Genomic DNA, 48,137 nt, shown 5'->3' on the forward strand with positions numbered 1-48,137 from the left:
AGGAAACGAGAAACGTTTCCAAGGATTGAGTCCCCGTAGGGGAAATTATCCCCCCTTCTTTACGATTTTGAAGGATTTATCCGCGAAAATCTAGGGGGGATTACATCGTATGAGAGCTAATTCTGTGCATCCTAAACATCAAGCCTGTTCACTACGTATTCATAAATAAAAGTAAGGAACTTACTCCTCTTCGATCTCTGCTAGCAATTCACCTACTTCAACGTCATCACCTTCTTCAAAATATATCTCAGTCAAAATACCTGATACAGTGGCAGGTACTTTATATGATTCACTGTCATCACCCGTTACCTCAGCAAGTATTTCACCTTTTTCAATAGGATCACCTTCTTCAAATGACCAATAGGCTATTGTTGCTCCTTCAATCTGTTCATCATAGTCTGGCAATACAACTTTAACCATAATCTTAATTCCTCCCGTTCACGTTAATAATATAATTGATACTATATTCAAATTAAAAACAAATTCAATAACTTTTTATATTTTATTTTTTTACTTGATCGGAATACTTCAGGAATGATTCTTCTGAACGATACGAACTCCTTACCAGCGGTCCTGAGTACACATGCGCAAAACCTATTTTTTTTGCTTCACGATAATAATATTCAAACATTTTAGGTTCAACATATTTTACTACTTCATGGCAGTTTTTTTCCGGTTGTAAGTATTGCCCTATAGTAACAATTTCAACCCCACTCTCTCTAAGTTTCCGAAGCGTGCCTGTTAGCTCTTCATCGCTTTCACCGAGACCGACCATTAACCCGGATTTTACATAGTATGAACGATCTTTTATTTCGGAGACATATCTTAATATTTCAAGCGAACGGCTGTATGAGGCGTTTTTTCTTAAAGATGGATATAACCGAGAAACCATTTCAATGTTATGACCAAAAACTTCGGGTTTCTCATTTAATACCGTCATAATAGATTCTGTATTTCCTAAAAAATCTGAAACAAGCACCTCAATGGTAACTTCATTGTTCTTATTCCGTATAGCCCTTATAATATTTCTCAGGTGCACCGCTCCGCCATCAGCAAGATCATCACGTGTAACCATGGTAAGCACCACATGTTTAAGTTTTAGTTCTTTTACGGCATGTGCCACGCGCTCAGGTTCTTCTATATCTACCTTTTGAGGGTTCCCTTTTGTCACACTACAAAAAAGACAATTTCGAGAACAAACGGTTCCGAGCACAAGAAATGTTGCGGTACCGCGTGAAAAACATTCCCACTTATTTGGACATCGGGCACTCACACATACGGTATTAATGTTACTTTTTTTAAGTAATTCATTGAGTGAAAAATAATGGTCTTTTTGTGGTAATGTTCTTTTAAGCCATGATGGAAATGATTTTCGTTCTGTATGTATAGACATAATAGAATAATTAACGCGCTTTCATATGTATGGATAAGCCTAAAGCGTTTTGAGCGGCTTCCCAATACCCTTCAGTAAGTGTTGGATGAGGATGTATTATCTTCGATAGTTCCTCAATTGTCATTTTCTTAGACACAAGAACTAATGCTTCACCAATAAGATCGGTTGCTTCTTCTCCGACAATGGTTACCCCGAGAATTATTTTTGACTCTTTATCATAAATAATTTTGTAGAAACCTTCCGTGGCTTCTATTGCTTGTGCTTTTCCAAGTAACGCAAAAGGACATCGTGCAATATCGTACGCTATTCCTTTTTCTTTTGCTTCTTTTTCATTAATTCCTACGGATGCTACTTGAGGATGAGTATATACACATCTCGGTATAGTAACTTCGTTACTTTCATTTTCGCCATCTTTATTCATGTTACATATACGGTCAATAACGGCAATACCTTGAGCATATGCCCCGTGTGCATACATTGATTTACCGTTTACATCACCAATTGCGTATATATGCGACTTATCCGTCTGATAAATATTGTTTACGGAAATAAATTTTGTATCTTTATAGGCAGAGCACACTTCATCGCACACTCCGACTCTTCCCGTTGACAAGAGCACTTTCTCAACATCAATTATATCTTCATTATGCGCGAATGATATTTTTACGCTATCTGCGCTCTTCAGAACGTCTTTAACAGCAATTTTCGTTATTATCTTTACCCCAAGTTTTTTTAATGAAGTTTCGAGTGTTTTTGCTGTTACCATGTCCTCATATGGGAGTATATGGTCACACATCTCTATAATCGTCACTTTAACGCCCATACAAGCGTAAATATAGGCAAATTCACACCCTATTGCCCCACCGCCAATAATTGCCAGAGATGCAGGTATTTTGTCGTTATTAAGAATACCTGTGCTCGAAAATATGGTTTTTTCATCTGTTTCAACACCAGGTATTTCAGAGGGTTTTGAACCTGTTGCAATAAGAATATATTTTGTAGTCAACGTTTCTTGATTACTGTCATAAGTGACGGAAACTTCATTATCACCGATAATTAAACCTAATCCATTCTTTATATCAACACCGGCACTTTTCACAACACCTTGAACATTATTAGATATTTTTGATACTAATAGATTCTTTGAACTTATTACTTCAGGATAGTTAATACCAATATTCTCTTTATTGGTTATAAATGGGTTATCTTTAGTTTTTCTCAATGTGGATGCGTGATTAATGAGGTATTTCGTGGGTATACATCCCCGATTTAGGCATGTTCCACCTAGTGCGTCTTTTTCTATGAGCACTGTTTTCAGTCCATTTTTTCCTGCATGGATAGCTGCAGCATATCCTGCCGGACCACCGCCAATAATAGCTATATCATAGTCATACATATGTCTTCACCTCACTCTTTTTAGTCTATGTATTTACGCATTTTTTGCAAGAAAATAAATATAAAAAAATGGAGCTAGACACATGCATATCTAGCTCCATTAGTACAATGCAACAATCAGAATTAATTAGATCTTTCAACGCCTTCAGATTCAGTATATGTCTCAGATAATGGCTGCGCTCGTGTATATCCTGTAGGTGTATTAAGATTCTTTGACACTTGAGCCATATTTTCACTTTCGTATTTTTCTATGAGTATCCCAACGATCAATACGCCTATCCACTCTTTTACCGTCTCAGGATATTTACTCAGTAGTATTTCTGCAATTAAAGTGTTTTCCTCTTTAGTAAACAGTTGACCTTTAAACAATTTCTCCCGCATAAGATCTGATGCTTCAACACCGACCAACCCGCGCGCTTCATGATAATCAATAGCTCCAATAACTATGGATGAGATTTTATCAGTGTTCCTCACCGGTGACATTAATATTTTATCTACGAATATTTGCTGTGTTGACTTATCAAGCTCTCTGGCAGCACTTTCTACAAACTGACTGTCTCTTGCCAATTGTTCTTTTACTGCTTTAAGATCATCTGTTCTAATTACATCAATCAGTTTATCGTTAACCACAGTAAGAGCCAATATTTTATTTAAGTAATTCTTCAAATCATTGAGTTGTTTAGCGTTGACTATAGGTTTATTACTCTTCTTTAGATAATTCATTTCAGCGTAGATATTAAGAGCGTCCTGTATAGCACCTACTTCATCAAGCCTTAGTATCGTTACGCGGTTTGCAATCAACCCTTTAAGATACTTTGCACTCTCATCATTATTTTCGGCTAATACTGCCAGAGCATCTCTGGTTATAGCATTCTTTGGCATATTCGGCATCATATCAAATATCAGTGACTGCACGAACTGCAGGGCCCTTGGTGATTTACCAATTGCTACTGCTGCTTCATCAAGTGATGCACCTTTACTCATCATATCCCTTATTATAATGGATAACAGTACACGTGCCTCCTGATCATTGAGAACATCTTTGAGAACATCTTTTTCAGACAATAATTGTACTGCTCGTTTAATCAGCATATCACGATTAATATCTTTAGGAACTTCCACAACAGGTTTTGGTATGGTTATCGGAACAACCTCTTCCACTACAGGTTCTATAACTTTCGGAGGGACAATAGTCGCAATTTTATTAAATAAATCACTAATGACCGTACCGATAGGCTGGATCATCTTGAGAAAGAAAATAATCGCACCGCCGAAATAATATGGATTAAAGATCTGCGCGCCTTCTGCGGTCAAAGTCAGCGTACTTGCATGCCCAACAGTCGGCATTGCAAATAACGCCCCTACTATAAGAATTAATATATAAATTCCACGTTTTGTCCTTGGACTAATTGCATCCCATCCAGCCCAGATCCCGCTGGCGGCTAACAACGTTAGAGTATATGTCCCTTTTAGTACGAACCAAACAGCAGACCCGACAAATACCGGTATAGAGATCGCCATAGCCGCAGCCTTAACGATTAAAGAAACAGTATAATTAACCGATTTAGCTTCAATAACAGCTCTAAATGTATCTATTCCTCCATGCCATACCTTAGCAATATTTCTTGAGAGGATATTCATTTTCTCTAATGCACGTGCGCGTCTTCTTACCCTGAGGTCTTTTACTCTAATAACTTCTTTTTCCTGTGCCAGCTCGATTATCTGCTTTTGATTCTCAAGCTTTTTCAAATAGAGTTTTATACCCCGCGAAGTTCCCAGTATTACGCGTCGAGTATATTTATGGAACACTTTTCTCTTATCAGGGGTCATCTTGCGTACCGTGTATGATATCTCACCCGGACCGATTATCACACCGGTTTCAGCATCATGTTGCGGTATGTGGTTAAAGTTAAATGTCAAACCGGTTATCCCTAAGGGATATTCGTAATTCGCTTCTTCTTGCTGGTTATAGGTGCCATTTTGAATCATAGCAACCAGTCTTTCGATTTCTCCTCTTATCACTTCCATATCTGCCGGCTTGAATCCGGCATTACCCATCATAGTTACATCTTCTTCTTCGACATATTCTTCAGCTTCTTCTTTAAATCTCCTTAACCCTAAAAAGAGCGGTAATAAAAGAAAAATACCATCATAAAGCGGCTCGTCAAAATCAACGCCCGGATTATTCTTTTTAATAATATCGCCCCTTGTACTATTTCCAAACACCTTATCCGAAATTGACTCTAATGTATCGTCTTTCTGTGTTTCATAGCTAACCATTTTATGATCAGGCAATTTTTCAAAATCAAATACATTGAATCCGCTTTCAGCCTCAAGTGAATTTATTGATGTAGTAAGATGTATAAGGCTTGGATCAATGTCAAGCCCGTCAAAATTCAATTTTATGCCGGTCGCCATAGGCAGTCCGTATTGTCCCGAATAAGATCTGCTTTCGGTCATTGCTTCAAGTATTTCATACTGATATTCATCTATCTTTTGAACAAGCTCTACAGCCATTTTCTGTAATTTTCTTGCTTCTTCACTCTTACCTTCAGCATGCAGCACGCTAGCCTCTGTATGAAGGATCTGAACCGCTTTCTTCAATCCGAGTATATAGTGGGTCGTATCTTCAAAATTAACCACTTGTTTACCATCCCAATACGAGGCAACTTCAAATTCTGCAAGGACACCTTTTATCTTCACATAATCGGCCTTGTTGTATTTTCCCCAATACTTCACTTCCTTGACATGATCGGTTCCGATTTTTGTCATCATAGAATAGATCAATTGGGCATTAAATGTTTTAGGATCCTTTTTAGCTAGATCTTCAAAGAGCCCTGACAAAAGCGCCCATGAATGCACATCAAGTGCTCTTCGGGTATCAACGGTACCGTCTTCAAAAACCCTTTTACCGTCTACCATCTTTGACGTGAGGTTATTTACACCGCGGTTAAACATTCCGTCTTTTTTATTGTAAATAACATCTGCAAACCAACTCAGGTTGATACGCAATGCAGCCTCTATCTTTTGCGCTTGATCACTAAGTTTTTTCTTCTGAACAGGATCAGCTTCTTTATCGGCCAATTCCTTAAAATATGACCCCCACAGCTTCAATGATTTACGGGCATCTATATTCTGTTCTGCAGACTGTATATTGTTTTCTTTGCCGTCACGGACAAAAGTATTCGCAAACCCACCGTTTGTCGCCTGCCTTTCAAGTATTGATGAAACAAGCTCTTCAGCCATACCTACATATGCCGTGTCCTTTTCATGCACCGTATAACGATACAAACTCATCAGGTACCATGCATTATTACCGATCTCAACATCGCTTGCAACGATACGGCCATTGGAGTCAAAACCGTTCGGGATCAATCCTTTGAATTCACCCTGTTCTTTTTGCGTTTCGATAATTTCATTAATCTGATCAAAGGTCAACTTAGCGTCTTTATAATCACCTTTTGACATCTGGTACAATGTCGCACGGGCCTGAGTATAAAGATCCGCGTAGAACGTTTTCTCTGCCGTCGTCCATAATCCATTCACCATCCGCATATTAAGTATCAAGTTATCTCGTTCAGTGTGAAGTGCCGGATGCGGTTCCTTGAAATCAAAAATGTCTTTTCCAACAAGATGCTCTTTTATTTCCACTATTTTACCGGGTATTTCTTTCAATTTCCTTAAAAATAATTCTTTTTTGCCTTCAGTAGGATCGCCAATATCTTGGTCCCTTATAACACCGAATTTAATATAACTGCTTAGCGCATTTGGATCAAGATGTGCTAATACAGCTGCGATAAGATCCTCGTTTGATTTAACAGTGTCAGCCCATGCCTTAAGTGTTATTAATCGTCTTTTATGCGGAAATGCTTCTTTTCGTGCTTCTAATAACTTCTGATATTGTTGTGTTGCCTTTCGGTAGAGCGGCACGATTCTTTCATTAAACGCTTTTATGAACCATCGTTTATTTGTTGCATCTTCAGTAATACCGTTATCGCGATCCCATTCATTCATAAGCGCTAACGCATCCTGATCATTATAGAAAATATCAAGAAAATCAGTTATGGCAAGTTTTGCCATAGCATCCGCGCCATACATTTTCATGAGCATTTTATTATAGAACGCTTCATTATCTTTATTTGTCAATATATCAAATTCACCGTTTGCAACTTTTGTTTTTAAGCTACGTAAACGGGCTTTCATCCTTTTTGCTTTTAGCAATTTTTTTACTACATCAAGATTATCGAACTTCTGAAGCATTCTTTCAAACTTTACGGCACGTGTACCCACAGAACTTTTTGCCTCTTTTTTAACACGGTTTATGAGATCACCCAGCCCCATATCATAAAAGCGTGCTATGTAACCCTCTGTTTTTACCCCAAAGGTGGTTAGCGCGGCTTTTACATTCACATTTTTAGTAACATCAACGAATTGAGAGTATATCTTTTCTCTTATAGATGCATTTTCAGGTTTAGAGAGTTCACTACCGATCTTACTATCAAATGCCGCGATCTTTGCTTCCAACTGATCAATCATATACTTATTTTGCTCTACTGAGCGACCTATCTCAATTCTCCTGTCAAGATCTGCGCTAATAGGATCCATGAGATCAAGCTCTGTCTGCTTAACCTTTGCAAGCTCGTATTTAGCTCTATACTCATCATACAATTTAACAAGTTTTGTACGTTCAGCCATAAATTCACTAAGCGTAACATTATCTTTTATGAGATCCATAAGGTTTTTGACAAATGTTTCATTTATAGCGATATCTCCACCAAACCGTTTACGCAATCTTTCCTCTTCTTTTATTACTTTTTCTTCCATCAACTCAGATTCTTTGAGTTTACCGTCAATAAATTTCGTTATAATCTCTTTTACTTGCTCCGGCTGATATCTCGAAACCTTCATCATTGTGCTGCCCAAAAGCCATTTAAAATTCTTAAGGCGTGTATCATACAGTGTTTTCCATTCATTGTATCTCTGCAGAGCACTTTTCTCTGACTCAAAATCGCCAACTCGTCGTGCATTTAATAGTTCATATTGAGCGCCAATATATTTCTTCCTCGATTCTTCAACCTGCTTATATAGTTTTATTGCATTATCAACGCTCTTCATGCTTAATTTGAGCATACGCATCGTCTTCTTTATCTTCTTATTCCTGTCTTTAAGCGTTTTTTCTTTTTCTTTGTCATATGCCTGTTTTGCTATCTTTTTCTTTTGTATTTTTTTAAGTTCCGTATCGTTGGCAGTTTTTTCTTCGGTTAACTGGGTTGCATATACTGTCAGGCCATCTTTTAGCATTGCAAGAAGTTTTCCATCATCATATGTCTTCGTCTCAAGTGTTTCATCTATATCTTTTAAACGCTTTTCGTTTTTACTAACAATATCATCGACCTCTTTTTGCAGCTCCGCGGTAAACTCCTTATGGACACCAGTATATTGCTTGTGAAGATTTCGTACAAACCACCTGAGATTTTTCTCAGCTTTCATTAATCTTTCTTCAGTATTTTCATCGAGTATTTTCTTTTGATAAATATATTCATTATTTGTCATCTTTGCTTTAGCAATGCTAAAGAGAGATTTTTGTATTCCTTCATAGTTTTTAATGATAACGCGTAATTTCTTGGCGTGTGCGGTTAATCCTTTCACTGCTTTTTCCAGTTTTCTATACGTTTTTTTCTTTGATTTGACCCCTTTTATCTTTGCCATTTGCTGTTTGTAGTAAGCGATTTTCTCCTTGATAATGTTTTCTAACCGTCTTAATTTGGTTCTTTCCGTAGTATACTTCGTAAGCAAATGCTGTATGGTATCCTGTAATTTAGTATTAATCTCTTCAAACTGAGCTTTTTCTTTTTCTTTGCGTGCGAGTAACAATGCGTCATCAACATCCACTTTTTTACTTTTCGCTTTTTTTGTTACCGCTTCAATTTCTGATTTTTCAAGTTCAGGCAGTTCACCCTGCTGTCTCAACTGCATTGTGCCTCGTGCTTCTAATAAAAGACCGTCAAGTTTTTCAGTTTCAGCATCACTCAACCTATTCCTGAAACATCGCTGAAAGTCTGATCCCTGCATAACGAGCATTTGTAAATTAAGGAGATCGTCTTTTTGTCCATAGCCAAGATTTACCTCATTTAATAGAGCGATCATGGTCAGATTCAGAGGAGACGTTTTTGACCAATCAAGCAAAAGATCTACCATTTTTTTCTTAAATGCATTTTGATCGGCATTTAGTTTAGCGCTAAGTTTTGCTATTTCACCGATAAGTTTTTCCTTGAGAACAACATCAGTTTCAAATTCATGTTCTTCGATCTTACTCTTTAATTCTTCTCTTAATGTGACCAACGCGGCATGTTCCTTCGATCGTTTTGTGAAACGCTCATTTATTTTTGTATCTTTTACATATGACGAAACTTCCTCTAAACGTTCACCTAGGAAGATTGCCAGCACACCCGCGTCTTTTTTGGTAAATTTCTTTCCTTTTATTGCTTTTATTAATCTTTGAATATTTGCCGATATATCTTTATTCATCTCGACATTTGCCTTCAGCATCCCTACGACATAATCTATTGAACCCGCTTCAGGAATAAAATAATCTTCCTGCAAAATATCCGCGTAGCCTACTTTTCTTGGGCCGGGCATTCCAAGAGCTTTTGGTCCCCCCAAGATTTGCGTAGGTGTTACGATTTCAGCGCCTTCTTTTATCGATTCAGGATCAATGCCTAGTTGTTTTACCCGTGTATCAAGCTCAGATTTCAATAATTGAAATTCAAAAAACGCGCTCAGTTGTGCAAGACGAGCCATGAAATACGCTTCACGGGTAGTTGCCACATCGTCCTGTGTTTTAAGCCCGTTAGAGAATTGTATTAAAGTATAATCCATAGTACCTTTTGTGGTTACAGCAAGATCAGTTGCATTAGCTATTTGTTGTGCAATTCCTTCAAGTTTATTATTTAAAAGCTGTATTTCAAGCTTCGCTTCACGTAAAGTTTCTTCATAATCTTCGCCAAGCTCTTCCAGTGCTTTTCTGGCTATCTCAACCTTTATTTTTCGTCCTTTAGAAACATCGACCGGGAACCGGACAAGTATACCCGATGCAAATATATCTATCTCTACCGGCTTAAATCTTTGTGTCCGTGCTATTTGTATATCTATATTCGCTTCACTCATCTTATCAATAGCGTTGCGAACCTGGGGAATACCGGCAAAAGCCGTTTCTAGCTGTTTCTTTAAATAGTCGTCGATATCACTATCAGATCTTGTTTTCAATTCGTTTGGTCCTATTACACGTAAAAGAGATTTGAGTGATCCGCCGCTGATCTGCGAAAAATCTTCTTTTAATTCAATTTTTGTCGCAGCAGTAACATTAGGTAAATATCGTCCAAGTATCCGCTCTATGCCCATCATCATCATTTGTTCTTTATTTAACTGCATTTTTGAAACATCTACTTTTGCTTTTGCGGTTTCAAGGGCCTGTTTGCTTATTAGTTTCGCTCTATACTGTCTGTCTACTACTCTCAGTGCCTTTTTCGCGCTGATATAGTTACTTTTTGCTGCATCTGTTTTAAATTGTGCCTGCAGCATATCTACATATATCCGCATTGCGGCTACTCTCGCTTCAAGTTCTGACACACGAACACTCGCTTGGGCCTGATTGACACGGCTATCCATTTTCATATTACGCAAAGCATTAATTTTCACTTGTTTTGGCTCTATAGTAAGTTTGAGCGACGAAACTTTAATGTCTGCTATTTCATTATCTGTGGTATACGTCATCTCATCGCCAACTAGGTCCGCAGCCCGTAAAACTTCAGCACCTTTTAAAGGATTTTCCTTTTTCACACGACGTGCTTCTTTCTTTTCCGCTTGCAATGCCTTTTTCATTCCGAGCACCTTTGGATCATTTGAAACATACTCTTTTATAAAATCAGCCATAGTTAGCTTGACTATTTTACGTTTATCAGCTTTTGTTACTTTTACCGCTTCCTTTTTCCAGATATCCCTGTAACGCATAAAAGAATATTTTGCTTTATTGTATTCTTCAAGTAACGCGGTCTGGTCGAGCTTCAATTTTACAAGTTCTACGCGCAAATCAATTAACCGCAACTCTGCTGCTCGCTGTTCATCCAGCTTACCGGTCTTTATCCGTTGCTGTTGGCGAGCAATTTTTTGTTCTACAAAATTGATTTCTATGCGTTTTCGCTCAAGGTCATAATAGGTAAAATCAACTCTATCCTTCGCCTTATTGGCTTCTACCGGAAATCGCGCTTTCATTTCCGCGAGCTGGCGTTCAGCGGCTATCCTTTCGGCTTCTTTGGCAGCAACAGCCTTCAGACGTTTCTCTCTAGCTCCCCTGCTTTCACCTCTGCCAAATATCGCTTTCAGTAGAGAGAGACCTGTTTTAACAGGATTTAACGATAGGTTTATGGACTTCCCTCTCTTTCCTAGACGAACATTAACTCCTGCACCTCCCGGACCAACATAAACACCATCAGGCGCTATAGATCTTCTTCTTATACCTTCCCGTAAATTCTTTAATCTTACTATCAATGCTTCTTGCGCCTTTATTTCACTTTCAATGTCATATCCTTCTATCTGAGCACTCTGTCCTCCGAGATCACCAGTTAAGAAGCTATTATCATCAAGATCCATTGCTACCATAATCGGTGTATCAATAGGCTGAAGGAGCATCGCGTTTAATTGAGCGCGGCTATCAGCTATCTCCACTTTCAGACGAATCTTTTTTCCATTGAATATGCGTATTTCTTTTTCTATATCACGTATCTTGAATGTCGAATCTCTTACTTCAGCGTTTTTCTTTACAGCCAAACCGCCGGTTAAGCGCTCGGCTTCTTCTTTCTGTAATTTAAAACGTGTCTTGTACAATGTCAGTGACCTTTGCATTTCCTCTATAGCTTGATCGATCACTTTTATCTGTTTTTCTCCCCCTTGAATATCAATTGCAAGATCAAATCCACGGCTTACTATCCGATTGACAAATGACTGCTTTTTATACCCAATCTGCTGCTTATATGCATGGGCGGCTCTTCGCATAGAATTTCTATTTGCGGGTGTAAACCTGGATATCTCCCACCCAACCCTAAAATCACCCGGAAAATCCTTAATAAGCGAAAGATTGGCTCTAACATCTCTCTTGCCGGCAACCTTTCCTTCTGTCTCAGCTATTTGCATCATCAAGTCATAGTCCTGAAGTGCAAGCATACGCTCTTTAAGCATGGCGGAAAGACTACCGATTGAGGTAAAATTGGTAACAACAGGATATTTTTTTAATATTGGTTCAGCACCTTCAGGTCTTTTACGTGAAGGCATACCCTTTCTTTTTCTGGTCACTTCAGGAGCTTCAACCCTTCCTATTTCATATCCTGCCGCATTTGCACTGGCAAATCGAGCAAGGCTATAGGCCTTATCCTCAATAATTGTATCGCCTTCATCCAGTGATTTCAAAAGCTCGTCAATACCAAGACTGCCCTTTTTGTATTCGTCTAGTGTCTTTTTTAAATTGTCAGTAAAACTTCCCACCGTATCAATTGTCGCGCCATACATACTTGCAGACAACTGTCCTTTAATTTCCGCACTTTCTTTTCTATCGGTCAATTCTTTTACAAGCCTCACCCACTGCTTTTCATTTAATTGCAGTCGTAACTTAGAAAGCTCAATTCTAAGGCCACTCTTCGAATCGTGGATCGGTATATCAACACTTACTGATGCATGCGGTTCAAATTTACCCCGCTGCGAGATAATTGCGGCACCACCGACATTAGCTTTCGGCAACATTTTCGCCCTTTGAACACGCTTGAGCGCATTCAGATACTTCTCGTTAACCGCTTTTCCCATAAGTCCCGGATTAATATCATTCTTATAATCATCAAGTACCGAGAGCGCCTTTTCAATTGATTTTAGAGGATCTTCACCCTTCAAATTAATACCCGTCTTTATCGGAACATCATCCGGAATGGGAAGCATCGAATGGATCTCTGTCTGAAGATCAGTGTTCCTCCATTCAGCCTTGATCAACCGTTTTTGCAATTCCAACACCATATGTTTCGCTTTTGGAATATCAAGTACCTCAGTTTTTCCGAAATAATTTTTATCGATAGCCGTTTCGTACCCATCACGTTTTACTTTCGCTATTAAGTCCTTGATAGATTGTATCTCTGCTTCAGTAGAAAAAAGTTCCATCCAAAGGTTGGTCATCTTCGATATCTCGGCTCGTACCGTCATCTGAAACTCGGCATCTTTCATCTCAATATTAATCTTCGCTAGCTTAGCAGCCTCAAAGTTTTCAAGCGAGCTGGTGAGAGTACCCCCAACTCCTAAACCTAATCCCTTATCACGATCAACAGCAGCTAAAAGATTAACACCCGGATGCAATAATTTTATTTCATCAAACTGCTCCTCTGATGTTGCCCGCTCTACACGTATAAGTGCTCGCTGCACATTGTTAGAGTTCCTAACAGCCATACGTGCCGCTTCAGCAAGTCCGAGTACCCGCGGCGGTTGTTTCAGTGGTGTTGTAACCGGTCTTTTCGGTGAGAGTTTTGCAAACTTGGGTATCGGAACATACTTATAGAGAACCTTCTCTATAGGTATACCCTTATTGATCTTCTTGAGAATTTCTGCATACGTTTCGAAACGAACCATTTCGCTTTCAAGAGCATACTTTTCAAGTATTTCCTGTGGGACCGCTATTGATTTAAGCATCTGAGTAACGATTGTGCGCGGAATAGGTTTTCCTTCCGGCATAGCTTCATACTTCTTCTTTACCTCAATAAATTTCAGTATTTGCTTATGTATCAATTCCCGCTGTAGCTCAACAATATTTAATATATGGGTCTTTTTGATTTTGTTCAGGAACTGAAAGATATCTTCTATTTTTAATCGTTCTCTATCGATCTCAATTGCGGGTATGATAACTTGCATATCTTTAAGACTATTTAAATCACCACGGATATCACCCAAAAGCTCATTAATGAGACCTTCATTTTTTAAACGTCTATTCATTACTTCTATCGCGTTTCGTATGAGGTTTGCGTCACGTGGATAGAAGTCACGCGTTGCATTAACTGTCTCCGATTCACTTTGCACTTTTGGCACCTTGATATCAGCAAGCTTTATGAGCTCGTCTAATTTATCAATAACCACTTGTATACGCTCTTTATCAGCCTTAACTATATCAGGATTCTTCAAAAGCTTTTTTAGCTGATTCTGTAAAAGTATAATACTTCCGTCAAACTTTCCTACCGACAGATTGTGTAGCTGTTCCATATTTATCACAAAATCTTCAGCATCATCAGACAAAAGTTTCTCTTTTTCAATCTCACTGTCTTGCTGAAGCATTCGTTTTTCTTTCAGAAATGCCAGTGCTTCCGGTGCTTTCAAACGTAATTTACCGAGGAACCTATCAACAACTTTTATGTCTTCCTTTTCATTTTTTATAGCTTCCGTAATCTGCTTTTTAAGATCTTTAAGCTTCTGCTCGAAAACAACTTTCCCTACAGTATTATCCGCTTCAAATTCCCTTGCTAAATAGGGATACTGGAAAAGGAAATGGCTCGGAGATATTTTCTTATCCTTAACTCCATCAAGAGTGTATATCACTTTTTCAATAAACGCCAATTCGCTTTTAAGATCCGTACCCTTAAATTTATACGTGTCTATGAAATCATAGTTATCGATCTCTTCATATGAAACATCTCTGTACGGGATCCCAAGTGATATTATTGTCAGCATAACTGTTCTTTTCACTTCACGCGTATCAGTTGTAAGATAATCCGTTTCGATCTCAGCCGCCTCTTTCGTTTTAGCTAGCAAGAGCTCGATCTCCGGCAGTAGATCCCGACGGGATATAATAGATACATCATACATATCCTTTAAAAAAGCATATCCTTCTTCGAGAACCGAAAGTTCCGGTTTAAGGAAATCAGGGATACTATCTGAAATTCTCTTTATGTCATCTGTTATATCTTCAGAAATTAAATCTCTTGTTTCTTCCGCGACATATGATTTCAATGCCTCAAGGGCGCTCATGACCGCATGCGCAGCCTCAAGGCGCGGCCTGACTTTATTAATTTTAAGGTTCTTAAACCTGTCTGAATTCTTAAAATCTGGGGATAATACGTCTTCAAAAGATATATCACCGATAGGAACACCCGCCTCAATAATTTCCTTTATTGCCGCATACTTTGATTCACGGTACTCATTGAGAGGTTGTTTATATTTCTTAAGAAACTCAACCAGTTCTCTTTTATTCAATCTTACTATTGGATCACCGGTATCTAAAATCCTTGCTAATTCTTGAATAACACTTTCGTCATGCAGGGGCACCCTAAGATCAAACAATCGTTCGAGCAGCGGATAGATAGCCGTCGGATCATCCTTGAATGTTTCAATCGCTATGGTTTTAGCAACAATTTTCTGCCTGTCACGTTCATTAATCTGTTTATCGCGCGCTTTTTTGAGCAGTGTAACTTTCTTATTATGTTTTTTGAGATTTTTATCTGCGCGTGTGCGTGTTTTAATAGCCGTTTCAAGCGCTGCATGTGCGTTAACAAGGTTCTCTTGATGCATTTCCTTGAGCTTTTCGGCTCTACCAACAGCTACTTTCTTGTTCCATTCAATAAATTTCTTCGCTCGGTCAATCGGCCCGTAGACAAACACTTTGTATCCTTCAAATGCCTCTGGCCTCATTGGTGTTGCAGAAGCATTTGGTTCCCTTTTCTTTAATGCACGTAATGCCGCTTCTATTTCTCTTTTTACTTCTTCTACACGTTCCATTTCATCATTAATAAGTGTTTCAGCGTCATCAAGTATCTTAAGATGTTTTTTTGTCTTAAGGTGTTCTTTTGTCTTATCGGTACGGTTAGTGCCAATGATAATGATATCTCCCTTGAGTTTAACGTGATAGTCATTAAACCTCCTGAGCTCCTCTTCATAACTATCAGTAAGACTTCTTATGAGATCCTTTTCAGAATATGCCCCGCCAAGCTTTACCATATCATCTCTCAAGACATTAAGAAGATTGACGTAATAATCTTTTGATCTTGTGATTTCAAGATTATACATATTTACCGCTTTACTCACTTCAAGATCAGCGTCAGTCATTGCCTCATCAACAAATAATTTATCAACGGTATTGAGCTGTTTAATTCCGTACCTGCATGCATCTACAAGGATGTTGTTAAGCTTGAGATATCGCTCTGCCTGATCCCGTTCTTTTTCATTTTGTATGATCCACCGATCGTTTTGCATGAGTTTTACATTGATCTCCTGTAACGTTTTTAAGCTGTTTCTCGCTTTTTCAACCTGTTGCATATTAATCCATTTACGCCCTGTCTCTATAATTGGACCACCGCCTATCACAAGAAGAATCAAAACAACTATCAATATCTTTATAGAACCGCTCCAGTATTTGCGCAGTTTTTCATACCGAGGCTTCCAATGATCCCTTACAACCTTTTCTGCTTCCTGTTGTATTTGCGACTGAGATTGATTGGAATCCGGTGGGGTAGCACCCACTACACCTGCCATACCAAGCAAGATCGTATCAAGCGCGTCATTATCTGTCTGCTGACCTATAAATTTCAGCGCGGCCAAAGCAATGAATGGCATTAGCACGAGCATTTTTACTGATTTAGAAGCCTTTTCATATCCACCTGAAAAAAGTGTCGTCAGATATGGTTCAAACAAATATGGTGCAGCTATCATGGATATAAGCACCAGCAGGAATATACTCAGCGATAGCGGCCCCATAACACCCGAACCATACATAATGAAAGCAGTAGAGTTAAGTACCAGTAGTATTACTCCATATCCTATGGAGAATGGATGATCCCATGTTATACGAACTACCGATCTTTCAGGAGGCTTTCCTTTTAGCGTTACAAGAAATGAAGCCTGTGGGTCTGTTAATGTCGCCATTGTAAAATTTTTCTTTATCCAATTACTCAGATCTCCCACATAATAATTTTTTGAGACCTTGTTATATATTAAATCAAGAGGGAAAGTAGGAATTGTTACAAAAAAGAAATTCCATATATTTGACACAATTGTGACTGTAGAAAGTAACATAAAACCTGCACCCACTACCAACTGCCATGTAAATGCTAATCCCGACATGTATAAGAAAGTATATCCGGCAATAGCATATACAAACTGCATTGGCGAATATTTTTCTGTGAATTCTATTTTTTTATTAAAAAATGGTATTGTAAATTCCCTTTCAACTTCTTGCATCCACGGATAGATCGCATATTTTTCAGCAATTGAAATTGGCAGCGCCATCAATGTTTTACGAATAGCATGAGCGGCTCCCTTTGCTGTATACGGCATAGTCCCGGTAAATGCTGCAGTCAAAGGAATCCAGATCGTTACCAATTTCCATAAATGAGACCATCTGCTTGGTTTAGCAACACCATCAGCATCATAAGCTAATTGTCTTCTCCAGACTAATGCCACAAGAATCGAATTTGGTGATGACATCATAATAACAGCAGGTATCGTCCACGCTGCTGCTAGAGAAGAATATAAAATAGGTATTTTTGAAAAATTCATAACAGAAGAGAGTAAAAACAACATTATTAGACCTAACGTAGCGGGAAATTTAGCCAAATTTGTAATAACATCTTTCTTCTCCACACTCTTTAATCGATTAGGTAATATAAGTTCGCCAAAGCGTCTTAGCAGCAACTCAGTTGAGCCAACACCAAATTTAAATGCCTGTACACAAAAAGACATAAAATCTGCTGGGCTTCCCTCACCTAATTTACAAAATGTAGCAAATAAACCGCGTAACCCTGCTCTCATTCCGGCACGTAATACAACATCAAGGTCTTCAGCTACAAGTGTTTCACCCTTGGGAGCCCACCCACCGGCAGCTTCTAACAACTCTTCCGACAGAATACAATTATGACCATTACATGGAGTAAATCCGAACAATGCTCTTAATGGAAGGAAAAAAGCCCAGTACCCTCTTTCAGCAATACTTTTTACTGAAGATAAATATGTTTCTTGTGGATTTATTGTATATGACTCAAACTGAATAAACCCAATCCCCCATGAATCTTTATAGAATTTCTTGATCTTCTTTTTATCCGAACGTGTGGGGTAAATCTTTCGCAACATTTTGAATTGTTCTTTATACATTGTTCCTTTGAGAACTAAAGTATTGTCAGTAGTATTGTAACTATATTTTTTAGGATATTTATCAATAAAATTCTGCAGATCATCAGTATACGGTAATTCAAGTTTAAATTCAGGCTGACGAAATCTTTTTGATAAGCCGCGTACAGCTTTCATGGATTCCTGTTTAACTAATTCAGTATCAGCATCAAATATTAAATAATCAGTAGCTTTTATTCCTCTTCTTTTTAAAGTTGCTCTTGCATTATCAAGATTTGCGCCTTTTACTCTTGCCCTGCCTTTCATTGGGCGGATAACATACTCAATATCGTAAGTTTCTGCAAATGCCTTGATCCATATGTTTCTTACAAGATTCTCCGGTGTTTTAAATCCTTGAAACGGCGCTGCTTTAATTTCCATTTCATCATAATATCTTTGTACTTCAGTTGAAAAATCCTTCACCTTTATTATTCTATCGAGCAATTCTTTGACCGCGTCCGTATCAGATATATCAATCTTCTTATCCAAGATTTCCTGTCGTACTTTTGCAAGAACAGTATCTACATTTCCTGGATTTGCTTTTTCCCATGCTGCACGATATTCTGTTGAGTCACCGTCATTACAAAATTGTATAAGTGCCCTATCTTTAACTTTACCGATTCCAGGCAAGCCATCATACATTTGATATGACTCAACAAAAGAGCTCCTAAAGTTTAATGCCGCTTTAAAAGTTAAAAACAGCACATCATTTACGCCTTCATCTGTAAACGGCAACTGTGTTACTTCAACAGGATTATATTCAATCATCTCCTCTTTTGATAACAAAGTTGGTAATTCCTGGGGTTTCCCTGCATCTTTGTAGGCGGCAATGATAAAACCATACAATAGGAAATACAGTGAAAAAGATATGAATCCAAGATTTGGCACAAAAAGGAGTAAATTAGTGATCAAATACAACCAAAAAGAAGAAGCTGATAATGTTCCGATAGAATAAGCCGCAAGAGTATTGATAAACCATGGTGACAGCACATACGAAATCAATCCGGCGATAACTGCGCTTGCAGAATATAATACTGCATAGAAGTAGGCTTTCTTAACAAGCAGATTAAGAAAAAAGTCTGAAGCACTACCTAACATTGATGTTGATGTTACTTCCTCTTGCACAGTTGGAGTTGCTAAAGGAGATACTTTTGCAACAAGATCAATTAATTGTATTGTTCTTTTTTCATCGAGATCACCAATTTTAACAAGTTCTTTTTCAAACATATCTTTATTTGTGTTCATGGAAGCGACCCGGATTTTCCATGCGCCTATCTTGCCATGCATACTCAGTATCATATCTTGAATATTATTATATCTATCAGTCTCTATAACATTGATCGGCAACTTATCCTGGTTTTGCGCTTTTTCAACTGCGGCAATAAATTCATCTTCTATTATCATTAAATTATCTTCAATTGCTTTGATATGATCGTTTAACGCCACGGTATTTACTATCCGTTTCTTTACCGACAATCCCGACTCGCTTTTGTCAAATTTTATCGCAAATTGTTTTATAAGACTTACTGTACCTAGATCAATGCCTCCCACTTCTGTTTTTGTTAATTCCTCTATCTGGTTTAATGCTGAGTTATATTCATTAAGCGCCTTCAGTGAAGTAACAGGTGTAACAACTCCTTTAGTCAACTTAGTTAACACGTTTTCGAATGCGCCCCTAACAAATGACGACTTTTCAGTTTTTAACAAATCCTGTATTATAGGAATAGCGGCTTGAAGCCCTAATTTGGCAGCCGTATCCGATGCAGCCGTACTTATAATAATATCGGCATTTTTCAGGTTTTCCAAGATCGCCTTTTCGGCTTCAGAATCATCTTTAAACTTCCCTAATGCCCATACCGCGGCAAACGCAACATCACTGTCAGGATCTTTCGTTGCGGCAGCAAGTACGCTAATAGTGTCAGGATTAGCGATAACACCTAGAATTTCCGCTGTTGTCATTCTAATCTTCGGATTCTCATCTTTCAGCAATGCCGTTAAATGCGTTTGTAACGTATATTTTTCAGTTCTTTGAGCAATCACAGTAATATTATTCATACCGTTTTTAAGCCGCTCCAGACGCACTTTGTCAGTCAACTCCGCAAAATCCTCTGCGAGTTTTTTCTGGTATTTTGCCCGTGTATCATCCATGTCAGCTTTTGGCTGTGCAAGCCGTGTTAGAAGAGTAACAGCTTCTCTTTTTGTAAGGAGATTATCGCTTTCCAGATATGTTCTGTATCGTTCAATATCCTCTTTAACCAAAGGCCATTCCATAGCTTCTATATGGGTAAGCCTTATCGGATAATATCCCTTTTTCACTTCAAGACGAAGGTTTGCGGCCAGATATTCATAATTAGAAAGAATATCATCGGCAATGAGTATATCAAGACTAGAAGGAGAAGAACGGAACTGCGCGCTCGCGCCATGTAACTCTGCGCGTGGAACATAACGAGCGGTTACCGTTATTTTATCAGCGGCCGTATCAATATTGAGTGACTCTAAAGCGCTCGTAAGCGCATTATTAAGATCAACATACTCTTTTGCATTAGTCCACGCATCATCAAATTGTTCCGCGTCAAGCCAGACTCTTTCATCGAGCCGACCTGCACCCTTATGCGCCTGTATAACCGGCACCTCTTTACCCAGCTTTATAAGTTCACTGGCTATAGCTTCCTGAACAAGTACACTTTCTTCAGTTTGATAGGCTTCCTGTAAAGACGCTGCCGCGCGTGCATTATCCATCTCGGCAAGTTTCTGTACCGCATTATATCTTACGTATATGTTCTTATCATTTAATGATTCAGTAAGAGCTTTTAATGCAGCGTCCGCATTCTTATATAACCCTAATGCGCGAACAGCACCTAATCGAACGGTGCCGGCACTGTCATTTATAGCGTTTACAAGTCCACTTAACGCGGATTTAACTGCTTTTTTCTTGCCGGTCAACAACCCTACAGCATTTAATCTCTGACTAACATCATCACTCTCAAGACTTGTTACAATTTGCTCTTCCTCACGTTTAACACGATCTTCTTTTTCAAGCTTTTGTTTTTCGATCTTGGCAAACTTTTGTTTTCTCATTTCATCGCGTTTAATGGCACCCGACACATTACGAGCTATTTTGTCATATTTGGCATTCAACGCACCAAGAAGCTTTCTCGCCTCAAGAATACGTTCCCCAACCTTTTTAAACTTACCGTTAAAATAGCCGCGGGATGCAGAAGACAATTCTTCTTTTGCACTGTTTTCTAGCGCTGCAAGTTTTTCTTCTGCTACCTCTAATGAAATATCATTCATTGCTAAAAATTCGTTTAGTTTTTTAAGATTTGCAAGATCTGTAATGGGACGATTATTAAGGACAATATCGTCAAAGCGGCTTACCATATCTCCGAGTTCTTCAATGATACTCGTCACTTCGTTCAAGTCATCTGTGTATACCTTTACTTCTGTATCGAGTGTTTCAATAAGTTCACGAGCAGCAGATATCTGATCTATCATTTTATTTATACGTTTTTCTATCTGGTCATTAATAGCATCTTTGAGATTTTGACCTGTCCCATATCTATCTGCAGTCTCTTCAAAAACGGTCATAATGTCCAGTATGTCTTCTTCTTTTGCATTAATAAATGATATAAGCGCTCCAACATTCGTTATGTTACGGCTAATTAATGTCGTTACCGCGCTCTTAACATCTCCGATTCCGTCAAGATTTGTATTTATCTGATTAATCTCCTCATCATAATAGATAGCAAGCTTTTCCTTAAATAGTTCATTTAAACTCACCTCTTTATCTTGAGCGAATTTTTCTCTTACTGAAGCGGGACTATCTTCTTTATAATTCTCTTCTACCTCTCCTAACTGTATCCACAGTGAACGAATAGCAGTAAGAGATGGTATTTCCGCTTCTCTTTGGATGAGAATGATCTCAAATTCTGAAGAAGCAATGCCTTTAGCTTTTGCTTTTTCGCGCGCTTTTTCAGTTTCTTTTTCTAATTGCTCTGCAACAATTGATATCTCTTTTCCTAATGCATCAATTTTTTGTTTTCTTATCTCAAAATCAGTTTTGTTGACATCAGATGCTTTATATGACTGTATCTGATTATCAATTGCAATCACTCTATCATTAAATAAACGTGTTGCTGTCTTCTTTAAATTGTCGAATATATTTTGTTTTTCAGTTTCTTTTTTATTTTCAGCGGCGATACGAGCATTCTTTTTGTCAGTAAGCTCTTTTTTGCGTGCAGCATTTTTATCTTCTTTTAATTTTTCAACGTTGCTTGCGAATTGCGATACTTTGTCTGTGATGCTCTGTACATCTGTCCGTGTCGTCGAGACAAAATCTTGCTGCTGCTTAATAAGGTTATTGATTGCCGCATAAACATCTTCATACACAGCCATTTTCGAACCATACTCACTCATAATACCCTTAACGATATCATCAGATTTTGTTACCCCATCGGAAAGAGATATAAGCAACTCTTCATGAACACGTTTCATCTCCAACACTACAGCACCCTTCGCGTCTACTGTTTTTTCTTTACCTGCAAGGTCTTTATAATGTTCTATACTATCTTCTTTTCCCGAAATTAAAGCATCCAGTGTCCGCAAAGGCTGCAAAGCAAATCTAGACTTCTCTTGAATTTCTGCCAAATAACCCTTTATTTCTGTGATCTGTTTTTGGGCTTCGTTGCGTTTATCTTTAACGTCATCAACGTTTTTACGTGCAGTTTCTATCGAATGTTTTATGATCATCTCTAGCGGAACAGAAAGACGATTATTCTTGGCAACATCGCTGTACTCTTGTTTCAGCTGATCTATTTTACCCGTCAATTCTTCATCAAGAGAAACAACTCTTTTTGCTAGTTCATTGTAATTTACATCAATTACTCGAAACTGTTTTTCTTTATCTGCAAGTTTCCCTGTTTCCATACTCTCTCTTGAACTATTGATATTTGAAATAATATCTGCGTTTATCAACACCATTTCAGATCCAAAATAAGAGCTCAATTCATCCAGAGCTACAGCGGAAGATTTAATGCGTGCATCAACGCGTTCCCTTTCTTTCCGGACAGATACCATCGCTTTTTCTTTTTCATCAATAGCTTTCCGGATAAGCTCTGCTTTATGTGTTTGCTGATCTGTTACCAGCACATCAAGATATGGTTTCTGGAGAGAGGTAAGAGTTACAGATGCAGCACTCAAAAGTTTTTTAACCTCTGCGGCTTCTTTTCTAATATCCTGCTCTTTGAGACCGTCATAATTTACCAGCAATAAATCAAGATCCTTTGCACCATCCATATATACTTTTTCAGCACCAGCCATAAGCTTGTCAAGATCATCGATCTTTCCTTCCTTGGCAAATTTAGTAAAATTTGCCTCAAGGGATGTGTACATTTCATTGAGACGAGCCTGTACCGCTATTACTTCTTTCTTATAGCTTTCCTGTGCTGTGTTGTAAGAGCCGGTATATTCTTTCTGTAACGTATCTACCTCAACTGCCAGAGCCTCAATTTTCTTTTTTAGCTCATTGGCATGCCCAATTACAGTGACAGGAACATCTGTTGACTGCGCAATTGCTATAGCATTATTAAGATTATTTTGTGCGCTTCTTATCTGAGTGTTTACTTTATTAATGTAGTCTTCTTTAGAGATAAAATTATCCCGCAGGTCATACTCTTCACGCATAGTCTTTAGAGGAGCAATTGCGTTTCCAACAGAAACAATTATCTCATCAAATGCTTTTGTTGCTTTTTTGACTGCTTCTAGCTCTAATGCAAGAAACTCGAGGTTACTCATAATGTTTTCATACATTGATTTATCGTTTTGGTGCAGATTCCTCAAACGTGCTATCAATTCATTATTTCTTTCAGTCAATATGCGCGGCTCATTTATTGCCCACGCGTCAAGCGACGTAATATCATTTTCGCTCTTTTCCAGCGCCGCTTCTATTTGTGCTCTTTTTTCGTCTGAAAGCAGTTTTGTCATGATGTCAATTTTCTGCTCTAAAGAAACACCTTCCATATCTATATCAGAGTATCTGCGCAATAAATCTCCCATTTCCAACGTATAAATATCTGCTTTTATCTTGTCTGCTTTTCCCGCAAATATGTCATTTTTTTGTGCCGTGAAAAGGTTTTCTATCGTTTCTTTTTCATACTGCACGAGCCCGTTAATTTCAACTTTATTTGTTTCTACCATTTTCCTGTAATTATTAAGATCGGGATTATTCAGAGCGCTCTCTGTTACACGTGTTAATTCGCTCCCAACAGCATTTAAGACCTCATTAAGTTCTATAATCTTATCCCGTGATAATACGGTAATCTGCTCTTCAAGCGGGTATTGCGCATATTGCCTCGTAAACCCAACAATATCCGCAAGCGATTTCTTCATCTGAAGGATTTTATTATGATAGGTATTCAGTTCTTCCACTGCCTGTATAGAACCGGCATAATTTTTTCTGATCTCGGATATGTCTGTCTGACTAAATATCTTTGTTCCATTATAATTGAACTTTAAAGCGGCATTGGTAAGCGTTTCCAACTTATTCTTAATTTCGGAAAGTTGTTCCGGCGTAATTTGTTCGGTTATTTGTTCTGCGAGTTTTGCTATTTCATTCAGGGAAATTAATCTATAGGCATTGACTGCTGTGTCGGTAATACGTTTTTTTGCTTCTTTAACAGCTGCAGCTGTTTTAAAGAGGTCGGCATCTTCTCTGTTTTTATCTATTAGAGTTACTATTTCATCGACTTTATTCTTGGCATCGACAATACTTGTCTCATTTGAGAGTTCTTTAAGCATACTGTCGAATTTATCACTGAATCGTTCACGTTTTATGCGTGCGTACTGTTGGCTCATCTCCGACAATGATTCCTGATCACTCTTTATAAGGTCAATAATGGTTTGAGCCGACATATCTATGGTTTCCTCATACATTTCATACAAGCCACCAAGTTGTTCAGTGTATATAGACATATACCCGATATTCTCTTCTTTCAATTTCTTAAGGTCTAGCAAAAGGGCGTTTTGTGTTGACTGCACTGATCGCAAAAGCGAACCAAGCTGCTCTGCAAAGTTTCCGTCCTGCACCTGCTTCATAATACTGAGTTTCAATGTCTCATTTTTAGAATCTAGGTAACTTTTCAGTAGGTTCTGTATTTGTTTGAATACATCTTGTGGAACAACATCATCTATTGCTTTATTTGGAGCGGTATTAAATGTTTTCATTTTCTGAGTAATGGTTCTTGCTAATTCCATGATGGAATTAATTTTTTCATTCACTTGCTTTACATCACGTGCAGTGTCGACTTTTATGCTCATCAGCACATTCTGCGCATTATTCATTTTGTTACTGAGATCCTTTCTCTCCTGAACAATTGATCGCATTAATATCGTTATTTTTTCATTCACATTAGGGCTTGCGACAATAATTTCGTTTGAGTTCTTTTTAAATTCATTAAGCTCTTCAACCATCACGCCCAGCTCAGCATATTCATCTTCCATCTTAACAAGATCCTCTTCAGCTGACTTAAACGGCTCGCCAAGAACACCCTTTTCCTGACGTATAAATACATCATCAATTGCATCAATATCATTCTTTATAACTTCTACATCCGGAAGCAACAGGTTCGCACGGTTGCGAATACCATCAAATGACTGTTCAAAATCGCCAAGTGCCGTGATTGTTGCCTGCTCCTGTTTTCTAATAGTTACCACTTCTGAAACCAAACCTTTTAAAACGCCATCTTGTGCGGCAATATCTTTATCCAGAGACGCATTTTTTTCGTCGATTTCTGTTTGAGCTCCATCAACAGATTCCTTTATTTCAGCTATAGACGAAATAGAAACTTTATGCTCTTCTCTAAATTCCTGGAAAGCCTTCTCTGACTTTTCATAAGAGTCTTTGAGTTTCTTCTTCGCCTGAGACATTTCCTCTTGAATAGACTCCGCCAACCCTTCTTTTATATCCACGATCTCATCTTCTTCAAATTGTCTTACCGTCTCATCAATTTCACCGATAATATCAATCACCTCTTCAAAATCAGCGTACGAATCAATGAAGAGCTTGCTAATAACCGGTGTAAGTTTTTCAAGCTGTTCATAAAGATCAAGTGATTCTTTTTCCATTGCAAAAATACTATTTTGAGCATCTGTTAACTTTTTATCTTTGACATCATTTGCCTTTTCCTTAATCTCATCCCTTGCAAATTCCAGTACTTTCTGCCCCTCTTCAAGCGTGGCAAGATATGCATGCCCTGAAGCGGCACTATCTATATCACTCATTCGTCCATCAAGATATATCGTGATCATTTTTTTTATTCGCGAAATTTCCGCTTTAGCGTCAAGCAGCATGTTTTCCTTAGCCGATAATCGAGAATCTTTATCGAATGTATTTTTCAATTCCGCCAAACCGTCAAGAGTTGCATCAATTTTTTTAAGCTGGGCAGTAAATAAATTAGAAATCTCACCTAGGCGTTCCTTCATATTCTCAAATTCCTTGGAGAGATCTTTAAATTGTTGGCTTTTTTCTTCTTTTATCAGACGAGCAGCATTCAAGTCGCTTTTAACGATTGTTTCTGTTTTGCTTAGCCATTGTTGAGTTTTCGCTATAACTGGAGACACTTCATCATCTTCAATAACAGATTCATTCACCTTTTTAAGTTCTTCTAGTGCAATATTTGCAGAAGTTAACGCGTCTTTCGTTTTTGTTTCTGCATCATTAAAGCTTTCATTTATCTGTTCCAATATCTCAGCTTTACTCTTCAGTGACGGCGCTTGAAGATCAAATTCTTTATCAAACTCTTTGATCTCTTCAATCATATTTGTCACTTCCTGAATATTGACATCAAGGTTAGCTAATATATCAGCGGCTGCCGTATCTACTTTATCTCGAATACCTTTTAATATAGTAAGTGCGCCTTTATTGCATAGAAGCAACTGTTCATCTGCATCAGTTTCATCAATTGACAACTGTTCTATCTTTTCGTCTAATTCAGCCTTAACATCTTTTAAACGCAGTACTTCTTCATGTTTTTCTTTCAGTTTCCCCAAACGCTCCTGAGATTTCTTTAATACTTCCGGAAGCATTGTTTTAGCAAGGTCTATTTTTAGTTTCATCTGTATAAATATTCCTACTTTGATAGAATCATTTGTTGCTATTGCATGCTCTTGAATGCTTTCCTTTATTTCACTAACCACACCAGCAAATTTACTCTTTTGCAACTCATATTCCTGCATGGACTTTGTCATATCACCAACGAGCTCAAGTTTCTTTTGTATTTTCTGATTAAGATCCGTATCGATCTCATCTTTTATTGGAAGAGCTTCTTGATTGATCTTTGCGTCTGCACTAGTTTTCTCTTTGGCTATCGTCTGATCGGTTTTTGCAATAATCGAAGAAACATACCCAAACATATCTTCATTCGTATCAACAACATTTTGTTTTCCCTTAGTTGCCTTATCAAACGCATCCTTTACAACTTTCCTGGCATCTTTGATATTTTTTTCTACGATACTTAATATTTCAGTCTTTCCTTTTAATGTTTCATTTGCACTGTAGACTTCCTTCATTGTTTGTATTTCACTAAGCAGTCTGTCAAGCTCCTTAAGATCACGGCGTAAATCACCGACAACTTTTATAGCGCCGCGACGGATAAGCGTTTTCTTTTTTTCTAAATCAGTTTTCATTACATCAGAAGCAATGCTTTCCAATGACTCTATCTTTTCTATCATCGTATCGGAAATCACCGTTGAGACTATAAGAAACTTTTTAGTTTTATCCGATAGTTCTTCTAAATGATTGATACTGTTATTAAAAACACTATCATCTATCTTTAGTCCGTTTTCTTTTGCTTCTTTTTTTAGATCCAATAACGCTTCACGTGAAGCAGCAGCGAAGTCTGTATCTGCTTGAGACTGTGTATCTAGCCAGCCGGAAAGTATCTTTTTCTTTGCTTCTATACTCGTCGCATTATCAAAATCAGCCTTCAGCCCACCGACTATCGCGTCCCCGCTGAGCTCACCCATCACGCTGACAGTTTTATTAAACGCGCTTATCCCAGCTTGAAACTCAGCCTGAACAGCATCAATACTATCCTTGATAAGCTTCACATTTCTGTTTTGCTTGAGCTCCTGCTCATAGATCCCCTGTATTTCTTGTTCTATGCCGCCTGCTTTTGCCAATTTGGTTTCGGTTCCCTCTTTTTCGATAGATAAACCATTACGTGCAGTTTTAATTGAATCAATGCCGTCTTTAACTCCGCTTGTGAGAGCACTATCCATATATTCATTTTCTAATGAATTAATAGCTTTTACTTTATTGTCATAAAGGGCGGTAAGCTCGGTTTTGATACCGTTAATCATTTTTGTGATCGTCTCCAAAAGGGCTTTTTTCTGTTCTATCTCCGGTGTACTTTTAAATTTACCCCTAGCATCATCAGTTTTTTCTAAAAATGCGGTAACCTCTTGCTCGCTCTTCTCTTTATATGTATCCACCACTTTATTCAATTCTTTTTCTAGTGCCGTCAGTGCGTTTTCGAGCTCATGTATTCTCTTTCCCATATCAGCTGAACGCCCATTAGCAAGTTTGATTTCATTCTGAGCTCCTTCAACTTTTTGATTAATATGTTGTTCTATGCTGTTTCTGCGACCTGAAACTTTCTTGTCATCAGTAACTTTTGGATACAAGCTGCTGAGCTCAGCTATTTTACTTTTAGCACTCTTTCTCGCCCCAGAAACAGTTTGTCCGGCTTCTTTTAAAAATCCCTTAAAATTTGTAAGCGCTGACTTCAATTGAGCAATGCTTTTTAGTGCTGCAAATGCATCTGTACTTTTTCTCATCGTATTTGAATTTACAAATGTATCAAATTCTTTTATGTCTGCATCAAAAGTCTTCTTGAGCGTATTGTACTTCTCAAGTACAACCGCGACCTGATTCTCATATTTCCCCTCACGCAACAAAGCGATCTGACTTGCCCGCTCTTCCCTTTTCTCTTGTGTTAATACGGCAATTTTAGGCACTTCTGTTTTGATGAGACTCACAGGGTTTGTTAAGAACCGTTCGGTAATATCAGGAACATACTTTAAAGCGTCCGGATCATCTATTTTTTGTGTTAACGCTTCTCGAAACTCATCATATCTGGCAGGATCATCGATGATCTTAAGCAATTCATTGGGGTCTATAACTCGTGAGAGTACCCCCAGATTTTGTCCTATTTTAACGAATGCTTCGTCATTTCCCATAGCGAGTACACGCGCGACAGCATCTATAACATAGTATCTATATGGAGCAACCTGATACCAATAATCTGTTCCGGGGATCTTTGCCGACTCTAAAGCTTCGGTCACTATCCCTTTAAAATCTTCAAAAGTTCTAGTTGCTTCATCGTCATAATCTGTTTTTTTACCAGCTATCGCGATATCATACGGTACCGGCAGCCCTAAATCATCGCGCAACCAGTCAAACGTTACCGGTGCAAGAAGCAAAGTTCTACCCAAGAAACGTATCGAACGGTAATCAAATTTGATACTGTTAACATTCTTCTCATATTGCGTTATAATTTCGTTCTTTTCCTCTTTGCTCAGATACGGGTCTTTTGCAACAATCTTTTTAAAATTATCTAAGGTCTTTGCATTAGTTTCATGTGCCTCTGCACCAACCTTTTCGCATAATACACGTATTTTCTCCTGACAGTCAGCGACACTACCTTTATCGTCTGCTCTTACTGCATTTTTCTTTTCAGCGAATAACTGGTCCAGCGCAGCACGATACCCCGAAATATTTATTATATCAGAAAATATTTTCCATTTTCTTGTAAGAAAACCTTCTGCCCACATCTCCATCGGTTTTAACGCGGTTAACAGTTGTGGAGCTAAACGCCTCCCCACATGCGCAAGCAACTTATCAAATGGAGAGAAATCGGTCATCATGATTGAAAGGTATGGTGAATCAGCCTGTATTTTGGTGACACGGGGAGACACAACAATATAGGACACCCCTTCTTTATACAAACCTTCGGTAATACCATTTGTATGGAAACCGCCTGTTACCAATATAGCGATATCGGTATCATATTTTTTCATAGCTGATAAAGTGTTTTTCACAATCGCTTTATCACGTTTCAGTGTGGTCACATAAAAACTTTCAAACGCATCAATATTCTTATCAACAATAGATAATGACGGGTCTTTTGTGTAAGATAACCCGTATTTTAAGGCTTCTTTCGAAATAAACTCTGCAATACGCGAAATCGTTATTTCTTCTTTATGTGCTTTATAATCTTTGAGCTCATCACTGGTAAGCTCAAGGTTTATTAATTTTTCAAGTGTCTGCACCTTGGTACTATTAACAACAAACAGTTTCTGTTCAGCCGTTTTTACATAATGTTCTGTAATAGTTTTATACAAGCTGTTTGTTTCATCAACGAGTGCTTGTTTATCAATACTCTTATACAAGGTAGTAAGCGTTAAATATCTATTGAGATCACCATATGCGGATGTATCAAGTCCTGATTTAAGACATAGTGTCTCAAATAGTTCATAATACTCGATTGCACTTAACTGCCCTAACCTGAATTCAACACTTTTTGCAACAAAATATGTCGCATCCTCTTTATCCAAAATAGCACTCAATTTTTCAGTGAGCACAGTTCGATCCGAATCAACTTTTCTAAAATCTATACCTTTCTCTTTTTGCAAAATAGCGCGCACAACGGCAATATTTTTCATATTGTCAACATTCACACCGAGTTTTTTGGCAACCGTTGTAATATACCCACACCACCCGGTAATAGATATTTCGCTGGTATTAAATTTCTCCTTTTCAGCGAATAACTGGTTAACCTCCGGTAAAAATACCTGTTTTTGAATTTCAGCAAGAATATTCTTTAGGATGTTAATCTGACCGAGAACTTCATTTTTTGTTTTTTGCGCGTTCCTGAAATTACCAAGGTTCTCGAGATAGAGATCCCTGTTTTCAATACCGTAGAGACCGTCAGGATAATTATATTCTATGGCAAAAGCTTCCGCCCCGCTTAAGAAACCCTTTTTCAGGAATTGCTTAACAAGTATATGCTTTATCTTGTTATCGGGATAGGCGACATATTGGGCGACATTCAAAGGACCTTCTGCACCTTCTACAGCTACAAGCTTCATTGACGGGCCGATTTTGCTCCGTTTTAGATTCTTTAGTATCTTTATCAGATTTACTTGCGCTTCATAGTTGGCATGAGAGTCCTGAATATGAATAATTGCTTTGTTTTCTTTTCCATAGAATTTCGACTTTATCGTCGCAAAACTTTCTGAGATGTTCCCCTGCACATAGTTAAACACATCTTGAGTTGTTACCGCACCGATATCTACTGGAGGCACTGCTTGGGAAACTGCATTTGTAACGTTTGCATTGTTCATTGTCGTATAGCCAGATGCCCAGAGACAATTTTCAAACATGAATATAATGGCAATACTGAGGGCGATTGTTCTGAATATAAACCTGTATTTATGGTAACAATTTATCATAAATGCACCCTTTTCTTGTATATTTTTTCATAAGACACGATTTGTACCCTCATTATACTGTATGGAGTAGTGGTTTGTCAAGGGGGGGGGCGCTTTTTTATGTAATTATTTTCATAAAAAAATGTGAGCAAAAAAGGCGTTACTAGATATTAGTGTCTACTAATAGAGGCAAAATAGGATATTCTTCATTCATTTGGAAAGCATTTGCAAAATAGTGTACTTCTGAGCGGATTATTCGAGCCTGAGATCGTCTACCCAGATTATAGAATCCATCATAGGCTTTTTAGAACGCATACCGATCATGATTTTCCTGACTTTACTGAGATCGATACCGGCAGATTGATCTTTTCCTCGTCTTTTCACTAATGTAAAATCCTCAGAATTTAAATAGAGGGTTTGAGGTCTCCATCCATACCCTTCGAGATCAATTGACTTGCTTTCTGATACATTCCCCTTATTGTCAACAATACGGATAAATAACTCATTAGATGAGTTATCTGTATAAAGCCAGAAACGTAACGTGGTAAATAAACTCCAATCCTGCAATTCCATAAAAGGTCTTGATGTAAATCCTTGCGCATTAATAAACTTTGGTTTTTTTGATACAGGAATTTTCATTCCATCGGAATCAGTAGCCATTGATATGAATTTTCTATCTTTATCCTTAGTATGGTCCTCACTCGCAACCATTGCATCAATCTCTTTTTTTGATTTCTTCTTTTCTTTAATATGAGGAATAAAAAGGAGCCGCATAGATTTTTTGCCCGATTTAGCCCTGTTATAATCAAGGACACGGGTAAAAACACAGTTTTTTGACCGTACCTTATTAGCAAGATATGCAGTGATAAATTTCGGTATTTCGTACTCAAAATTATCTATAACAGGAGTGAAATAAAACATTTTGCTGATATTTACTTTTGTAGCAAAGACATCTACATTTGCTTCATCTACATTGAGACTCCCTGTCATCAGAAACGGATTTAATTTCAATTTAGAATATATATACCATGCCGTTGAGGATACACATAATGGCTCATCCTGCATTTGCCATCCGCCATATGCGGGAGTCCCCGGATTTGAAGCATAGGGTAAACCCATTGTACCAGGGTGCGCGGGACTGTCTGTGAGTGCCCTGGCAAGTTCATTCGTATAAAAATCACCTTCTTCTTCACGACCAGCCACATAGCACGCTATCGCCATCTGCCCTGTCCCTTCAAACCATACCGCATCCTTGTCTGGATATGGACTTTCTTCATAGGTACTGCCAAAATCCACACCTTCTACTTCAATATCTTTAAACTTATAATATTTCTTTGTGAGCGCTACTTTTTTTACAAAATCTAGCCCTTCTGCATACATGGTCCCAAGACTTGCAATCGACCAGGTAACAACATCAGTCGCAAAGTTCGGGTCATATCTTCCGTTAATAAAATGTTTTTCGCTTGGCACCCAGGTACATCTTTTGAGCCACTCATGAATTTTTTGTGCCATGATCCTGTATCGGGGTTTACCGGTAAGAACAGAAAAATCACGAAACGCGGAAAAAGCATCAACATTATGCTCGGTACTCATCCAATAAAAATCCATTTCCTGCCCACCCGTTAACCCTCCTTCAATGCCTTCAAGAGACATCATCCATTTTGATAACGCCGTAGCAAGGGGGATATATTTCTTATCACCTGTTTCCTGTATATAAAAATTAATAGCGGTAAGGAGCCATGCATTCGGGCCAACGGCAAAATGATACGCGCCGCGTGCACCGGTCGACAAATACATATCCGCATACCCGATAAATTTACCTTTGAGTATTTGCTCATCATGTTTTTCAACGAAAAAATCGAGAACCTTTTTTGCGCGAGGAATATCGTCAAATGCTACGTAGACAATAACAGCGAGTGCCTGATCATACACAAAACAAATACCTTCTGTCCCTTCACGGGTAGAGACTAAACCATTACGGTTTTGTACCGCGCAAAACCACTTATATGCTTTATAAAGATCTCCACTTTGATCTTTCGTTAATTCTCTAAGATATGCATGAGCGGATGTATGCACTATTATAAGCGACGAAACAATAAAGAAAAAAGAAAGTATTATAGTAGTTAATTTTCTTTTCATCGTAATACCTTAAAACCTTTCCAAAATTCTTTTGATTATTTTTTGCTTTTAGTCTTTTGTCTGTGGTCTCTTGTCTGGTGTCTGTTTTTTTATTTTATAAACTCTATATCGTCTATAAATATGGCACTTCCTCGCGTATTGCCCACATTATCCCCTATTTCTATACCTATGGAAACAAGCTGCGAAAGGTTAAGCGTTCTTTGAACATACCCTTCCATTTTTTGTTTTACTTCATTTAAATTAACGAGTACCCGTTTCCATTTAGCGTCTGCAACACCCTCATCCGGCGTAAATATTGTTACCGGCATATAATTTTCTGCCTGTGCATCCCTAAATATTATCTTGAAATTTTCTCCGCCATGAGTCCCCATAACCCAGAAAGATAAGTAGGTATACCGACTCACGTCTAATGGACGAATCCCTATCGGATCTTTGGAAATATCTGTCACAGGACCCAAATTCATACTAAAACAGCCCCATGTCTTTTTAGATCTTATCCCATTGACAATACGATAACTCCCCCAGCCGGTATGCACATACTTTGGATCAAACTGTGGATCGAACGGACCGATACGCCTTGTGTAAGGATAGCAGGATCCCCATGCTTCAAATCGCGTATCAAGAAAACAGCTCGGTTCAGACTCAAAATCAGCCACAATAATTCTTTGAGGCCGATATTTCCCTCCTATCCCAACTGCTTCGGTCAACGCCGCAGACTGAATCTTCGAATCTTTTGACGGTTCAGATGAAGATTCTTTTTCTTCACTCCATCCTGTTGTCACCAGTAACAGTACTAATGAAAAAGTTATTATGGTCTTTTTCATAACATAACTCCATATCATGTTTTATTGAGCTTTATCTTCCTGTTTTGGATATACCTTTAACTTAACGCCTTCACCCACTTCATATTTTGAGAAATGAATATCGTCTATGTAAAATATATTGCCTTCAGCGTTACCGACATTTGTCCCAAATTCAAGACCGATCTGGTCAAGCAAAGTCAAATCAACATATTCTACGACCCTTTTCAGGGGTATTACCACTTTTGTCCATTGTGTGGAGATTCCACCCGGAAACGGTTCAAGTGTTACCTGCGGGAAATAATCTTCTGCTCGGCCATCTCTAAAAAATACGCGAAACATTTCACCGCCTCTATCACCCTTAACCCAGAAAATAAGACTTTTGTAAGCGCTGACATTTAATGATTTTATTCTAATAGGTATTACATCAGCATCAACGATCTTTCCAAGGTCAAATGATAATGTCGCCCACCTGACACGATCAACCGAATAGCCGTTTACACAACGAAATGATTGCCCTCCGGCATGAACATTCTTTGGAGTGAACCCCTGTGTGGTTTTACTGTAATACCACCCATGAGGAACTTCTTTGTTATCCCAGTCAGGTTCGCCACCACCAAACACCCCAACGTTTCCACCGAGGTTGTTCGGAAATGATTCAAAATCTGCAACAATAATCGTTGCGGGAAGTAGCTCTTCTGGAATTTCTGTTGCACGAGCATGTTTTCGCGCACGCATCTCCTGCTTTAACTTTTTTTGCGCCTTCCGTGCTTTTCTGTCTGCAGTTAATGTTTTTTGTATCTCCCCTTCAGTAAAACCATATTCACAGATTACCGCAGAGAAAATCAAAATACTTAATGATACTACAATAATTTTTTTCATGTCATATCTCCGTGTTATCAATAGCATAGTATATTATTTTGCTGATATTTACAAATGCAATATACACTAAAATTCCCATACGCCTCTTATGACGCACACCATATAAAAAAGTTCTCTATTTCTTTTCCCAGATAACATGCCCGTCAGCATACAAGACATTAACCCCATGATTATGAGGATAAAAACCGTCTGAACTTCTGCACATAAAAACAGGAACCGAGCCGGTACCGGTATCACCGCGCGCCGTTTTACCGCCCACATTTTTATAATATAAATTTCGCGGATTTGTCGGATAATAGGTGTTAAAATCCGGATAATAAAAATAGTACATGTCACCTGGATTATCAGTCTTTGTGTGCGTACACTTAAAAACATCTGTTGAGTCTGTTTTTACATAATTCCCCAACTTTGCGCTAAAACCGTTAACCGCGCCCTCAGGATTAGCATTATCGATGTACGGATAATAACCGTCGTAATCTGTAGCATAAGCCTGGATAGCGTATGCAAGATTTTTCAACCTGCTTGCGCATTGTGCTTTTAATGCAGCCTGTCTGGCAAAATTAAGCGCGGGAAGAAGTATGCCTATAAGGATAATGATTATGCCTATAACGACCAATAACTCCATCAAGGCAAATGCATTTTGTTTTGGATTCTGTTTACGTACCATTATATATCTCTTGTTGAACAGTAAAAAAAAATCCCCTCCGATTCATTATAAATCAGAGGGGATTTTATATTTCACTTACTCAATTATTTACCTTCTGAGCATTTCTGAACACATGTTGTGCCACAGCGTGTTTCGCATGAGAGCGAATCTTGTTTGCAAATACTTGGGCATTTTTTACCTTCAAAAGCCCGCGCTAATAAATCAAACGGTGTATCTTTATACATTTTGTCTTTAGGAATTTGCGGAACCCAGAATGTAAATACATCTGTTATCCCGGCCATCGTTCTGGTGAATGCATCTAAACCACCCCACGCAATGTCATCACAACCTTGACCGAACTCTGTTTTATCATGAATCGCACCACCGGCAGGAATAAAAATCACTGTCCACCCAAATACTGCATTCAAAAAACCTCTACCAAATCTATCGGCTTCAGAATAAAACGGCAGTTTATCTATTTCGATTCCAGTTGCAGGGCTTTTTGATTCCACGCAACACGCTTTTTGACAATCAGGACCACAAGCGGCAAACACAACACTTGCGGCAATAAACATTGCAACTACAAATACTCCCAGAACAGAAAAACGTTTCATACACTACTCCTTTCTGTTAATTATTAAGTGTATATATTAGTATATTTAAATCGAGATAGATGATAGCATGTATATTGTTTTCTGCAAGTAAAATTAAACTTATTTTGTAATAAGTGAACCAACAGTGGCATGTAGGGCAGGGCTTCAGCCCTGCAGAATATTTAACAGTCTCTGTTCACTCACTTCTTATCTTTTTTATAGAAAGCAGCTACTTGAATGATAGATAAAAAAAGAATTATAGATTTCATGAAAAGCCCCGCTTTCCAACCGATGGAAAAGACTGAGCTTTCAAAACACCTCTCTATTACAACAAGTGAGAAGAAAACATTTCGTAATCTCCTCAAAAATTTGGTCCTGGACGGAACACTAATAAAAATCAAAAATAATTATTACACGCTTCCGGATAAAACAGGATTAGTCGTCGGTATACTACGCGCACATGAAAACGGTTTTGGCTTTGTTATTCCCGAAGATGAAACTATCGAAGATGTTTTCATCCCCCAGCACGGCATGTCTACTGCTATGAATAATGATAAGGTACTCGTCCGAATAGACCAATCATATAGCAGTAAAAAGAAACAGGAAACAAAGAACCTTTCACATAGCGGATTAATTATCCGTATTATTGAAAGAAATAACGCAACGATCGTAGGAACGCTTTCAAAAAGTAAAAAATTCTTTTTTGTAATTCCTGATAACCCTAAATTGTTTCATGATGTATATATTTCACCAGACGCAACAATGGGGGCAAAGCAACATGATAAAGTTGTGGTAAAAATAACCGGATGGCCGTCAAAACATGTCAATCCTGAAGGTGAAATAATTGAGAGACTCGGCTCATCAAATGATCCGCAGATAGATGTTCTCTCTGTTATAAAAAGTTATAATCTCCCGCTCACTTTTCCCGATAAAGTAATAAGTGAATCTGAACAGATACCTCTGACAGCTCCTCCTCCGGAAACTATTGGCAGAATTGATTTAAGAAAACTTACCACTATTACAATTGATCCCGATGATGCTAAAGATTATGATGATGCGGTATCACTCGAAACAAGGCCTGACGGCACGACTATTTTGGGCGTACACATTGCGGATGTTTCATATTATGTAAAACCGCTTTCAGCGCTTGACTGTGAAGCACGACAAAGAGCAAACAGTGTCTACCTTCCTGATAGAGTCATCCCTATGCTTCCACCGCGACTATCTAATAACATTTGCAGTCTGAAAGAAAAAGAAAACCGCCTGACAAAATCGGTCTTCATACATTATAGTGAAGACGGTACTATACAAAAATGCGAGTTTCATAACGCAGTTATATGTTCTTCAAAACGTTTTACGTATAAAGAAGTTTTAAATATCCTAAAAAAAGATAAAGAGTTATGTCAAGAAAATCGCTCACTCGTACCCCTTATTAAATCCCTGGGAAGTTTTACCAGAAAGCTTCATGCAAAACGTGTCGAGCGCGGAACAATAGAACTCAACTTACCTGAAATAAAGGTACGCCTAGACTCTCACGGCAAAGCGATCGGCATTGAACGCATAGAAAGCGATATAGCACACTCACTTATTGAAGAATGTATGCTTGCAGCAAATGAAGCGGTATCGCGGCACATATCAAATAGAGGGTTACCGACAATTTACCGTGTACATGATTTCCCCGCTGTAGAGGATCTTGAAGAATTTGCAGTGCTCGCAAAAGAATATGGACATCAGTTCAACACAGGGCATATAGATTCAAAACAGTTTCAAAAAATCTTAAGCAAAGTAAAAAACAAGCCGGAAGAGCACATAATCAACATCGGCCTCTTGCGTTCTCTGCGTGTAGCAGAATACAGCCCGAAAAATATTGGACATTTTGCGCTTGCAATACAGTTTTACTCACACTTCACATCTCCTATACGGCGATATCCTGATCTCATTGTTCACCGTATTTTGGATAGGCTCATAACAAAATCAGACCAATACTGCTATGACCCTCAAGAACTTAAAATCATATCAAAGCACTGCTCTACCACAGAAAGAACGGCCGCTGATGCAGAGCAAGAAGTAGTCACCCTAAAAAAACTGCAATTCTTGCAATCTATTTACCAAAAGAAGCAAAACACAAAACTATCAGGGGTAATTACCTCAATTAAAAACCACGGTTTTTTTGTTGAACTAACTGAGTATATAACAAGCGGTTTTGTTAGAGTTTCTTCGTTGAAAGACGACTATTATACGGTAGACCTCAAAAAGCAGGAGTTTGTCGGCCGCAGAAGAAAAAGAAAATTTAAACTAGGGCAAAAAATTACGGTAAGAATTGAGCAGATTGATCTCTATAAAAAACAGATAGATTTTGTTCCGGTTTAACTCGCGTTTCTCATCAACCGGTACGTTTTTTTGAGGATAATAGAGGTTTTTTAGATCGTTTTTTTGTTATCTCGTATTGCAAAGCGATTTCATCGCATTCGGGAAATTTCGGACATTTAGCGCATTCCCCCCAGATCTTTTTAGGAAGATCTTCTTTAGACGTTTCCGTAAAACCGAATTTCTTAAAGAAAAGAGGAATGCTGGTTAAAACAAAAACACGGTTAATGCCAAGTTCCTGCGCTTCTTTAGCGCACGCATTAATGAGTAACAAACCAATACCCTTACCAATGTATCCGTCATGTACGGCAAGAGACTTAATTTCCGCAAGATCAATCCAATCAATAGCAAGCGCGCCACACCCGACCACTTTACCCTTAGAAACACACACGAAATAATTTCTAATATTTTCATATAATTCTGACAGGGATCGCGGAAGCATCATTTCTTTTTTTGCATAATGCATAATAAGATTATGTATCTCTTTAGCTTCACTTAATTTTGCTTTTCGTATAATCATATTATTTATCCCTATCTACAAACCTCTCGTGAAATCTGTTTTTGCAAGGCAAAAACCAGGCACCTAAAAGAAGTAGCGAAGCTACCCAGACATATATTCGATCATTTTTTGCACTTTTCCCAGCATTATTTTAACAAGAGGCGGTTTTACTGTAACCGCATTTACCGGGCATACTTCCTGACAGCAAAAACATTCTATGCACTTTTTCTTCTGTATTATAAGCTTTTCCTCAATATCTTCAATACAATTTACCGGACACCCCTTAACACACTCAAAACAGCGAACACATTGTCTTGTATCAATAAAAGGTTTAAATGAAATAATTTTTTCTAGCGCTGTAGAGATAAGCCACGAAGGGATAATGTTTTCAAGTATGAATTTATATTTATTTGCGACTTTTACAAACTCTGTATAGTAACAACCGTTCATATCATCGCCTATTATTTCTATTTCGTTAAGATCTCCCACACCAAGTTTTCTTTTATGCGCATATACAGTAGTCCTGATTTCACCCTCTTTATATCCTAAAAGATGCGTTACGACTGCATCAAGACTGACAGGATCATTACTTGCCAGTATAAGCCCCGTTTCAACCGGTTCTCCCGCAGCGGGACCATTTCCTTCCATCCCAATAATGCCATCCATAACAGCCAAATGTGTCGGCACCATCGCATAAATATCACACAAAGCAACTGCCATAGATTTAGATGTGGGTGCCTTGACATGCACATCACGCTTTAATTTTCCGGGTAGACATCCCATCATATTTTTTACCGCTCCGGTAAAACCGACGAGTTCATGTGTTTTTAATTTCGGCACGGTCACAACAAGATCCATTTCAAAAAGCTCACCTGGCACCACTATTTCTTTAATGATTTTGTGGTCAGGATTACACATTACTTTCTTTCTTGCTGTATCAAAATTTATGAGAGTAAACCCGACCTCTTTCGCGATGCGATCGAGTCCCATATTGAAAAAAGCTTTATTAGTCGAACCTTGAGAGAAACTTCCTGATGAGTCACCAACATACACCTGAGCACCATGTTCTTGAATAAAATATCGTGCAAGCTGTTTTACAAATGAAGGGTGTGTATTAACAGGTTTGTCAGGACCCTTTGACGTTGAAAGCAGATTAACTTTGAGGAGGATCTTCGATCCCTTAATTTCTTTGAAGGCGTTGTAATGATCTATTATCGGATCAAGGCATTTTTTTAATGAAAAGTATAGCTCATCATCATTATATGAAGCGCACTTTATTAATGAGACTCTTGAGTTTGTTCCTCCGACTGATTGTCCCATTCTTCTTCCTGTGTTTCTGATGAGTTTTTAGTTTCGACTTCTTCACTTTTGGTATCTATCTGTTCTTCTGTAGTGACGAACGCTCCCATCCTTCTGAATTTTTCATATCGCTTGTTTAATATTTCCTCACCGGATAATGAGCACATCTTATCAAGATTTTTTACAAGGAATTCTTTTAGAATACGAGCCATCTCTACAGAATCTCTGTGTGCGCCACCCATTGGCTCAGGAATAACTTCATCAACAATCCCTAGTTTTAGCAAGTCTGCGCTTGTCAACTTCAGTGCGCGAGCAGCATCTTCTGCTCTTTTCCTATCTTTCCAAAGTATTGCCGCACAGCCTTCAGGAGAAATAACTGAATAATACGCATTTTGTAATATCATAATATGATCGCCAACACCGATTCCTAAAGCACCGCCACTGCCGCCTTCACCGATAACAACACAGATAATAGGCACGGTAAGCGTCATCATCTCTCGAAGATTTACCGCTATAGCTTCTGCCTGCCCTCTTTCTTCCGCGCCTATCCCCGGATATGCACCCGGTGTATCAATAAATGTTACAATTGGTATATTAAACTTTTCGGCCGTTTTCATCAAACGTAACGCTTTACGATACCCCTCGGGATGAGCACACCCAAAGTTTCTCATGAGATTTTCTTTTGTATCTCTTCCCTTTTGATGGCCCAGAAGCATTATTTTATGACCACCTATCCGTGCAGGACCACCGATCAAGGCACGGTCATCACCAAAAAACCGATCACCATGAAACTCGGTATATTCATCCATTATCAATTGCACATAATCAAGAAAATATGGACGGCTCGGATACCGCGCAACCTGTACCCGTTCCCAAGCATTTAAATTAGTAAATATTTCTTTCTTAATTTCATTCGCTTTTTGTTCCAGTTTTCTCACTTCATCAGAGACATCAATACCTTCAGTATCTGAAAACTTTCTTAATTCTTCTATTTTCTTTTCAAGCTCAATGATCGGCTTTTCAAATTGTAATCCAGATCCATTCATAAAAAAACCCTTCTCTTTTAAGGCGTATACCACACCGACATGTCTTTTTTTTCTAACGGTGTTCACATCTGGTATTATTACAGCTCACAGCGTTACCTCAATCAACAATTATCACTTTATCGTCAGGAACAACAATAGAAAACAACTCTTCAACATCATCATTGATAAGTCTCACACAACCCGCACTCGATTGCTTACCAACAGTCTGCGGCTCCCATGTGCCGTGTATCCCGTATCCCGGCGAACTTATCCCAATCCAGCGGGTTCCTAAAAAATTCTCTTTTGTACCAAACGGGATCAACCCGCCACCAGGTTTATACCACGGTGGATTAGCTAGCTTGTTCGTTACATTAAAATTCCCGCATGGGGTAGAATTCATTTTTCCGGTACCTACATTATATACTTTAAACAATTCTCCGTCTGCAAGCAACGTTAATGTATTTTTTGACTTATCAATAATCATAGAAAATACTGCTTTATTTACCTTTAACCTGTCATTGGGCTTAATGACTGATTTATTATTGAGCCCATTACTTTTCTTCAATAAGTCGACAGATGAATTATATTTTTTTGCAATTGATGCAAGTGAATCTCCTGGTTTTACCACATAAATAGTCGAATGTTCATCAATTATAGGAGAGAAAAGTATCGCCGCATTTAAATCACCATACATATTAATCGCTTCTCTAATTAAGTTACTATTCGGATAATTATCTTTAATAAGTTTTAACAGGTGCCGTGCCTGCAGGTATTGATTTTCATCTTTTCTGAGTCGTGCAAGTTGAAAAAGAGCATCATCGACATATTCACTGGTACCATATTTTGAAATGAGCGTATTAAGGCATTGTACCGCTTTACCATATTCATTCTTCTTACCGTATGAATCACCCATCCAATAGAGGGCTAAACTATCAGCATAATCACCTTGTCCCGCGGCCAAAAGTTCATCTGCATAGAAAATAGATTTCTCGTAATTACCGGTCGCATTATTGCCCTGTATAAGATAAATAAGTGACTCTCCGCCAATATCCTTCGTTTTTAAACGGTCATATACTTCCTCAAAGACAGGTAGTGATTGTGTTACTTCACCCTGACCGTACATTTTTTTTGCTTTAATAAAATCATTATGTCTTTTCACTGTACGCACCTTCATACCGACAAGCAATATAACCGTTATCGCTACAAGTGAAAGCATTACAAGTATAGTCTTATTTTTCATGTGCACGTTTCCTCTCTAAATTAAGTCTCTTTTCGAAACGTCTTGCACGGGTATAATAGTGAATTTCACGCAATAGACCATATACTACGTAGAAAAGAAACATAAAAAACAAGAACAGCTCAGTGTGAAATATAGCAATACTTGTACCCAAGACAACAGTAACAAGATTAATAAACGGCTTACCTTTGACTATTATCATGCTTTTTAGTGCAGGATACTTGATGTTGCTCACCATCAGAAATGATAGAAACAGCATAAAAAACGGCAACACCATATCAATAGAAAGCCACGGAAATTCGGACCTCAGCAAAATGACCGAAGCAAGAAATCCACTTGCGGCAGGTGTGGGCAATCCAACAAAATTTCGTTTCTCGAACAGCACCGTATTTAGATTAAAGCGCGCTAATCGTAGAGCGCAACATACCGAATAAATAAACGCAACCGCTATTCCAATGCGGTTAATATCTTTTAAAACAACTGTATACATTAATATAGTTGGCGCAATACCAAAGGTCACTAGATCAGCTAAAGAATCATATTCCACACCGAACCTGCTTGTTGCATTAACAAGACGTGCAACCTGCCCATCAAGAAAATCAAATAGCATACCGGCAACAATCACCCATGCAGCGATATAAAATTCGCCTTTTAACGCAAATGTCATTGACAGAATACCGCAGAAAAAGTTCACGGACGTAAATAAATTCGGAAGAATATACAAATTCTTATTCTTAAGCTTATTCTCCACTAGCCCTCCTTACCCCTAGAATGGTAAGCGCACCTTTTACCTTATCACCTTTTTTCACTGCTATATTATATGTAGAATCAAACGTTATCTCTACCCGCGACCCGAATTTTATTAACCCATATCGTTTACCTGACACAACACAGTCCCCGACCTTTGGGTCGCACACTATTCTTCTGGCGATCAAACCGGCAATTTGCTTAAGGATAACCGCTGTTTTGCCATTTTCAACACAAACGGTATTACTTTCATTTAATTCCGATGCCTCATCAACAAACGCTGCTTTAAACTGTCCTTTTTTGTACTGTATATACTTCACAACACCGTCAATAGGCGCATAATTAACATGCACATTAAATATGGACATAAAGATACTCACTCTTCGAGCATCTTTTTTCAGTAACGTATCATCTTTAATATCCCGAATATCTACCACAAGCCCGTCTGCAGGAGACAAAATGATACCGTCTTCTTCAGGCGAAACACGAACAGGGTCTCTAAAAAAGCATGTTATAAACACACACAGGGCAAAGCACAAAAGTCCCAAGTATATGTTAAATACTACTAAGACGAGACCTATAAAAAATGAGAGAAGGATATGAGGATACCCTTCCTTAACTATTCTTATTTTCATATCTAAGATACGCTCCATATAAACGTTGTCATTATAGCCGTAAGAGCCCCGTAGTCAAGAAAAATAAGGAGATACTCAATCTAAAGTGGGCACGAGTTAACAATCTAGTATCCTGCCCCGTTAATTGCTGGTATACTATCTATTTAATAACTGAGAGACACCAAATGTTAAAGATAAAGAACAACAGAAGATATATATTCGCAAAACTTATCGCATTGGTAACCTTGCTTACAGCTTTAACCGTGTTCTATTTTTTTTCTCTGCCAAACAGGATCGTGTACAAAAAAGATATTGCCAGGCATGATATATCGATACTATTTGACCGTGCGCTTACACTATTTGAGCTAGATAACACCTTTTACCCATCAACAGCTCAGGGGCTTTCAGCTCTTTACATCAAACCAAGAACGAATCCTAAACCATCAAATTGGAGAGGCCCCTATATACGAAAAAATATTTTGAATGATCCCTGGAAAAATCCATATCAATATACCTGCCCGGGGGAACATAATCGAAATATGTATGACTTGTATTCTCTGGGACCGGACGGAATTGTGAGTAGTGACGATATTGTAAAAAGACGTTAAAAATTACTCATCGCATACACCGCGCCGGTGAAAATGCTTTACACACCGGGGCGGTGAGATCTTCACCCACTAGATTTTTCGGATTAATCCTTCAAAATCATCCTCCAGAGAACACTTCAAATATGGCAAATTCGCATAGCTTTGCAGGCGGCTATTACAGTCTCACTACCTCTTTTTTAAGAATTCCTTGAGATAAATGCCGGTATAAGACTTTTTGACTTTCATAATATCTTCAGGCCGGCCGGCAGCGACAATATTCCCTCCGCGCGCACCGCCTTCAGGGCCAAGATCAATAATATAATCTGATGTCTTTATCACATCAAGATTATGTTCAATAACAATTGCGGTATTGCCCATATCAGTAAGCCTGTGCAGAACATCAAGCAGTTTTTGAACGTCCGCAAAATGAAGCCCTGTAGTCGGTTCATCAAGAATATAGATCGTTTTTCCGGTAGCTTTCTTTGATAGCTCTGAAGAAAGTTTTACTCGTTGCGCTTCACCACCTGATAATGTTGTTGCTGATTGACCAAGCTTTATATAACCGAGCCCAACATCACTCATAGTTTTCAATTTATCTTTAATTGCCGGAATATTCTTAAAAATCTGCAGTCCCTCATCAACCGTACAGCTTAATATTTCGTTAATGTTTTTTCCCCGGTATTTTACCTGTAACGTTTCACTATTGTACCTTTGTCCTTTACAGACCTCGCATTCAACATAGACATCAGGCAAAAAATGCATCTCAATTTTTATTATCCCATCGCCTTTACAGGCTTCACAGCGACCGCCTTTAACATTAAAACTGTACCGTCCGACACCGTATCCTCTCATCTTCGATTCAGGTAATCGTGAAAAGAGATCGCGTATATGAGTAAATGCACCCGTATACGTTGCGGGATTTGAACGAGGCGTTCTCCCAATGGGTGTTTGATCAATAACCGCTACCTTATCAACATGTTCTATCCCTTTAATCCCATCGTGTTTCCCGGGCTTTACCCGAGATCGATTAAGTTTTTTCTCGAGCCCTTTACGTAACACGTCATCAACCAACGTACTTTTTCCTGACCCAGAAACACCCGTTACCGCAACAAATACACCTAACGGAATACTTACATCAACATTTTTTAGATTGTTTTCACGGGCATTTTTTACAACAAGCTGCTTATCTGCATGGATCTTCCTTCGTTTCTTTGGCAATGCTATCTCAAGATCACCTCGAAGGTACTTGCCGGTAAACGATTCTTTTGATTTCAATATGTCTTGAAGCGAACCTTGCGCGACAATATGTCCTCCCGCGGCACCTGCCCCGGGCCCCAGATCAATGATATGATCAGCATCACGCATTGTTGCCTCATCATGCTCGACAACGAGTACGGTATTGCCCAGGTCACGCATACGCTTTAATGTCGCAAGCAGCTTTTCATTATCCCGCTGATGCAAACCAATACTCGGCTCATCAAGTATATAGAGCACCCCAACCAAACCCGAACCGATCTGTGTCGCAAGACGTATACGTTGCGCTTCACCGCCTGAGAGCGTACCGCTTTGACGGTCCAGCGTGAGATATCCTATCCCCACATTGGTCATAAAACCTAACCGTTCAGTGATTTCTTTTATAACTTCGTGCGCAATAGTTTTTTCCTGCGCGCTCAATTTTATTTTTTCAAAAAAAACTTTTAAATCCTCGACGGCAAGAGCGCATAACTCAACGATCGATTTTTCCTTTATTGTTACCGCGAGACTTTCAGCCTTTAAACGTGATCCTTTACAGTCAGGACAAACCGTTTCATTCATATAATCCATAAATTGTTTTTTAATATATGAGCTATCCGTTTCATGAAAGCGCCGTTCAAGGTTCGGTATAACGCCTTCAAATTCTATGTCCCTGTATTGCGGATAACCACCATGCCAGAACTGCACACTGATCTTCTGACCTTTACTACCGTACAGCACGATATCCTTCACTTCATCTGAGATATCTTTCCAGGGCATCAATAAATCAAAGCTGTAATACTCCGAAAGCCCTTTTAAAAGCCTGCGGTTATAATAAAGAAACGGTTTATCAACATACTGCCATGGATATATCGCGCCATTTTCAAGCGAAAGCTCTTTATTTGGCACAATAAGATCGACATCAATATTCATTCTCGTTCCGAGCCCATGACATGCCTGACATGCCCCGTACGGTGAATTAAACGAAAACATTCGTGGTGTAAGCTCGCTAAAACTTACTCCGCAATCAGTACAAGAATTGAGTTCACTTAAGTATCGTTCTTCTTTTTTCGTGTTTTTTACATCCAGAACAAGTAAGCCCTCACCCAGCTTAAGTCCTATTTCAATAGAATCAGTCAGCCGTGACCGGACCTCCGGCTTAATAACGACCCTGTCAACAACAGCTTCGATGGTGTGCTTCACATTTTTATTGAGCTTTATTTCTTCATTAATATCATAGACATGAGAATCAACACGAACCTTTACAAACCCTTCTTTACGTATATAGTCAAATACATGCTGATGCTCACCTTTTCGACCGCGTATCATCGGAGCAAGAATATCAAGACGGGTCCCCTGCGGAAGAGCCATAATACTATCAACGATCTGCTGCGAAGACTGTTTGTTGATCTTTTTCCCGCATTTCGGACAATGAGGTATCCCCACTCGAGCAAAAAGGAGTCGCATATAATCATATATTTCAGTGGTTGTACCTACTGTTGAACGGGGATTTGAGCCAGCGGTACGTTGTTCTATAGATATTGCCGGTGAAAGACCTTCAATATAATCGACCTCTGGTTTCTGCATTTGCGCTAAAAATTGACGTGCATACGCTGAGAGACTCTCGACATAACGCCGCTGTCCTTCAGCAAACAATGTATCAAACGCTAACGACGATTTTCCCGACCCCGATAGACCGGTTATCACCACCAATTTATCGCGGGGTATCGTCAGATCGATATTCTTAAGATTATGTTCCCGTGCACCTTTAATAAAAATATTCTCTATGGGCATTATGTACCTTTATCCAATCAATAATGCATTTTTGTAATCTTTAATCCTAAGTCATTATATAAATGCATGTCAATACTGTTCTCATATATTCTAGCTCCTGAAAAGTGTAAATTAAAATGCCGTAGGTATAAAGGGAAGCGTTCCATGCCCGGAAACGTTATCCTCAGTGGTCCTAAACAGGAAACACTAGAGGAAAGGATCAAGGCATGGAACAATACCATGGCA

The 48,137-nt window shown here is 38.5% G+C and carries 18 protein-coding genes; 2 read left to right on the forward strand and 16 right to left on the reverse strand.

What is annotated here, in order from left to right:
- Positions 1–180: 180 nt before the first annotated feature.
- The 9 genes from P9M13_03670 to P9M13_03710 form a co-directional block, all read right to left on the reverse strand.
- A complete protein-coding gene (locus P9M13_03670; protein ID MDP8262383.1) occupies positions 181–420 on the reverse strand; it encodes a biotin/lipoyl-containing protein in 240 nt (79 codons plus the stop codon).
- 82 nt (positions 421–502) lie between these two features.
- On the reverse strand, positions 503–1,393 hold the full coding sequence (gene lipA / locus P9M13_03675; protein MDP8262384.1) for a lipoyl synthase: 891 nt from the start codon (positions 1,391–1,393) through the stop codon (positions 503–505).
- Between the two features lie 10 nt (positions 1,394–1,403).
- Positions 1,404–2,789 (reverse strand): dihydrolipoyl dehydrogenase, encoded by a 1,386-nt coding sequence (gene lpdA / locus P9M13_03680; GenBank protein MDP8262385.1) that lies wholly within the window; start codon positions 2,787–2,789, stop codon positions 1,404–1,406.
- A 122-nt stretch (positions 2,790–2,911) separates the two neighbouring features.
- Entirely contained in the window at positions 2,912–31,471 is a 28,560-nt protein-coding gene (locus P9M13_03685; protein MDP8262386.1) for a HEAT repeat domain-containing protein, read from the reverse strand.
- Between the two features lie 231 nt (positions 31,472–31,702).
- On the reverse strand, positions 31,703–33,589 hold the full coding sequence (locus P9M13_03690; GenBank protein ID MDP8262387.1) for a hypothetical protein: 1,887 nt from the start codon (positions 33,587–33,589) through the stop codon (positions 31,703–31,705).
- Between the two features lie 89 nt (positions 33,590–33,678).
- On the reverse strand, positions 33,679–34,413 hold the full coding sequence (locus P9M13_03695; protein MDP8262388.1) for a hypothetical protein: 735 nt from the start codon (positions 34,411–34,413) through the stop codon (positions 33,679–33,681).
- A 21-nt stretch (positions 34,414–34,434) separates the two neighbouring features.
- Entirely contained in the window at positions 34,435–35,271 is an 837-nt protein-coding gene (locus tag P9M13_03700) for a hypothetical protein (protein ID MDP8262389.1), read from the reverse strand.
- Between the two features lie 115 nt (positions 35,272–35,386).
- Positions 35,387–35,938 (reverse strand): hypothetical protein, encoded by a 552-nt coding sequence (locus P9M13_03705; protein ID MDP8262390.1) that lies wholly within the window; start codon positions 35,936–35,938, stop codon positions 35,387–35,389.
- A gap of 83 nt (positions 35,939–36,021) precedes the next feature.
- The gene (locus P9M13_03710) at positions 36,022–36,531 is read right to left on the reverse strand and encodes a hypothetical protein (GenBank protein MDP8262391.1); all 510 of its coding nucleotides are present in this window, start codon (positions 36,529–36,531) and stop codon (positions 36,022–36,024) included.
- Positions 36,532–36,747: 216 nt separating this feature from the next.
- Here P9M13_03710 and rnr point away from each other — a divergent pair, with 216 nt between their 5' ends.
- Complete coding sequence (gene rnr, locus P9M13_03715) at positions 36,748–38,880, forward strand: ribonuclease R (GenBank protein ID MDP8262392.1); 2,133 nt, start codon at positions 36,748–36,750, stop codon at positions 38,878–38,880.
- Between the two features lie 13 nt (positions 38,881–38,893).
- Here rnr and P9M13_03720 read toward each other — a convergent pair whose 3' ends face one another.
- The 6 genes from P9M13_03720 to P9M13_03745 all read right to left on the reverse strand — a co-directional run bounded on the left by P9M13_03720 (position 38,894) and on the right by P9M13_03745 (position 44,319).
- Positions 38,894–39,397 carry an N-acetyltransferase gene (locus tag P9M13_03720; GenBank protein MDP8262393.1) on the reverse strand — a complete coding sequence of 168 codons (504 nt, stop codon included), beginning with the start codon at positions 39,395–39,397 and terminating at the stop codon, positions 38,894–38,896.
- Between the two features lie 81 nt (positions 39,398–39,478).
- On the reverse strand, positions 39,479–40,696 hold the full coding sequence (locus tag P9M13_03725) for a DUF362 domain-containing protein (GenBank protein ID MDP8262394.1): 1,218 nt from the start codon (positions 40,694–40,696) through the stop codon (positions 39,479–39,481).
- Positions 40,654–41,721 (reverse strand): acetyl-CoA carboxylase carboxyltransferase subunit alpha, encoded by a 1,068-nt coding sequence (locus P9M13_03730; protein MDP8262395.1) that lies wholly within the window; start codon positions 41,719–41,721, stop codon positions 40,654–40,656. The genes P9M13_03725 and P9M13_03730 overlap by 43 nt, the downstream gene beginning before the upstream one ends.
- 97 nt (positions 41,722–41,818) lie before the next feature.
- Complete coding sequence (locus P9M13_03735; protein ID MDP8262396.1) at positions 41,819–42,940, reverse strand: L,D-transpeptidase family protein; 1,122 nt, start codon at positions 42,938–42,940, stop codon at positions 41,819–41,821.
- Positions 42,930–43,688, reverse strand: a complete 759-nt coding sequence (pssA, locus tag P9M13_03740) for a CDP-diacylglycerol--serine O-phosphatidyltransferase (protein MDP8262397.1) — start codon at positions 43,686–43,688, stop codon at positions 42,930–42,932. Before pssA ends, P9M13_03735 begins: the two co-directional genes overlap by 11 nt.
- The gene (locus P9M13_03745) at positions 43,678–44,319 is read right to left on the reverse strand and encodes a phosphatidylserine decarboxylase family protein (GenBank protein ID MDP8262398.1); all 642 of its coding nucleotides are present in this window, start codon (positions 44,317–44,319) and stop codon (positions 43,678–43,680) included. The genes pssA and P9M13_03745 overlap by 11 nt, the downstream gene beginning before the upstream one ends.
- Before the next feature lie 164 nt (positions 44,320–44,483).
- Here P9M13_03745 and gspG point away from each other — a divergent pair, with 164 nt between their 5' ends.
- A complete protein-coding gene (gene gspG, locus P9M13_03750; protein MDP8262399.1) occupies positions 44,484–44,906 on the forward strand; it encodes a type II secretion system major pseudopilin GspG in 423 nt (140 codons plus the stop codon).
- Positions 44,907–45,071: 165 nt separating this feature from the next.
- Here the strand turns inward: gspG and uvrA are convergent, their stop codons facing one another.
- Positions 45,072–47,912 carry an excinuclease ABC subunit UvrA gene (gene uvrA, locus P9M13_03755; protein ID MDP8262400.1) on the reverse strand — a complete coding sequence of 947 codons (2,841 nt, stop codon included), beginning with the start codon at positions 47,910–47,912 and terminating at the stop codon, positions 45,072–45,074.
- Positions 47,913–48,137: the final 225 nt, after the last annotated feature.

It is taken from the genome of Candidatus Ancaeobacter aquaticus (genome assembly GCA_030765405.1).
Taxonomy (GTDB): domain Bacteria; phylum Auribacterota; class Ancaeobacteria; order Ancaeobacterales; family Ancaeobacteraceae; genus Ancaeobacter; species Ancaeobacter aquaticus.

What these genes read in the sequence shown, in the direction of transcription:
- P9M13_03720 (MDP8262393.1), bottom strand. Translation starts at nt 39,397, where the DNA reads ATGATTATACGAAAAGCAAAATTAAGTGAAGCTAAAGAGATACATAAT.
- P9M13_03730 (MDP8262395.1), bottom strand. Translation starts at nt 41,721, where the DNA reads ATGAATGGATCTGGATTACAATTTGAAAAGCCGATCATTGAGCTTGAA.
- gspG (MDP8262399.1), top strand. Translation starts at nt 44,484, where the DNA reads ATGTTAAAGATAAAGAACAACAGAAGATATATATTCGCAAAACTTATC.
- P9M13_03705 (MDP8262390.1), bottom strand. Translation starts at nt 35,938, where the DNA reads ATGGTACGTAAACAGAATCCAAAACAAAATGCATTTGCCTTGATGGAG.
- P9M13_03670 (MDP8262383.1), bottom strand. Translation starts at nt 420, where the DNA reads ATGGTTAAAGTTGTATTGCCAGACTATGATGAACAGATTGAAGGAGCA.
- lipA (MDP8262384.1), bottom strand. Translation starts at nt 1,393, where the DNA reads ATGTCTATACATACAGAACGAAAATCATTTCCATCATGGCTTAAAAGA.
- P9M13_03710 (MDP8262391.1), bottom strand. Translation starts at nt 36,531, where the DNA reads ATGAAACGTTTTTCTGTTCTGGGAGTATTTGTAGTTGCAATGTTTATT.
- uvrA (MDP8262400.1), bottom strand. Translation starts at nt 47,912, where the DNA reads ATGCCCATAGAGAATATTTTTATTAAAGGTGCACGGGAACATAATCTT.
- P9M13_03695 (MDP8262388.1), bottom strand. Translation starts at nt 34,413, where the DNA reads ATGAAAAAGACCATAATAACTTTTTCATTAGTACTGTTACTGGTGACA.
- lpdA (MDP8262385.1), bottom strand. Translation starts at nt 2,789, where the DNA reads ATGTATGACTATGATATAGCTATTATTGGCGGTGGTCCGGCAGGATAT.
- P9M13_03700 (MDP8262389.1), bottom strand. Translation starts at nt 35,271, where the DNA reads ATGAAAAAAATTATTGTAGTATCATTAAGTATTTTGATTTTCTCTGCG.
- P9M13_03725 (MDP8262394.1), bottom strand. Translation starts at nt 40,696, where the DNA reads ATGGGACAATCAGTCGGAGGAACAAACTCAAGAGTCTCATTAATAAAG.
- rnr (MDP8262392.1), top strand. Translation starts at nt 36,748, where the DNA reads ATGATAGATAAAAAAAGAATTATAGATTTCATGAAAAGCCCCGCTTTC.
- P9M13_03745 (MDP8262398.1), bottom strand. Translation starts at nt 44,319, where the DNA reads ATGAAAATAAGAATAGTTAAGGAAGGGTATCCTCATATCCTTCTCTCA.
- P9M13_03685 (MDP8262386.1), bottom strand. Translation starts at nt 31,471, where the DNA reads ATGATAAATTGTTACCATAAATACAGGTTTATATTCAGAACAATCGCC.
- P9M13_03690 (MDP8262387.1), bottom strand. Translation starts at nt 33,589, where the DNA reads ATGAAAAGAAAATTAACTACTATAATACTTTCTTTTTTCTTTATTGTT.
- P9M13_03735 (MDP8262396.1), bottom strand. Translation starts at nt 42,940, where the DNA reads ATGAAAAATAAGACTATACTTGTAATGCTTTCACTTGTAGCGATAACG.